Origin of the sequence: Pseudomonas trivialis, from assembly GCF_001439805.1 — a bacterium.
Taxonomy (GTDB): domain Bacteria; phylum Pseudomonadota; class Gammaproteobacteria; order Pseudomonadales; family Pseudomonadaceae; genus Aquipseudomonas; species Aquipseudomonas trivialis.
The window spans coordinates 57,672-115,342 of record NZ_JYLK01000004.1; the positions used below are offsets into that span (position 1 = coordinate 57,672).

Annotated in this window: 50 protein-coding genes (2 of these 50 cut by a window edge); 17 read left to right on the plus strand and 33 right to left on the minus strand. The window is 61.7% G+C overall.

Going from position 1 to position 57,671, the window contains the following annotated elements:
* Positions 1-871 carry the 3' portion of an acetyltransferase domain-containing protein gene (locus TU79_RS07505; RefSeq protein ID WP_057007407.1) on the plus strand. 284 nt of this gene lie to the left of the window's left edge, so 871 of the gene's 1,155 nt are visible here — the last part of the coding sequence; the start codon falls outside the window, past its left edge; its stop codon occupies positions 869-871.
* 251 nt (positions 872-1,122) lie between these two features.
* Here the strand turns inward: TU79_RS07505 and metE are convergent, their stop codons facing one another.
* From metE to TU79_RS07545, 8 genes are all read right to left on the minus strand, one after another.
* The gene (metE, locus tag TU79_RS07510) at positions 1,123-3,411 is read right to left on the minus strand and encodes a 5-methyltetrahydropteroyltriglutamate--homocysteine S-methyltransferase (protein WP_057007408.1); all 2,289 of its coding nucleotides are present in this window, start codon (positions 3,409-3,411) and stop codon (positions 1,123-1,125) included.
* 97 nt (positions 3,412-3,508) lie between these two features.
* The gene (locus tag TU79_RS07515; RefSeq protein WP_057007409.1) at positions 3,509-4,114 is read right to left on the minus strand and encodes a LysE family translocator; all 606 of its coding nucleotides are present in this window, start codon (positions 4,112-4,114) and stop codon (positions 3,509-3,511) included.
* A gap of 244 nt (positions 4,115-4,358) precedes the next feature.
* A complete protein-coding gene (locus tag TU79_RS07520; RefSeq protein WP_057007637.1) occupies positions 4,359-5,192 on the minus strand; it encodes a phosphodiesterase in 834 nt (277 codons plus the stop codon).
* A 10-nt stretch (positions 5,193-5,202) separates the two neighbouring features.
* Complete coding sequence (locus tag TU79_RS07525) at positions 5,203-6,234, minus strand: ABC transporter ATP-binding protein (protein WP_057007410.1); 1,032 nt, start codon at positions 6,232-6,234, stop codon at positions 5,203-5,205.
* Positions 6,231-7,025, minus strand: coding sequence for an ABC transporter permease (locus TU79_RS07530; protein WP_057007411.1), 795 nt, complete (start codon positions 7,023-7,025; stop codon positions 6,231-6,233). Before TU79_RS07530 ends, TU79_RS07525 begins: the two co-directional genes overlap by 4 nt.
* Positions 7,022-7,837: an ABC transporter permease gene (locus TU79_RS07535; RefSeq protein ID WP_057007412.1), complete on the minus strand. Its 816-nt coding sequence runs from the start codon at positions 7,835-7,837 to the stop codon at positions 7,022-7,024. Before TU79_RS07535 ends, TU79_RS07530 begins: the two co-directional genes overlap by 4 nt.
* The gene (locus tag TU79_RS07540; RefSeq protein WP_057007413.1) at positions 7,838-8,842 is read right to left on the minus strand and encodes an ABC transporter substrate-binding protein; all 1,005 of its coding nucleotides are present in this window, start codon (positions 8,840-8,842) and stop codon (positions 7,838-7,840) included.
* Positions 8,826-9,845: a LacI family DNA-binding transcriptional regulator gene (locus tag TU79_RS07545; RefSeq protein ID WP_057007414.1), complete on the minus strand. Its 1,020-nt coding sequence runs from the start codon at positions 9,843-9,845 to the stop codon at positions 8,826-8,828. The genes TU79_RS07540 and TU79_RS07545 overlap by 17 nt, the downstream gene beginning before the upstream one ends.
* Before the next feature lie 274 nt (positions 9,846-10,119).
* Here TU79_RS07545 and TU79_RS07550 point away from each other — a divergent pair, with 274 nt between their 5' ends.
* Together TU79_RS07550 and TU79_RS07555 are read left to right on the plus strand one after the other, a co-directional pair.
* The gene (locus TU79_RS07550; protein WP_057007415.1) at positions 10,120-11,217 is read left to right on the plus strand and encodes a carboxynorspermidine decarboxylase; all 1,098 of its coding nucleotides are present in this window, start codon (positions 10,120-10,122) and stop codon (positions 11,215-11,217) included.
* A 28-nt stretch (positions 11,218-11,245) separates the two neighbouring features.
* Positions 11,246-12,490: a saccharopine dehydrogenase family protein gene (locus TU79_RS07555; RefSeq protein WP_057007416.1), complete on the plus strand. Its 1,245-nt coding sequence runs from the start codon at positions 11,246-11,248 to the stop codon at positions 12,488-12,490.
* A 357-nt stretch (positions 12,491-12,847) separates the two neighbouring features.
* Here the strand turns inward: TU79_RS07555 and glsB are convergent, their stop codons facing one another.
* The 3 genes from glsB to TU79_RS07570 all read right to left on the minus strand — a co-directional run bounded on the left by glsB (position 12,848) and on the right by TU79_RS07570 (position 15,491).
* Positions 12,848-13,756, minus strand: coding sequence for a glutaminase B (glsB, locus tag TU79_RS07560; RefSeq protein ID WP_003232308.1), 909 nt, complete (start codon positions 13,754-13,756; stop codon positions 12,848-12,850).
* Between the two features lie 89 nt (positions 13,757-13,845).
* Positions 13,846-14,475 (minus strand): ribonuclease T2 family protein, encoded by a 630-nt coding sequence (locus tag TU79_RS07565; RefSeq protein ID WP_057007417.1) that lies wholly within the window; start codon positions 14,473-14,475, stop codon positions 13,846-13,848.
* Positions 14,476-14,510: 35 nt separating this feature from the next.
* Entirely contained in the window at positions 14,511-15,491 is a 981-nt protein-coding gene (locus tag TU79_RS07570; RefSeq protein WP_057007418.1) for a Gfo/Idh/MocA family protein, read from the minus strand.
* Positions 15,492-15,617: 126 nt separating this feature from the next.
* Between TU79_RS07570 and TU79_RS07575 the strand changes: the two genes are divergently transcribed.
* A complete protein-coding gene (locus tag TU79_RS07575; RefSeq protein WP_057007419.1) occupies positions 15,618-15,980 on the plus strand; it encodes an NUDIX hydrolase in 363 nt (120 codons plus the stop codon).
* A 407-nt stretch (positions 15,981-16,387) separates the two neighbouring features.
* Here the strand turns inward: TU79_RS07575 and TU79_RS07585 are convergent, their stop codons facing one another.
* Both TU79_RS07585 and TU79_RS07590 read right to left on the minus strand, forming a co-directional pair.
* The gene (locus TU79_RS07585; protein WP_057007420.1) at positions 16,388-16,717 is read right to left on the minus strand and encodes a hypothetical protein; all 330 of its coding nucleotides are present in this window, start codon (positions 16,715-16,717) and stop codon (positions 16,388-16,390) included.
* An 81-nt stretch (positions 16,718-16,798) separates the two neighbouring features.
* Complete coding sequence (locus TU79_RS07590) at positions 16,799-19,291, minus strand: TonB-dependent siderophore receptor (protein WP_057007421.1); 2,493 nt, start codon at positions 19,289-19,291, stop codon at positions 16,799-16,801.
* A gap of 15 nt (positions 19,292-19,306) precedes the next feature.
* On the opposite strand from TU79_RS07590, the gene TU79_RS26515 reads away from it, so the two are divergent.
* Together TU79_RS26515 and TU79_RS07600 are read left to right on the plus strand one after the other, a co-directional pair.
* On the plus strand, positions 19,307-20,002 hold the full coding sequence (locus TU79_RS26515) for a hypothetical protein (RefSeq protein ID WP_231986843.1): 696 nt from the start codon (positions 19,307-19,309) through the stop codon (positions 20,000-20,002).
* A 283-nt stretch (positions 20,003-20,285) separates the two neighbouring features.
* Positions 20,286-20,669 carry a hypothetical protein gene (locus TU79_RS07600; RefSeq protein ID WP_082638413.1) on the plus strand — a complete coding sequence of 128 codons (384 nt, stop codon included), beginning with the start codon at positions 20,286-20,288 and terminating at the stop codon, positions 20,667-20,669.
* 410 nt (positions 20,670-21,079) lie between these two features.
* Here the strand turns inward: TU79_RS07600 and TU79_RS07605 are convergent, their stop codons facing one another.
* On the minus strand, positions 21,080-22,090 hold the full coding sequence (locus TU79_RS07605; RefSeq protein ID WP_057007423.1) for an ABC transporter substrate-binding protein: 1,011 nt from the start codon (positions 22,088-22,090) through the stop codon (positions 21,080-21,082).
* A gap of 133 nt (positions 22,091-22,223) precedes the next feature.
* Entirely contained in the window at positions 22,224-22,673 is a 450-nt protein-coding gene (locus TU79_RS07610; RefSeq protein ID WP_173670295.1) for a hypothetical protein, read from the minus strand.
* 403 nt (positions 22,674-23,076) lie between these two features.
* Here TU79_RS07610 and TU79_RS25110 point away from each other — a divergent pair, with 403 nt between their 5' ends.
* From TU79_RS25110 to TU79_RS07620, 3 genes are all read left to right on the plus strand, one after another.
* Positions 23,077-23,352, plus strand: coding sequence for a hypothetical protein (locus tag TU79_RS25110; protein WP_082638415.1), 276 nt, complete (start codon positions 23,077-23,079; stop codon positions 23,350-23,352).
* A gap of 109 nt (positions 23,353-23,461) precedes the next feature.
* On the plus strand, positions 23,462-23,692 hold the full coding sequence (locus tag TU79_RS07615; protein ID WP_003232286.1) for a hypothetical protein: 231 nt from the start codon (positions 23,462-23,464) through the stop codon (positions 23,690-23,692).
* Positions 23,693-23,763: 71 nt separating this feature from the next.
* A complete protein-coding gene (locus TU79_RS07620; protein WP_057007425.1) occupies positions 23,764-24,006 on the plus strand; it encodes a DUF2789 domain-containing protein in 243 nt (80 codons plus the stop codon).
* Between the two features lie 33 nt (positions 24,007-24,039).
* On the opposite strand, the gene TU79_RS07625 is transcribed toward TU79_RS07620, so the two are convergent.
* From TU79_RS07625 to TU79_RS07670, 11 genes are all read right to left on the minus strand, one after another.
* Positions 24,040-25,713: a methyl-accepting chemotaxis protein gene (locus tag TU79_RS07625; RefSeq protein ID WP_414896174.1), complete on the minus strand. Its 1,674-nt coding sequence runs from the start codon at positions 25,711-25,713 to the stop codon at positions 24,040-24,042.
* A 94-nt stretch (positions 25,714-25,807) separates the two neighbouring features.
* On the minus strand, positions 25,808-26,212 hold the full coding sequence (locus tag TU79_RS07630; RefSeq protein WP_003191666.1) for a TraR/DksA family transcriptional regulator: 405 nt from the start codon (positions 26,210-26,212) through the stop codon (positions 25,808-25,810).
* 316 nt (positions 26,213-26,528) lie between these two features.
* Positions 26,529-27,551, minus strand: coding sequence for an ABC transporter permease (locus TU79_RS07635; RefSeq protein ID WP_057007427.1), 1,023 nt, complete (start codon positions 27,549-27,551; stop codon positions 26,529-26,531).
* 25 nt (positions 27,552-27,576) lie between these two features.
* A complete protein-coding gene (locus TU79_RS07640; RefSeq protein WP_057007428.1) occupies positions 27,577-29,130 on the minus strand; it encodes a sugar ABC transporter ATP-binding protein in 1,554 nt (517 codons plus the stop codon).
* Positions 29,131-29,193: 63 nt separating this feature from the next.
* The gene (locus TU79_RS07645) at positions 29,194-30,129 is read right to left on the minus strand and encodes a sugar ABC transporter substrate-binding protein (protein WP_057007429.1); all 936 of its coding nucleotides are present in this window, start codon (positions 30,127-30,129) and stop codon (positions 29,194-29,196) included.
* A gap of 48 nt (positions 30,130-30,177) precedes the next feature.
* Positions 30,178-30,342, minus strand: a complete 165-nt coding sequence (locus tag TU79_RS26265; RefSeq protein WP_169793785.1) for a hypothetical protein — start codon at positions 30,340-30,342, stop codon at positions 30,178-30,180.
* 210 nt (positions 30,343-30,552) lie between these two features.
* Positions 30,553-31,563 carry a bifunctional inositol 2-dehydrogenase/D-chiro-inositol 1-dehydrogenase gene (gene iolG, locus TU79_RS07650; protein ID WP_057007430.1) on the minus strand — a complete coding sequence of 337 codons (1,011 nt, stop codon included), beginning with the start codon at positions 31,561-31,563 and terminating at the stop codon, positions 30,553-30,555.
* Between the two features lie 19 nt (positions 31,564-31,582).
* Positions 31,583-33,514 (minus strand): 3D-(3,5/4)-trihydroxycyclohexane-1,2-dione acylhydrolase (decyclizing), encoded by a 1,932-nt coding sequence (gene iolD, locus TU79_RS07655; RefSeq protein ID WP_057007431.1) that lies wholly within the window; start codon positions 33,512-33,514, stop codon positions 31,583-31,585.
* A 28-nt stretch (positions 33,515-33,542) separates the two neighbouring features.
* Positions 33,543-34,331, minus strand: coding sequence for a 5-deoxy-glucuronate isomerase (gene iolB / locus TU79_RS07660; protein ID WP_057007432.1), 789 nt, complete (start codon positions 34,329-34,331; stop codon positions 33,543-33,545).
* On the minus strand, positions 34,328-35,221 hold the full coding sequence (iolE, locus tag TU79_RS07665) for a myo-inosose-2 dehydratase (RefSeq protein ID WP_057007433.1): 894 nt from the start codon (positions 35,219-35,221) through the stop codon (positions 34,328-34,330). Before iolE ends, iolB begins: the two co-directional genes overlap by 4 nt.
* 144 nt (positions 35,222-35,365) lie before the next feature.
* Positions 35,366-37,303 carry a bifunctional 5-dehydro-2-deoxygluconokinase/5-dehydro-2-deoxyphosphogluconate aldolase gene (locus TU79_RS07670; RefSeq protein WP_057007434.1) on the minus strand — a complete coding sequence of 646 codons (1,938 nt, stop codon included), beginning with the start codon at positions 37,301-37,303 and terminating at the stop codon, positions 35,366-35,368.
* Between the two features lie 282 nt (positions 37,304-37,585).
* Here TU79_RS07670 and TU79_RS07675 point away from each other — a divergent pair, with 282 nt between their 5' ends.
* A complete protein-coding gene (locus TU79_RS07675; RefSeq protein ID WP_057007435.1) occupies positions 37,586-38,482 on the plus strand; it encodes a MurR/RpiR family transcriptional regulator in 897 nt (298 codons plus the stop codon).
* Positions 38,483-38,644: 162 nt separating this feature from the next.
* Here TU79_RS07675 and TU79_RS07680 read toward each other — a convergent pair whose 3' ends face one another.
* A complete protein-coding gene (locus tag TU79_RS07680; RefSeq protein ID WP_057007436.1) occupies positions 38,645-39,550 on the minus strand; it encodes a hypothetical protein in 906 nt (301 codons plus the stop codon).
* Between the two features lie 334 nt (positions 39,551-39,884).
* Here TU79_RS07680 and TU79_RS07685 point away from each other — a divergent pair, with 334 nt between their 5' ends.
* Together TU79_RS07685 and TU79_RS07690 are read left to right on the plus strand one after the other, a co-directional pair.
* Complete coding sequence (locus TU79_RS07685; RefSeq protein ID WP_057007437.1) at positions 39,885-40,568, plus strand: response regulator transcription factor; 684 nt, start codon at positions 39,885-39,887, stop codon at positions 40,566-40,568.
* Positions 40,546-41,937 (plus strand): sensor histidine kinase, encoded by a 1,392-nt coding sequence (locus tag TU79_RS07690; RefSeq protein ID WP_057007438.1) that lies wholly within the window; start codon positions 40,546-40,548, stop codon positions 41,935-41,937. The genes TU79_RS07685 and TU79_RS07690 overlap by 23 nt, the downstream gene beginning before the upstream one ends.
* A 56-nt stretch (positions 41,938-41,993) precedes the next feature.
* On the opposite strand, the gene TU79_RS07695 is transcribed toward TU79_RS07690, so the two are convergent.
* Positions 41,994-42,410: an SRPBCC family protein gene (locus tag TU79_RS07695; protein ID WP_057007439.1), complete on the minus strand. Its 417-nt coding sequence runs from the start codon at positions 42,408-42,410 to the stop codon at positions 41,994-41,996.
* A gap of 144 nt (positions 42,411-42,554) precedes the next feature.
* Between TU79_RS07695 and TU79_RS07700 the strand changes: the two genes are divergently transcribed.
* Entirely contained in the window at positions 42,555-44,726 is a 2,172-nt protein-coding gene (locus TU79_RS07700) for a TonB-dependent siderophore receptor (protein ID WP_057007440.1), read from the plus strand.
* Between the two features lie 141 nt (positions 44,727-44,867).
* Here TU79_RS07700 and sohB read toward each other — a convergent pair whose 3' ends face one another.
* Positions 44,868-45,893: a protease SohB gene (gene sohB / locus TU79_RS07705; RefSeq protein WP_057007441.1), complete on the minus strand. Its 1,026-nt coding sequence runs from the start codon at positions 45,891-45,893 to the stop codon at positions 44,868-44,870.
* A gap of 195 nt (positions 45,894-46,088) precedes the next feature.
* Here sohB and TU79_RS07710 point away from each other — a divergent pair, with 195 nt between their 5' ends.
* Both TU79_RS07710 and TU79_RS07715 read left to right on the plus strand, forming a co-directional pair.
* Positions 46,089-46,799 (plus strand): histidine phosphatase family protein, encoded by a 711-nt coding sequence (locus TU79_RS07710; protein WP_057007442.1) that lies wholly within the window; start codon positions 46,089-46,091, stop codon positions 46,797-46,799.
* A gap of 56 nt (positions 46,800-46,855) precedes the next feature.
* Complete coding sequence (locus TU79_RS07715) at positions 46,856-47,170, plus strand: SCP2 sterol-binding domain-containing protein (protein WP_005788868.1); 315 nt, start codon at positions 46,856-46,858, stop codon at positions 47,168-47,170.
* Between the two features lie 31 nt (positions 47,171-47,201).
* Here TU79_RS07715 and TU79_RS07720 read toward each other — a convergent pair whose 3' ends face one another.
* The gene (locus tag TU79_RS07720; protein ID WP_057007443.1) at positions 47,202-49,838 is read right to left on the minus strand and encodes an MGH1-like glycoside hydrolase domain-containing protein; all 2,637 of its coding nucleotides are present in this window, start codon (positions 49,836-49,838) and stop codon (positions 47,202-47,204) included.
* Positions 49,839-50,034: 196 nt separating this feature from the next.
* Here TU79_RS07720 and hglS point away from each other — a divergent pair, with 196 nt between their 5' ends.
* Positions 50,035-51,408 carry a 2-oxoadipate dioxygenase/decarboxylase HglS gene (gene hglS / locus TU79_RS07725; RefSeq protein WP_057007444.1) on the plus strand — a complete coding sequence of 458 codons (1,374 nt, stop codon included), beginning with the start codon at positions 50,035-50,037 and terminating at the stop codon, positions 51,406-51,408.
* A gap of 30 nt (positions 51,409-51,438) precedes the next feature.
* On the opposite strand, the gene TU79_RS07730 is transcribed toward hglS, so the two are convergent.
* Entirely contained in the window at positions 51,439-51,663 is a 225-nt protein-coding gene (locus TU79_RS07730; protein WP_057007445.1) for a DUF465 domain-containing protein, read from the minus strand.
* A gap of 172 nt (positions 51,664-51,835) precedes the next feature.
* Here TU79_RS07730 and tkt point away from each other — a divergent pair, with 172 nt between their 5' ends.
* Positions 51,836-53,890, plus strand: coding sequence for a transketolase (tkt, locus tag TU79_RS07735; protein WP_057007446.1), 2,055 nt, complete (start codon positions 51,836-51,838; stop codon positions 53,888-53,890).
* A 915-nt stretch (positions 53,891-54,805) separates the two neighbouring features.
* On the opposite strand, the gene uvrA is transcribed toward tkt, so the two are convergent.
* Both uvrA and TU79_RS07745 read right to left on the minus strand, forming a co-directional pair.
* A complete protein-coding gene (gene uvrA / locus TU79_RS07740; RefSeq protein ID WP_057007447.1) occupies positions 54,806-57,325 on the minus strand; it encodes an excinuclease ABC subunit UvrA in 2,520 nt (839 codons plus the stop codon).
* Positions 57,322-57,671, minus strand: partial view of an ATP-binding protein gene (locus tag TU79_RS07745; RefSeq protein ID WP_057007639.1) — the end only. The gene runs 1,363 nt beyond the window's last position; the window shows 350 of its 1,713 coding nt (coding positions 1,364-1,713); its start codon lies beyond the right edge, outside the window; it ends in the stop codon at positions 57,322-57,324. Before TU79_RS07745 ends, uvrA begins: the two co-directional genes overlap by 4 nt.

Sequence of the window (57,671 nt, forward strand, 5' to 3'; positions counted from 1 at the left end):
CGGGCTGTTTCTGGTGGTGCTGGAGTTCACCCTGGTCAGCTTTGCGTGGACCTTCCAGTTGCCGCCCAGCGTGATCTATCTGCAGGTGATCTGGGCGATCGGCATCAGCATGATCGCCCTCGCGGCGCTGGTGTGGTTGCCGCGACCGCTGCTGATCACCCTGGCACTGCTGATCATTGGCGGGCACAACCTGCTCGACGGCGTGCACTTCGCGCAGGGTTCAGCGCTGCAACATGCCTGGTCCATCCTGCACGAACGCAGTTGGATCGACGTAAGCGACAGCCTGCGCCTGCGCGTCACTTATCCGGTATTGCCGTGGATCGGCGTGATTGCCCTGGGTTACGGGCTGGGGCCATGGTTTGCGACGGGTATGCAGCCGGCGTTGCGTCAGCGTTATCTGCTGCTGGGCGGCGTAGGCGCGTTGGTGGGGTTCGTGCTGTTGCGGGCCTTCAACGGGTATGGCGAAAAGCCGTGGCACACCTATGACACTGGCGTGCAGACGTTGATGAGTTTTTGCAACATGACCAAATACCCGCCTTCGCTGCTGTTTCTGGCATTGACCCTGGGGATCGGCTTGCTGCTGTTGCTGGCGTTTGAACGCGCCGGGCACAAGCGCTGGATCGGCGTGCTGGCCGTGTTTGGTTCGGCGCCGATGTTCTTCTACCTGCTGCACCTGTACGTGCTGAAAGTGCTGTATATCGCCTGCGTCGCCCTGTTCGGCCTCAATTACGGCAACTACTTCGGTTTCGACAGCGTCGGCGCCATCTGGCTGGTCGCCCTGCTGCTGCCGTTGGCGCTGTACCTGCCGGTGCGCTGGTTTGCCGGTCTCAAGGCACGCCGTCGCGATCTGGGCTGGCTTAAATACTTGTGACACACAGGGCAGGCTCAGCGAGCGGGCTTTAGTGGCGAGCAGGCTTGTCCTGCGTTGGGCTGCGCAGCAGCCCCAAAACCAGCCTGCGCGCAGTATCAGGTATACCGAGGAGTCTTGATTGGGGGCGCTTCGCACCCCAACGCGGGGCAAGCCCGCTCGCCACAACAAGCCCGCTCGCCACAGAGGCTGCGGGTTGCTGCGCGACAGCGCCAAGTGCCGATTTAACGGAGGCTCCCACACTTTTTACCGCGTTACGCCAGTTCGGCACGCAGTTGCCGGGCGGCCGTCACCATGTGAATCAACGCCGCTTCCGTCTCCGGCCACGCCCGCGTTTTCAGCCCGCAATCGGGGTTGACCCACAGGCGCTCGGCCGGAATGCGTTTGGCGGCCTTGCGCAGCAGGTGGGCCATTTCCGACGCATCCGGCACCCGCGGTGAGTGAATGTCGTAGACGCCCGGGCCGATATCGTTCGGGTAAGCGAAGGCTTCGAACGCCTCCAGCAACTCCATGTCCGAACGCGAGGTTTCGAGGGTGATCACGTCCGCATCCATCGCCGCGATGGACTCGATCACATCATTGAACTCGCTGTAGCACATGTGGGTGTGGATCTGCGTTTCATCCCGCACACCCGAGGCACACAGGCGGAACACTTCAGTGGCCCAGTCCAGGTAGCCCTGCCACTGCGCCCGGCGCAGCGGCAAGCCTTCGCGAAAGGCCGCTTCGTCGATCTGCACGATCCTGATGCCGGCCGCTTCCAGGTCGACCACTTCGTCACGGATCGCCAGCGCCAATTGGCGGGCCTGCACTTCGCGGCTTACGTCTTCGCGCGGGAACGACCACATCAGCATGGTCACCGGGCCGGTCAGCATGCCCTTCATGACCTTGCGGGTCAGGCCCTGGGCGTAGCGGATCCACTCCACCGTCATCGCCTTCGGGCGGCTCAGGTCACCGACGATCAGCGCCGGTTTCACGCAGCGCGAACCGTAGCTCTGCACCCAGCCAAAACGGGTGAACGCGTAGCCGTCCAGTTGCTCGGCGAAGTATTCGACCATGTCGTTACGCTCGGCCTCGCCGTGTACCAGCACGTCCAGGCCGAGGTTTTCCTGCACTTCAACGGCGTGTTTGATCTCGCTGTGCATCGCGTCAACGTAGTCGGCTTCGCTCAACCGGCCCGCCTTGTACGACTGTCGCGCCAGACGGATCGAGCCGGTTTGCGGGAATGAACCGATGGTGGTGGTCGGGAACAGCGGCAGCTTGAGACCGGCGCGCTGTTTCTCGATACGTTGGGCAAACGGCGACGGACGCTGGCTGTGCTCGGCGGTTATCGCCGCCACACGGGCCTGGACGGCCGGTTTGTGGATACGCGGCGACGCGGCCCGGCTGGTCTGCACCGCGCGGCTTTCAGCCAGCGCCGCCAGTACGTTCGGCGCTTCAGGCGCGTTGACGGCTTGGGCCAACACCGCCACCTCCGCGCATTTCTGCACGGCAAATGCCAGCCAGCGGTTCAGCTCGGCATCCAGTTGGTCTTCGCGGCTCAGGTCGACCGGGCAGTGCAGCAGCGAGCAGGACGGCGCCACCCACAAGCGGTCACCCAGCCGTTCATGGGCGTGCTGCAAGGTGGCCAGGGCCTGTTCAAGGTCGCTGCGCCACACGTTACGGCCGTTGACGATGCCCAGGGACAGCACTTTATAACCCGGCACGCGGTCAAGAATGGTCGGGTATTGCTCCGGCGCACGCACCAAATCGATGTGCAGGCCGTCGACCGGCAGGTTTGCGGCCAGGCCGAGGTTTTCCTCCAGACCGCCGAAATAGGTGGCGAGCAGTTTCTTCAGCGGGTCGCGCTGGATCAGGTTATAGGCGCGCTCAAAGGCATTCTTCCAGGCCTGCGGCAGGTCGAGCACCAGGATCGGTTCGTCGATCTGCACCCACTCAACGCCCAGGTCCGCCAGGCGTTGAAAAATCTGCCCGTACAACGGCAGCAGGCGATCCAGCAGGTCGAGCTTGTCGAAGTCGGCGCCTTTGGTCTTGCCCAGCCACAGGTAGGTCAGCGGGCCGATCACCACCGGTTTGACGGTATGCCCCAGCTCGCGTGCTTCCTGCACCTCTTCGAACAACTGCTCCCACCCCAGGTGGAATTGCTGGTCCGCGCTGAACTCGGGTACCAGGTAGTGATAGTTGGTGTCGAACCATTTGGTCATTTCCTGGGCGTGGGCGCCGCCGCAGCAAGGGTCGCTGACGCCCCGGGCCATGCCGAACAGGGTGTTCAGGGTGGCCTTGCCGTCCGCCGGGCGGAAGCGCTCGGGGATCACGCCGAACATCAGCGAGTGGGTCAGTACCTGGTCATACCAGGCGAAATCGCCGGCAGGCAGCAGCTCGATCCCGGCGTCTTTCTGCAGTGCCCAGTGGGCCTTGCGCAGGTCACGGCCAACGGCGCGCAGGCCGGCTTCGTCGAGCTCACCCTTCCAGAACGCTTCCTGCGCTTTTTTCAGTTCACGATCGCGTCCAATGCGTGGAAATCCGAGGGAATGAGCGACTGCCATGACGTGCAACTCCAATGTCGATAAAGATGGCAGCCATTGTCGACAGAGCGCCAGCGTGAGACAAACTCATTAAATTGCAGACCATCACAAGTTTCACTCATGTTGCACTCAGGTGCAGATAGAACCCGTGGAGCATGAACCCGGCACACGTCGCCAGCGCCAATCCCATGCAGCGGTTGAACCAGGTGAACGCCGCCGCCCCGCTGATGCGCCGTCCCAGCAGTGCACCGAGCAACGCGTAGACCCAGGGCGCCCCCACGGCGCCCAATCCCAGCAAGGCTGACACGCCAAAGATGGAGGCGCCGGTGATATGCGCCGCCGGCAACATCACACTGGTGATCGGCAACACCGCCACAATGCCCTTGGGGTTGAGCAACTGGATCACCAGGCCGTTCCAAAAGGTGAGTGCCTTGATCGGCGCGGTTGAATCCTCTTCAACCACCGTACGCGCGGTGAACACCTGGTACGCGAGGTACAGCGTGTAGGCGCCGCCGATCAACGCGATATAGGGCAGCGCCGCCTGGGAAACGATCGCTTCACCGGTGTAGCCAAACAGCACGAACATCAGCAGCATCGCGCAGCCCACGCCCAGGTAGAAACCGCTGGATCGACGCAGTTTGCCGGTGAGCCCGGCGTTCAGGCCCATCAGGTTGACGGGCCCCGGGCTGTACATGACGCTGAAGGCGTAGAGAAAAATGTCCATGGCAGACCTGCAAGAGAAGAAGTCCAGCGAGTCTATCCAGGCGCATGTCGCTCGATCTTGTACGTTTGTGGCAGGTGGTCGGGCTGCTGGCCCGCGCCGATCTGAAGTTGTACGAAGCAAAGGCGGCAGGCCGTAATCGGGTCGCCCCCGTCAAATAATCGGCCCCGCAAGCCATTTCAGACAATCACCCCTGTGGCGAGCCCGCTCGCCACACCAAACCCGCTCGCCAAAGGGTTTTAAACGCTCAGTCAATCAATCCCTGGGCGTCATAAAACGGATACGGCCCCGGGTAATCACCAAACACGCCGTTGTGGCTAACCAACCCCTGCCGCGCCTCCCAGCGATGCAACAGATACCCCGCCGGTTCCAGGTTGAAATGCGCCGGGGCCGCGTCCTGCAGATCCAGCACAATCTGATGGGACGTGCCGGGGCATACGCAGCTGAGGCTGCCACCGAAACGCCGCTGCATTGGCCGGTGCAGGTGACCGCACAACAGACGCTCCACCTGCGGATGACGGGCAACCACTTGCTCAAGCGCAGCGGCATTGATAAAGGGTTCACGGTCCATATGGCCGATGCCGCTGATGAACGGCGGGTGGTGCAGGATCAGCAGCGTCGGCGTATCCGGGCGCAGCGCCAGTTGGGCGTCGAGCCACTGCAACTGGCTGTCGAGCAACTGCCCGCCGTGGCTGCCGGGGATGGTCGAATCCAGGCCGATCAGGCGCAGCGGATGGTCATCCACCACCCAGTCCAGGGGCGCCTGCGCCGAGCGTGGCAAGTAGGCGTGGTCGGCAAACGCGTCCAGCAACGGCCCGCGTGTGTCGTGATTGCCGGGCACCAGATAGCAAGGCATGTGCAGGCGCGCGAGTTCAGGGTGCAGCACCGCGTATTCATCGGCGCGGCCGAAGTCCACCAGGTCACCGCTGATCACCACGATATCGGGGCGCGGGTGGCTGGCGTTCAGGTGGTCGACGGCACGGCGCAGCGCGCCCAGGGTATCGACTACGCCATAGGTCAGGCGCTGACCGGCCTTGAGGTGCAGGTCGCTGATTTGCGCAACCAGAAACGGACTGTTCACAGGCAAACGCTCACGCATTGAGGGTAAACAACATGTTCGGCGTGATCGCCAGGGCAATCGGCGCGCCGACGGCATGCAATTGGTTGTCGCTGCTGTCCACCAGCAACGGTTGCGGGCCGCCCACATCCACCAGCAGACGGCTTTGCGCGCCCTGGAAAAACTGCGCCAGCAGGTGCCCGTGCAAGTGCCCCTCGCCATCCATCACACGCAAGTGCTCGGGACGGCAATAGACAGTTGCGGGCACGTCGGCCGCTTGCCACGGCAATTCGCCGCCGCACACCTTCAGGCCCCGGGGCGATTGCGCGATCACCTGGAACGCATTCAGGTTGCCCACAAAGCCTGCGACGAACGCATTCGCCGGCTGCTGATAGATCTCACGCGGGCTCGCCAGTTGGGCCACGCGGCCCTGCTCCATCACCAGGATCCGATCGCCCAGGGCCATGGCTTCGCCCTGGTCGTGGGTGACGAACACGGCGGTGATGCCCAGCCCGCGCAGCAATAGGTCCAGCTCGCTGCGCAGGCGCTCACGCAACTGGGCATCGAGGGCGGCCAGCGGTTCGTCGAGCAACAGCACCTTGGGACGCGGCGCCAGGGCACGGGCCAGGGCGACGCGTTGGCGCTGCCCGCCCGACAGTTCATGAATGCTGCGCCGGCCGTGATTGTGCAGCCCCACCAATTCCAGCAACTCATCACAGCGCTTGTTGCGCTCCAGCGCAGGCACGCCGCGAATCTTCAGGCCGTAGACGATATTGCCGGCCACATCCAGGTTGGGAAACAGCGCGTAGTTCTGAAACACCATGCCCACATCGCGACGTTCGATGGGCAGGCGGGTGACGTCCTGGTCGCCAAAGAACACCTGCCCCACATCCGGCCGTTCCAGGCCTGCAATCAAACGCAGGGTGGTGGTTTTACCGCAGCCGGACGGGCCGAGAATGGCCAGGGTTTCACCGCCTTCGACGGTCAGATCAAGGTTGTGCACGGCCACGGTGCCGTCGGCGAACGCCTTGCGACAGCCCTTGAGGCGAATAGTGATAGCGGTCATCGACGCTCTCCACGAGACAAACGGGCGCTGATGGCCTGCAACGCGATCAGCAGCGGCACGATCATCAGCAAAAAGATAAGGGTGTAGGCACTGGCGATTTCCAGGCGCGCCGAGGCGTAGCTGTCGGCCAGACCCACGGGCAGGGTCTTGGTCATCGGCGTGTGCAGCATCCAGGTCAGGTTGAACTCACCCAGCGAAAGGGTCACCACCATCAGCACACCGGCGAGAATCCCCGCCCGGCAGTTGGGCACCACCACGCTGAAAAAGCGCTTGATCGGCCCTGCCCCGAGGCTTGCGGCGGCCTCTTCCAGCACCGGCAAGTGCTGGCGCTGCATCACCGCCATCACCGGGCGCACCAGAAACGGCAAGGTGAACAGCACATGGCCGACGAGGATGAAGAGCCAACTGCTGCGGAACGCGCCGAACTGGCCATAGGTGAGCAATAACGCCAACGCGCTGGCCAGGCCCGGCATTGCCACCGGCAGCACCATCAATTCCTCGAAGGCGCGGCTGAAGCGGTTGTTCATGCGCACCAGCGCATAGGCCGCCGGCACGCCGACCACGCACACGCACACCGCGCAGGCCAGCGCCAGTTGCAGCGACAGCCACACCGTGGGCGAATAGGCCTGCCACACCTGGATCAACCAGTCGAAGGTCAGGCCGCTGGCCAGGCCAACAAAGAAATTGCGTGTCAGCCCCGCCATTAACGACAACAGCACCGGCACCAGCATGAAGGCGCACACCAGCAGGGTGAACAGCAGTTGCAGCACAAATAACGATGAGCGTTTCACAGAACCGTCCCCGCGTTTTTCACCAGGCGCCGGGTCAGCAACAGCACGGCCCAGGTCAGCGCCCCCAGCACCACCGACAAGGCAGCGGCGACGGCGAAGTTGGCGTAGTTGGTGAACACATTGTAGATCGCCACCGGCGTGACGTTCAGGCGCGTGCCCAGGGTAAAGGCGGTGCCGAAGGCGCCCATGGAGGTGGCAAAGCAGATCGCGCCACACGAGGCCAGCGCCGGTGCCAGGCCTGGGATGATCACATCGCACACCACCCGCCAGTGCCCTGCCCCCAGCGAATGCGCGGCTTCTTCCAGGCTGCGGTCGAGGCTTTCGCACGCCGCCATCACGGTGAGAATCACCCGTGGAATCGAGAAATACAGGTAGCCGACAAACAGCCCCGCCAACGAGTAGGCAAAGATCCAGCGCTCACCGGCCAGTTGCAGGCCCAGCGCCGCGAACAGGCCCTGGCGCCCGGCCAGCAGGATCACCAGAAAGCCCACCACCACGCCGGGAAATGCCAGCGGAAAGGTCAGCAGCGCCACCAGCGCCGAACGCCCGAAAAACTGCTGGCGCGCCAGAAACACACCGCTGGTGCCGCCGATCACCAACGCCGTCAGCGTGACGAACACGGCCAACGCACAGGTCTGCGCCAGGCTGCCCAGGTATTGCGCACTGCTCAGCACCTGCCAGTAGCCGCTGCCGAGGCTGTCGCGGCGTTGGGCCCCGAGCAGCATCAGGTGCGCCAGCGGCAACAGCCAGAACGCCAGCAACAGCGCAAAGGCCGGGGCCAGCGCCCAGGCGGCGCGTGGGGTCGAGGCCACTTACTTGACCTCGTTGAGGTAACGGGCGGCGAAAGCTTCCTGCACGGCGGCCATTTTCTGGTAGTCAACCACACCGGCGCGGGCGTAGTCGCTGTCGGGCAGGAACTGCGCGGCCACCTCGGCCGGCATCTGCACCGGACGCACCGGGCGCAGGTAGGCCTTGGCCCACAACGCCTGGCCCGCATCGGACAGCACGAAGTCGAGCACCTTTTCGCCGTTGGCGCGGTGCGGCGCATTCGCCACCAGGCTCATCACGTAGGGCACGCTGATGCTGCCCTCTTTGGGGATCACGAAGGCGACGTTGGCGTTGTCCTTGTAGCGGGCGCGGTAGGCGTTGAAGTCGTAGTCCACCAGGATCGGCAACTCACCGGACAACACCCGCGCATAGGCTGTCTGCTTGGGCACGATGGGGGCGTTTTTCGCCAGCTTCTGGAAGTAGTCGATGGCCGGGGCGAAGTTGTCGAGGTCGCCGCCCATGGCGCGGTTGATGGCGACCGCCGAGACGTAACCGACAAACGCGCTGGACGGGTCCAGGTAGCCGACCATGCCTTTGTATTCGGGCTTGAGCAGGTCGGCCCAGCTTTGCGGCACGGGCAGACCGCCAAGGGCGTCGACGTTGACCATGATGCCCAGGGTGCCGGAGTGGATCGCGAACCACTGCCCGGACGGGTCTTTGAGGCCGGCGGGAATCTGCTCCCAGCCTTTGGGTTTGTAGCCCTCGACGACGCCGGCCTTTTGCGCCTGCAGACCGAAGGTCACACCGTAATAGACCACGTCGGCGACCGGCGCGGCTTTTTCGGCCACCAACTGCGCCAGGGATTGGCCGGAGTTCTTGTTGTCCAGCGGCACCTGCACACCGGTCTGCGCGGCGATGGCCTTGAGCTGGGTGCCCCAGTCGGCCCAGTCCGGCGGGCAGTTGTAGCAGATCGCGGTGTCGGCGGCCTGGGCCAGGCTGGCGATGCCGCACAGCAGCACGGCGGCCAGGGTTTTACGGAGTGTGCGCATCAGGGTCGTCCTCATGGGGTTGAGTGCTTTCGCCCGGCCGGATATGGCAAGGCAGACAATGGGAAATCGGCGCGTTGCCGGCGATCTGCGCCAGCAACTGGTCAATCACGGTGCTGGCGAGCAGCGCAATGGGCTGCACCACGCTGCACAACGTGGGGTGCAGTTGGGTACCGAGGGTGATGCCGTCAAAGCCCATCACCGAGAGTTGCTCGGGCACGTTCCAGGCGTTGCGGCGCAGCTCGGCGATCAGGCTGATGGCGAGGAAATCGTTGGAGCACAGCAACGCTGTCGGCGCGTCGGGGCCGGTCAGGAATGGCTCGATAGCGGCGAATTCAGCCTGGGTGTGCGCGGGCATTTCGATCACCGGGCGGCTGTTGAGGCCCCAGGCCTTCATCGCATCGCAGTAGCCGGCATGGCGCAGACGCGCACGGTCGGACTGCAACGCGGGGCCGGCGACCATGCTGATGCGCCGGTGCCCCGCGTCCAGCAGGTAACGGGTGGCCAGGGCCATGCCGGCACGGTTGTCCACCGACACGGCGCTGTAATTCGGGTTGCTCGGTTGGTGGTACGCCAGCACGAACGGCGTCTGCTCGTTGGCCAGGCTGTTGAGTACGCTGTTGCTCTCGGCATCGGTGACGGTCAGCACCAGCCCGTCCACGCGCTGGCGCAGCAACTCTTCGACCACGATGCTCTCGCGTTCGCTGCTGTAGTCGGTGGTCGCCAGCAACAGGCTGTAGCCGCGCAATCGCGCGGCGCGCTCCATGGCCTGGAACTGTTCGGCGAACACCGGGTTGAGCAGGTTGGGCACCACCACGCCGATCAGTTGTGTGGTTTGCAGGCGCAGCTGACGGCCCAGCAGGTTGGGCCGAAACCCCAGCTCACGGGCGGCGGCGAACACCTGCTCGCGGGTGGCCGGACGCACCTGGCCGGGGGAGGCAAAGGTGCGCGCGGCGGTGGCACGGGATACGCCGGCCAGGCGCGCAACGTCTTTCAGATCAGGCATGTTCACTCGCTTGAGATCGATCTCATTGGCGAGGACAGTAGCGGTGGAATGTGGCAGGACGGTGGTGAAGAGATGACGGTTTGATGTCAGTGACGTCCGATGTACAAAAAAGCATGGGTGGGATCGGACTCGATGCCTGCCCATGGATGGTCATAATCGCCGGGTATCGTCAAAAACCGGCGCGGCAAAATCCGCTCGTTAACCTTTCGATCCTGACCAAGTGCGGGCACAATGCGTGTCCTTTTTTGGCAGGCACCGCCGCAGGCTCTCAAAAATGATCAAAACGCCGTATTACCTCATCGACAAACAGAAGCTTCTGGTCAACATGCAGAAGATTGCCTACGTGCGCGAGCAGTCCGGCGCCAAGGCCCTGCTGGCACTCAAGTGCTTTGCCACCTGGTCGGTGTTCGACCTGATGCAGCAATACATGGACGGCACCACCTCGTCGTCGCTGTATGAGCTCAAGCTCGGCCGCCAGAAGTTCGAAGGCGAAGCGCACGCGTACAGCGTGGCCTGGGCCGACGATGAAATCGAAGAGATGCTGGAAAACTGCGACAAGATCATCTTCAACTCCATCAGCCAGTTGCAGCGCTTTGCCGCACGCAGCGAAGGCAAGACCCGCGGCCTGCGCGTGAACCCGCAGGTGAGCAGCTCCGACTACCTGCTGGCCGACCCGGCGCGGCCGTTCAGCCGCCTGGGCGAGTGGGACCCGGTGAAGATCGACGGCGTGATCGAGCAGATCTCCGGCTTCATGTTCCACAACAATTGCGAGAACGGCGACTTCAGCCTGTTCGACAAGATGCTCGGCACCATTGAAGAACGCTTTGGTGCGCTGCTGCACAAGGTCAAGTGGGTCAGCCTCGGCGGCGGCATCCACTTCACCGGTGAAGGCTATGCGCTGGACGCATTCTGCGCGCGGCTCAAGGCGTTCTCCGAGAAGTACGGCGTGCAGGTCTACCTGGAACCGGGCGAAGCGGCGATCACCAACAGTGCTTCCCTGGAAGTCACCGTGCTCGACACGCTCTACAACGGCAAGCACCTCGCCGTGGTCGACAGCTCCATCGAAGCCCACCTGCTGGACCTGCTGATCTATCGTCTCAACGCCAAGCTGGCGCCGAGCGAGGGTGAACACACCTATATGGTGTGCGGCAAGTCCTGCCTGGCCGGGGACATCTTCGGCGAGTATCAATTTGATCGTCCGCTGGCCATCGGCGATCGGCTGTCGTTCATCGACACCGCAGGCTACACCATGGTCAAGAAAAACTGGTTCAACGGCCTGAAAATGCCGTCCATCGTAGTGAAACAACTCGACGGTACAGTCGAAGTGGTTCGTGAATTTGGTTACGACGACTACCTGTCCAGCCTTTCGTAAGCTGGCGGATATAGGAGAAATAAAGCAATTGAAAAAGAACGTTCTTATCATTGGTGCAGGAGGTGTCGCCAAGGTGGTGGCCCACAAGTGCGCGCAGCACAACGACGAACTCGGTCGTATTGCTATCGCGTCGCGCAACATCTCCAAATGCCAGGCCATCATCGACAGCGTCAAGGCCAAGGGTAGCCTCAAGGTTCCCGCCGACCTCCAGGCCTTCGCGCTGAACGCCCTGGACGTGGAAGCGACCAAGGCCCTGATCCGCGAGACTGAATCGCAGATCGTCATCAACGTGGGTTCCGCGTTCCTCAACATGTCGGTACTGCGTGCCTGCATCGACACGGGCGTCGCCTACCTCGACACCGCCATTCACGAAGAGCCGGGCAAGGTCTGCGAGACCCCGCCGTGGTACGGCAACTACGAATGGAACCACCTGGAAGAGTGCAAACAGAAGAACATCACCGCCATCCTTGGCGTGGGCTTCGACCCGGGTGTCGTCAACGCGTATGCCGCGCTGGCGCAGCAACAGCATTTCGACCGCATTGATTCGATCGACATTCTCGACGTCAATGCCGGCAGCCATGGCAAATATTTTGCCACCAACTTCGACCCGGAAATCAACTTCCGCGAGTTCACCGGACAGGTGTGGAGCTGGCAGAACAGCCAGTGGACCAGCAACACCATGTTCGAAGTCAAACGCACCGACGACCTGCCGGTGGTCGGTTCGCAGAACCTCTACCTCACCGGCCACGATGAAGTGCACTCACTGTCGAAAAACCTCGACGTGCCCAACGTGCGTTTCTGGATGAGCTTCGGCGAACACTACATCAACGTGTTCACCGTGCTGAAAAACCTCGGCCTGCTGTCCGAAAAGCCGGTCACCACCGCCGAAGGCCTGGAAGTGGTGCCGTTGAAAGTGGTCAAGGCCGTGCTGCCCGACCCCTCTTCGCTGGCCCCCGGCTACACCGGCAAAACCTGCATCGGCGACCTGGTCAAGGGCACCAAGGACGGCCAGCCACGGGAGATGTTCATCTACAACGTGGCCTGCCATGAAGAAGCCTTCGCCGAGACCGACAGCCAGGGCATCTCCTACACCGCCGGCGTGCCACCGGTCGCCGCAGCGCTGCTGGTCGCCCGTGGCGAGTGGGACGTGAAGCACATGGCCAACGTCGAGGAACTGCCGGCCGAGCCGTTCCTCAAAGCGCTGGACGTGATGGGCTTGCCGACGCGGATCAAGGATGAACACGGTGATCGTGCGTGGGATGCGATTGCCTGATTGGCGATAGCTGCCCGAACAAAAAAATGCGCCCCGAGGGGCGCATTTTTTGTCATGGCGATAAAAACCTCAACCACACTGATCGTGTGATCTGCTCGATAGCATTTCTATGCAAGATTGCGCGCCGATGGTCATGTCCCCCAGGAACAGCTCCTGGCCATTCTGTGGCGAGCAGGCTTGTCCTGCGTTGGGCTGCGCAGCAGCCCCAAAACCATGCTCCGGGCAGTGTCACGTACCCCGCGTTTTCCTTGATTGGGGGCGCTACGCCCCCCAACGCGGGGCAAGCCCGCTCGCCACAGAGGCTCCAGTTTGCTGCGCGACAGCGCTACGTCGAAGACTTGGCGGAGCCTCCCACACTTAAAACACCGACCAGCCAATCCGCTCACTCAGCAACTCCAGCGCCTTCATCCCCGCCAGCGAATTCCCGGCGGCGTTCAACTCCGGCGACCACACGCACACCGTAAATTGCCCCGGCACCACAGCAACAATCCCGCCGCCGACCCCGCTTTTGCCGGGCAACCCCACGCGGTAGGCAAAATTGCCCGCTTCGTCATACAGGCCGCTGGTGGCCATGATCGAGTTAACCTGTTTGGTCTGGCGCGCGGTGAGGATCTGTTCGCCGCTGTGGGCGCTCACGCCTTCGTTGGCCAGAAAGCTGAAGGCCTTGGCCAGGTCCAGGCAGCTCATCTGCAAGGCGCAGTAGTTGAAGTAGCTGTGCAGCACCGCGTCGACGTCGTTGTGGAAGTTGCCGAAGGCTTTCATCAGGTAGGCCATGGCCGCGTTGCGCGCACCATGCTGCGCTTCGGAGTCGGCGACGATGCTGTTGACCAGGATCTGCGGGTTGCCTGACAGGCGCCGGACGAAGTCGCGCATCGACAGGATCGGCACGGCGAAGCGCGACTGGTTGATGTCGCAGATCACCAGGGCGCCGGCGTTGATAAACGGGTTGCGCGGGCGGCCGCGTTCGAATTCCAGCTGCACCATGGAATTGAACGGTTGCCCCGAAGGCTCATGGCCCAGGCGCTCCCAGATGGTTTCGCCGCCGTGGTCGATGGCCTGTACCAGGCTGAACACCTTGGAAATGCTCTGCACCGAAAACAACGTATCGGCGTCCCCCGCGCAATAGGCCGCGCCGTCGTTGCCGTAAACGGCGATGCCTAGCTGGTTGGCGGGGACGTCGGCCAGTGCGGGGATGTAGTCGGCGACTTTGCCCTGGCCGATCAGTGGACGAACTTCGTCGAGAATCGCGTCCAGCAGCGCCTGCATGTCTTGTCCTGTCATCGTGCCTTGCATCGTGGATAGCGGGGCGCGGAGGATACCGCAAAGCTGCGGATCAGACAGGTACCGCGCTCAGATTAACGCTGCACCGGAATGCGGATATCGCCGCTCCGGCACTGGGTTTTCACGCTTCTGGGGCAACCGGCAAAGCGCAGTTCCTTGCTCAGGCACACGCGCACTTCGGACAACACTTTGCCCTTGCAGATCACCGCCACGCTGCGATTGCCCATGGCCGGATTGCTTTGGCGAAACAGCGCTTCGATTTCAGCGGCCTGCAGATAATTGGGCACGTTGAACGGTTGCAGTTGCTGCGGAATCTGCACGGAGGCCAGCGCGGCATCCGTCGCATCCAGGTAACGCGTGGCGTCCAGGCCGCTGCAGGTGCCGTGCTTGCTCCACTCATGTTTGAGCAGCGCCCGCGTGGGGAAGATCAACGCGCCCTTGGCCAGCTCGGCGTCCGACAGCGGTGACCGTGAATCACACGCCGACGGCCAGCCACCCTTCGCATACTGCGGCCAAAGCCCGTGCAGCACGAAGCCATATCCCTTGCCCGAGCACTGTTCATTGTCCGGGTGCGTGAGGCAAAACGTCGGCGACCACGACAACGACAACACATAAAAATCAAAATTCCCGGCCGGCCGCTGCTCGCGGGGCGCTGCGGTCACACTTGCGGCCAGGACCAGCCATACGGCCATCCAGTATTTCATGGGTCGGTTCCTTGAAAAGGCTGATCCTGGCACGACTAGCCAGGATGGTTGGGGTTACGTTGTAGCACCTTGTCGAGGATACGATCAGTCTTCAGCGCTTCGATGGCCTGGGACGGATGCTCGGACTCGCCACGAAGGTGCGCATTCATTGCCAGCACGTGATGCCATTGGATGTGCGCGTGGCATGGCACGTCCAGCACCTCGTGGGTCTGCCCTTCAAGGCGCAATGGCTGGTCTTCGAACACCGAGAAGGTAATGCGACCCAGGCTGCCGATCAGCTCGACCTTGTCTTCACGGCGGTCTGCGACGAAGTTCCAGCAGCCCATGCCCAGGGCGCCGTTGGCGAAGGTCCAGCAGGCCGTCACCGCGTCTTCGGCCGCATAGTGCCCGGCCTGCCGTGCGGTAAAGCCCGAGACCTCGACAATGTCCCCGGCCAGGTACTGGAACAGGTCGAAGCCATGGCTGGCGAGGTCGGCGAAATAGCCGCCGCCGGCAATGGCCGGGTCGGTGCGCCAGTTGGCGGCGCTGGCGTCATTGGCGGCCGGCGGTTTGCACAGGGTCCAGGTCAGGTGGCGCAGTTCGCCAATGCGGCCCTGTTGCAGCCAGTCGCGTACCTGCTGAAAGCGCGGCAGCGAGCGCCGGTAATAGGACACGAACAAGTGCAGCCCGGCGCGCTCGAAGGTGCGCTGCATCAAGGCGCTCTGTTCGGCATTCAGCGACATGGGTTTCTCGACGCAGCAATGCTTGCCGGACGCCGCCACCATCAGGCTGTAGTCGAGATGGCTGTCGGGGGGCGTGGCGATGTAGACCGCGTCCACTTCGGGGTCGTCGATCAGCGCCTGGGCGTCAGTGTAATAGCGTGCAATGCCATGGCGCGTCGCATAATCGCGCACGGCCTCCTCGCGACGCCCCATCACGGCTACCAAGGCAGAACCTGGCGCTTTATGGAAAGCGGGTCCACTCTTCAACTCAGTAACGCTGCCACAGCCGATCATGCCCCAACGTACGGTCTTCATCGGTTTTCCTCGTCCTTTTCGTTCAAGCGGGCAGTATCCACATACCTACCCCGGCACGCCATAACCACTTAGCATGACAATTGCATTACACTTTTGTGACATTCATTTGCTGCGGGGGCACAGACGATGAAAATCAGGGCCACGGTCATTTGCGAACACGAGGGGCATATCCTTTTCGTGCGCAAGGCCAGATCCAAATGGGCGTTGCCGGGTGGCAAGGTCGAACGCGACGAGCGCCCGGTGGGTGCGGCAGAGCGCGAGCTGGAAGAAGAAACCGGGTTGAACGTGGACGGGTTGCTGTACCTGCAGGAGCTCAAGGCACGCGACACGCTGCATCATGTGTTCGAGGCTTCGGTGGTGAATATCGACGAGGCGCGACCGCGCAACGAGATTGTCGACTGTTGCTGGCATGCCTATGGGGACGTCGATCAACTCGATACCACCGATGCCACCCGGCATATCGTTAAATCGTTTGTGCGGCGTCTGTAACCTGCAGTTTGCGTTATCTGTGACCCTGCTCGCTCAGTGTGCGGCAGTTTGTACTCAGTCTCACGCCCCGGACAGAGGCCACACTGGCAACCCTTTCCATCTGTGAACACAGCAACCAACGCTCGACGGCCGCCTGTCGCTGTTGATCCACCTCGGCGTTGTAGTACACGAAGCAAACGCCCAGCAGCACTGCGACACCCAGCACGGCGGCGGCGAAGTAGCCAAAGCTATCGGACGATGATGATTGCGGCGCATTCAAGCGTGACGGGCGCCCTGCTCTTTCCGGGGTTCGCATACAGGCCTCCAGGGTGAAGTGCGCGATTGTATGCAAATGGAGACACAGCATCTGTCGTGGATTTGTAAACACCTTGGCGGATAAACCCGGGTGGCCCTCGGCGCCTCACAACTTACTTGCGCGCGACACGGTAGCGCAGGCATTCCTGATAGAAGCTTTGGCGAATCGCCTCGGGCTTGAGCCGCGAGCGACTGTCGTAGGTTTGCTCGGTGATGCCCATGGCCATCATGTGCATCCACGGCTTGTTGAACTTGATGGTCTGGATCTTCTGCCGAGCGGCATATAAAGACACGCCCGACAGCTTGAGTTCCTGGGCCCTGGCCGCCGTGCCGGCGCCCCAGCTGCACATGTATTTGTCACCTTCGCGCAGCTCCCGTGCCTGCACGGCAGCCGCGCCGCCGGCCAGAGAGCAGGCGAACAGCATGATTCCAACAGTGCGCATGTGCTTCCTCACCTAACCACCTGAAAATAAAAGCGATTCTGGCGAGGATTTTGTTACATGGGGGCCATCAGATTGCCTTATTTACCACTGATAAGTGGCGCTCGCCTGCACGGTGCGCTGTGAGCCGTACCAGCACCACGAATACGACAGGCACGACGCCACGTATTCCTTGTTTGCCAGGTTGGAGGCGTTCACGGCCAGGCGCAGGTTGTCCCTGGGGTTGGCAATGTTGGGAATGTCATAGTGCACCGCCGCATCGAACAAGGTGTAACCCGGCACCTTCAGGGTATTGGCGGTATCGCCCCATGAAGAGCCGACATAGCGTGCACCGGCGCCCACGCCAAAGCCCTTCAACTGGCCGTCGTGAAAGGTGTAGTCCGCCCACGCCGATGCCGTGTGACGTGGCAGACCGTAAGTCGTGGTGCCTTTGACCGGAACCGCCGGGCCGATGCCGATATCGGTGATCGGCGCATACTGCGCGGTGCTGTTGGATTGGCTGGCGCGGTTATCCAGATAAGCATAGGCGGCGGTTATATCCAGGTTGTCGTTGAGGCTGGCTTTGCCTTCCAGTTCAAAGCCACGGGATTGCTGTTCGCCATCCTGGATCGAGCAGCGGCCGTTACCGCACATATGGGACGGGTCCGGATCAAGGGTCGGAACGTTACGCTGGCGCAGGTCGAAAATGGCTGCGGTGATAAAGCTGTTGCTGCCCGGCGGCTGGTACTTGATGCCGATTTCATACTGCTTGCCTTCGGTCGGCTTGAACACCGAACCGCCGTAACCGGTGCCCGACTGCGGATTGAACGACTCCGCATAACTGGCATACGGCGCCAGGCCGTTGTCGAACAGATACACCAGACCGACTCGACCAGTGAACGCATGGCTGTCCAGGGAGGACTTGCTCTTGGCGCCGTTGCTCAGCGCCTTGGTGGTGCTGTCGGTGCTGGCCCAGTCATAGCGACCGCCGAGCAGCAGCACCCATTTGTCCCACTTCATTTGCTCTTGCAGGTACACCCCGGTCTGTTCACTGCGCGACGTGGCGTCGGTGCCGAAGGCAGGTGTAGCCACGGGCGCGCCGTAGACCGGATCGAAGATATCCAGGCTCGGTCCCTTGCCGTAGCCCGCCTTGGTGTCGGTGCTGGTGTTCTGGTAATCCAGGCCCGTGAGGAAGGTGTGCTGCAACGGCCCGGTATCGAATTTGGCCTGCAACTGGTTATCGACAGTGTAGGCGTCCATGTCCACGTCAGTGGCGATGGTCGAGCGCGTGGCGGTGCGGTAATCGGCCTGCAGGTTGCTGCTGTAGAGGCTGCGGTAGATGCCTTCGGCACGCAGGTAACGGGCGTTCTGGCGCACGGTCCAGATATCGTTGAAGTGATGCTCGAACGCATAGCCGAGGGAGTAGTACTCGCGGTCACTCTTCTCGAAACTCTTCTCGCCATCATAGAAATCCACATCGATTTTGCGCCCGGTCGGGCTGTGCAGCACCGACCCCCAGGCCGGCACCGAACCGTACGACGCGCCCTTCGGGTCCTTCTGAAAATGCCCCAGCAAGGTCAGCGAAGTGGCGTCATCCGGGCGCCAGGTGAAGGCGCTGGACAACGACTGCCGGCGGGTCTCGGTGTGTTCCACCTGGCCGTCGGCGTCATCGAAAAGTCCGGCAACGCGGTAGGCATATACCCCCTGATCGTCAATCGGCCCACTCAGGTCGAAGGTGGTGCGTTTTTTGTTGAAGGTGCCGTACTCCACGCCCACTTCATGGAACGGCGTATCCAACGGGCGTTTGGTGACCATGTTGATCACCCCGCTCGGCGTGCCCTGGCCGTACAGCACCGACGCCGGGCCGCGCAGCACTTCGACGCGCTCCAGGTCGAACGCGTCCTTTTGCGGCAAGGCGTCGCGGCTTGACGGCACGCGCAGGCCGTCCAGGTACGTGGCCGGGGCGAAGCCACGGATGGTGAGCTGGTCGAGACGCGAAGCGGTGGCGCCCCGGGTTTCCGGGACCACGGCGGCGCTGTAGCGCAGGATCTGATTGAGGCTTTCGGCATTCTGCGCGCGCATCTGGTCCTTGGTGACCACGGAAATCGACTGCGGGGTTTCGATCAGCGCAGTATCAGTCTTGGTGCCCGACAGGCTGCGACTGGCCACATAGCCGTTCACCGGCCCGGTGGGGCTTTCGGTCTGGTAAGCCGCGCTGATGGTGGTGGCCTGCAACTCCATGGCGCCGCCGCTATCCGGGACGGCTTCGAGCCGGTAACGGTCGACGCCAATCTTCAGCGCCTGCAAGCCACTGCCGGCGAGCAACCGGGCCAGTGCCGCATCCGTCTCGTACTGCCCGCTGAGGCCATTGCTGCGCTTGCCTCGGGTCAGGCTCGCATCAAAGGCCAGCACCAGCCCTGCCTGTTCGGCCAGGCTATTGAGCGCCTGACTCAGATCACCGGCCGGAACCTGAAAGCGGCGCAAGGCGCTGCTGCTGTCTTCGGCAAAGACGGGTTGGGCCGCCAGCAACGGCACGGCGGCAAAGGCGATCGCCACTGACAGGGCCAGTGGATGCAAGGGACGGGCAAGGCGCGACATGGAAAATCCTGCGTAATGAAGGTTCTATTAACCATGACGGCCAGGTCGCAACATCGGGCAAGGATGAGAGCGATTTTTATTTGGGCGGGTGCTTTGCAAGCAGACGGGTTGCGATGTTGTGTGGCTCGCTGGCCTGGTTTTCAGCGGGTTTTCTGCGCGGTGTGTCGGCCTTTTCTGTTTTGTACAACCGTTCATGCGCGGGCTTTTTGCTGGGGCAGAATCCGACGCCTGACCCCTGCCGAGACGTCACGGATGTCCCACGCTGCCCACATTCCAACTCACCAAAAGGTTCGCAAAGAAATGAGCTATCTTGACGACGAAATAGTCAAAAATTTTAACCAACTGAATATCGAATTCGAAATCTCGCAAGAAGCCGAGCACGATTTAATTGTTGAAAAAATAAATGCAATCGTTCCTTTCTTTGGAAACCAGATAGCTTGGAGCCAATTCAAGGAAAATACTTATATTGGTCCGTCTCCATCACAGGCCACGCTAGCGTTATTAGAGAAAAAAATAAAAGAAGCCACTAAGCACAATGTAATTTTTATTGGTGACGCGACCGACAATGCCTATTTAATTTCAGCCACAGACCTAATGCAATCACTGCAAATATTTTCAAAAATACCCCAGCACACTTACATACTTCAAAAACAGCTGGATTGGATTGCTTGCATTTCATTTGAGGGCGACATTGATTTCGCGATTTTTTAGCTTGGCCCAATAGATAACCAATACTTCTTGAAAAAGATATATCTTACGCAGCCAGCTAAAGAAACATCTTCTGATCCACCCACTAATCCAAGAACTGGCAAACCTGACAAAGAACGGATCATCTCTAAAGACTCAAAACAAAGTATTCGCTATGGTTCGCACGAAATGAATAGCAAACCAACCAAACACCACTATCATGAGGAAACGTGGACATTTGAGCTAAAAACAAACACTATGAATTTGGACAATACAGTCGTTAGAGTTCCTTTAAAGAAGAAGTAACATGCAGGTACGAATAACCGAAACGTTCGAAAATGCGAACGCATCACATGTGAAATTCCAATCACCTGTTGGAGACGGAATTGGAGTATGTACAGATGCCAGTATTAAAACTGGAGCAAGTCTCGACGTGGAACTCGACCTGGACGAGGTCTTTTCATGGGGGCGAAATATCAGACCGTCGCTTTGTAAAACTCCGCAAATCATGGTCATAAACGGCATAACACACATCACCGCAAAGCTCATTCAGAGTTCCGACAATGAGTTCGCAGCCCTGCAGGTTGGCGACTCTATAATCCTAATTGAACTCGACGGGCCTATGCCTCAAGAACACGAATTCGTTGATCTAAAAGCTGCAAAGATCCATCTCTATCCGACGAATATCTGAGCAGGCTTGAATTCCAAACCGCTAACAAACGCCCATCGCCAAACACGACGGCGAATTAAAATACCTATTCAACTTGGCAAACCTCGCCCACCCGCCCTCTTGAAAATCCATCAATTCCAAGACTCAAATCGTCCTCGCAATATCGCCATGACTATCGCGCCAAACCTATTGCAAATCGCAACAGTGGCCCGGAGAGAAATACAACACAGCCCGTAGCTACACCAGCCATGCAATGGCAATAAACCCCATCGCACCCAGAAATATGCCTGGCACCAAGGGCCGAACGCTGGCACTGGTCCGGTGGCAAATTCGCCCGGAAACTGTACTGTGCACCGGCATTGCACAAGGGCTGCTTCGCAGCCCAACGCGGGACAAGCCCGCTCGCCACGAAAGCTCACTCCCTACAACAATTACTCTTTCAAGCCAGCCTCAACCTTCTGCGCCACCTCCGCCGTCAACCAGGCTTTCCACACCTCAGGATGTTCCTTGAGAAACGCCTGGGCCACTTGCCTTGGCGCTGTGTGATTTTCGCTCATGGTTGCCAGGGCCTTGTTCAATGGATCGATAGGGAACTGGACCTTGGTAAAGAACTCGGCGATCTGCGGATATTGCTGCTGGAATGGTGTGGATACGCCGATGCTCAGCTTGGACGCCAGCGACCGGGTAGGACGAGGATTGGGGTTGTCGGCGTCGGTGAGGGTCTTCCAGGCATCAGCGTCAAACGGTGGTTCTTCCAGCTGAATCAGTTTGTAGCGACCCATCAATGGCGTGGGCGACCAGTAGTAGAACAATACCGGCTTGCCTCGGCGGATCGATGAGGCTATCTCGGCGTCCAGTGCTGCGCCCGAGCCGCTGCGGAAGTTCACGTAGCTGTCGTCCAGGCCATAGGCCTTGAGCTTCTGCTTGTTGACCACTTCGGACGTCCAGCCAATGGGGCTGTTGAGAAAGCGGCCCTTGCCGGGCGACTCGGGGTCCTTGAACACATCCTTGTAGCGCGCCAGGTCCTGCACGGTTTTCAGGTCCGGCGCCAGCGGCTTGAGGCCTTTGGACGGGTCACCCTTGACCACATATTCCGGCACCCACCAGCCTTCGGTAGCGCCCTTGACCGTATCGCCCAGGCCCACCACTTTGCCTTCGGCTTCAGCCTTGATCCACACCGGGCTGCGACCGGCCCATTCTTCGCCGATCACCTGGATATCGTTTTTCGCCAGAGCGGTTTCCAGGGTGATGGTGGTGCCGGGCAAGGTGTCGGTGGGCAGGTCATAGCCCTTTTCGACGATAAAACGCAGCACTTCGGTGATCAGGCTGCCGCTTTCCCAATTCAGGTCGGCAAAATGCACGGGGGCCTGCGCCGCCGACACCGGCAACGACAGACTCAACGTCGTCACAGCCGCAGCCAACAGGGTTCTCAATCCTTTCATGCCTTCCCACCTCGCATCTGTGCAGCCACTGACGGACGGCTTGCTGCCTATGCGCGAAGCCTCTGAATAGTTAAGTCAGCTCAACTGTAGTAGAGGTTCCGCAAAGAGAAAGGAATCAAACAGCCTGCTGTGGTTACTCGCTGGCCTTGAAGGTCACCAGCTCACCCTTGCGCCACTTGGCGGCTTTGCCGGTCACGGCCTTGAGAGTCTTGGTCAGGCCTTCCTGCAGTTGTTCATGGGCGGCGAATACCAGCATCACGCTGTGGCCTTCCTTGAACACGATGCCCTGGCCTTCGGTCGACGAAACAAAGGCGTAGTCACCCAGGCCGTACACCGTCAACTTGATATCGCGAAACTTCAATTCGAATTTGCCACCCTCGCGGCTGGGCAACACGGCGGCGCGAAAATGGTCGCCCACCTTCAATTCCAGGCGCGGCTTGTCGTCGACGACCAGGGCTGCCTCAGTGTCGATTTCGGCAATGTAGATACCTTCCGGCGTCTGTTCAGTGACGTAAACAAAACGCGATTGAAACTGCTTGACCAACTTTGCACGCAAATCACCCAGCACGAACAACGCGTGCATATCCAGATTACTGACTGCCAAGGAAACGCCCCCACATTGAAATAGTGCTGCCCGCCGGAGCAGACAGCACAAAAAACGGCCCTCAGGCACGATCACATAGTCGTTAAAAAGCTGAAGAAAACCCTGCCACGCCTTAAGACTAGTACAGGCGTGCACGATGGACCTTGTGCAAGGTCATCCGGCGTCACAGCAAATCACAGGTTCAACGGCCAGAGAATACGGGCCGCGCTACTTCAGAGAATAACCCGGTCCAGTGCGCACAATTCCCACGCACCCTACAAAACAAAACATTTGCGCATGGAACCAGACGGTTTGCCGACGACAATACTAAAACAGCACCGCCGTTCAAAACCACTCGACACGCTGCCGATGAGTGCACAGGATCAATCAAAAGGAGCTGACCATGCAACCACGCCTACACGATGCTACGTCTTCCCGCACCTGTTCATCTGCGCAGGAAGGGCGCCAATACTACTGCCTGCCCGACCCCGAGGGGTACTCCAATTCCGTTCTTTACCGAGTTGTACCGGCCGGGCGCAACTTCTTCCATATTCTGGAAGTGACCAGCGGCAGAATTCGCGGCTTTCGCAGCCACCACGGCAAGGCCTGCGAACTGGCCAGGCAACTGGAAGCCAGCCTGTACGCCCTTCACGGGACGAGCGGTTCGTCACACCGGTGACTTTACTGCGCCACCACCCTTCAACAACTGCCATACTGCCGCGTTCATTGAAGTTTGCCCATGTGGGTGCGGTTTCAGCAGTGCAGTTACCTTGAAGGGAAGGCAATACGTGACGGAATTTGATATTGGCGAGTTTTTCATCCACGGCGATGCCCGGGAAGTAGAAGGTGAGTTTCAAGCGGTAATCGTGATGCGCGCCAAGCCGCCGCTGACCACTGTCACCACGCATCAGGTGGAAAAAGACCGTTGGTTCAAGACATTCGAGACGGCTGCGGTCGCCGGCCGGGAGCAAGCCCAGGCGCTCAAGGCTGCGGTGGATTCCGGCGCGCTGACCTCCTGAGAATCGGATCGAACTCTGGCGCGCCACAGGTCTCCCATGCATAACGATGGTCAGCCCGCATGGAGAAACCGATGGACACCACTACCCCAACGCTGGAAACCCTGTTCGATCAACTGGGCCTGGATTCGAGCCAGGAAGGCATCGAGCGCTTTACCGCAGAGCACCGCCTGCCCAATGACGTAAAGCTGATCGATGCGCCGTTCTGGAGTGAGCAACAGGCGAGCTTTCTCAGGGAGCAATTGCATGTCGATGCCGAGTGGGCGCCAGCCGTGGATGACCTGAATGCTTTGCTGCATGAATCGCCAGAGACTTGATTCACCCCCTGGCGAGATAACCGTGGCGGCGCGCTAAACCTTGGCCGCCTCGGGTTTATAGCCCAGACGCAAGCCGCCCCAATGACGACCCTTGACCCTGATCGGCACCGACAGGTCATGCATCAATTCACCCGTATCGCGGGTATAGGTTTGCAATAACACCGCCTGCTGGTGGCTGCCGCAGCGGATGCCGGTTCGGTCCTCGAACTTGCGCTTGGTGCGATTTTGCACCGCGTCCACCTGAGCATCTCCCGTCAACGCCTGTGAAAACGCCTGGTTATGCGTCGGCACGTAGCCTTGGGGCGTGCAGGCAATCGCAAACACCAGCCCCTCATGGCGCGGCAGCAAGGCCTCCTGTATCGCCGGCAGCACCTTGTCGGTGTAACCGTCAAAACGCGTGTGATATTTACTCGGGCGGGTATTGGGGATCAAGGTATAGCTGCGGTCGAACAGGTCATCCAGGCTGATTCGGCCCTGCTGCACATCCATCTCGAACTGTTCGGCGATACGGTGGGCGCCCTCCCGGGCCAGGTCGTAGACACGCTGGTGATAGTCATCGAGCCCGACCTCGGCCAGGCGCTCGCTGATGGTCTCCGCCTGCCCTTCCATCTGCACCGCAGCGTCGGCCAACTGGCGCGTCTGCTGGTCGCTCACCGTGAGGTCACTGCGCATCTGCTCCACCGCATGAAACAGGCTGTCGAGCTGCGCGCGGTTGGTGTCGCTGCCCTGGGCGATTTCGTTGACCTGCCCTTCCACATCCGCCGCCAGGCTGGCGATGGTCTCCAGTTGGTCGCCCGCCTCTTCCACTTGCGCGACGCCGGTAGTGAGGTCCGCCGACAGTTGGCGAATCTGCTCCACCACCTGGGCCGTGCGCTGCTGGATATCCGCCACCATCACCCCGACTTCATCGGTAGCCTTGGCCGTGCGTCCGGCCAGCCCCCGCACTTCATCGGCCACCACCGCAAACCCGCGTCCGTGCTCGCCGGCCCGCGCCGCTTCAATGGCGGCATTCAGCGCCAGCAGGTTGGTCTGGCTGGCGATGGACTGGATCACCAGGGTCACGCGCTGGATTTCTTCGCTGCGCAGGCTCAAGGCTTCGATCAGCTCACGGCTGGCGTTGGCGCGCTGGCTGAGCTGGTGCATGCGCGTGATGGACTGGGCCAGCACCTCGCGCCCTTCACTGCTGTGCTGATGGGCCTGGCTGGCTGCGCCAAGGGCCTGGCGACTGAGCTGGGCGGTCACCTGTTCGGTGCCGATCATCACTTCAGCGCTGCTGACGATCTGTTTGGCCGCACTCAGCTGAGATTGCAGGCGCGCCGCCAGTTGCTTGACCGAATAGGCCACGCCTGCGGCTGACAGTGCGTTATGGCTGGTGGTATGGGAAAGGTCGCGCGTCAGCTCACTGATCGCGTCAACGGTGTTGCTCGAGGTCACGGCTGGCGTACGGGGCTTCAAGCGCGGCAGCCAGATCACCAGCAAGGCCAGTGGCAGGCACAGGTACAGCGGCAGGCCGGCAAACACCAGGCCCAGCAGCACCAGCACCATGGCGGCGCTCTGCACAAGCGGCGTCAGCCAGACGGGCAGCCTGCTCACCGCTTGCGGTGGCATTGCCATGCCCATCAGAGATCCATCTCCAGCCATCGTCGTTACCCCACTGCTTGTCGTTGTTGTGCCTGCATTAAACGCCACTATCGGGCCATTATCCATGGGCCTTTAGTGGGGCGCGTGCAGCACAGCAACAGAGAGGGTGTAACAGGCATTGCCCTGGGGGCCGCAGGCACGGCGCCCCGGCTTCACCGGATCAGGCCTGGCGCTGATGCTTGTCGATCTGCTCGTGGCGCTCTTGGGCCTCGATGCAGTATTTGGTGGTAGGGCTGATCAGCAGGCGCTTGAGGCCGATAGGCTCGCCGCTGTCGTCACACCAGCCAAAGGAATCTTCCTTGATGCGCTCCAGGGCGCGTTCCAACTGCGGCAGCATGCGCTGGTCGCGGTCGATGGCATTGACCAGCCAGGTGCGCTCTTCTTCAACGGAGGCGGCGTCAGCCGGGTCGGCCGGGGTGTCCAGGCTTTCAATGGCGATACGGTTCTGCTCAATGCGCTCGTGGTGTTCGACTTTCATGTCCTGCAGCAACTTCTCGAAAAAAGCGTGCTGTTCGGCATTCATGTAGTCATCCGCCGGCATGGCCAGCAACTTTTCCTTTGTCATTGATTTCTCTATAAAAAAATACGTGCATTAAGGCGAATAAGGGAGCGTTCCGGTCGACCTCTGCAGGTCTCGGAAGGGCGCCATCCATTCCAAGCGCCACCCGGCACTCAATTTAAGAGGGGCGGCAGTCTAAGGCCGACTTGAGGGCGCAGCAACTGAAAAGACAGGCATTTTTCCCGATTAACCCCCAAAGGCACCAGGACGGGCTTGGCGAATGGTTATCGGAGTGCGTTTATAGCAGGAAAGTTCGTAAAGCGGCTATAAGCCGCACGCTGCAAGCGACAAGCTGCAAGGCGCGCCACTTGCAGCATGCCGATCAGCGCTTGAGCTTGCGTTTGTTGCGATATTGGTCAATCACCACCGCCACCACAATGATCAGCCCCTTGATGATGTCCTGGATATACGCATCCACCCCCACGAAGGTGAACCCGCTGGCCATCACCCCGAGGATCAGCGCGCCAATCACTGTGCCAGTGATGCGCCCTACCCCGCCCGCCAGGCTGGTGCCGCCGATCACCGCAGCGGCAATCGCGTCCAGCTCATAGGACATGCCCATGCCGGCCTGGCCGGTGGCGGCGCGTGCCGAGGCGACCACACCGGCCAACCCGGCGAGCAGGCCGGCGATGCTGTAGACGATGATCAGGTGGCGCTTGACGTTGATGCCCGAGGTGCGCGCCGCCTGCATGTTGCCGCCGATGGCGTAGGTGTACTTGCCGTAACGGGTGTAGCGCAGGGCGATGTGGAAGATCACCGCCACCACCAGAAAGATGATCACCGGCATGGCGCCATGGCCGATGGCGGTGTAGGAGTCCGACAGCATGCTCACCGGCTGCCCTTCGGTGTAGTAACGCGCCAGGCCACGGGCCGAGACCATCATGCCCAGCGTCGCAATGAACGGCGGGATGCCAGTCACCGCAATGATGCTGCCGTTGATCGCGCCGGCCAGCAGCCCCACACCGAGGCCCATCGCCACCGGAATCCACACCGGCAGGTCGGTGAGCGACGGAAACACCGCGCGGGAAAAGTCCGAGGTCTGCGCCAGGCTCGCGGCAATCATCGCCGACAACGCCAGCACCGAGCCCGAAGACAGATCAATGCCGGTGGTGATGATCACCTGGGTCACCCCGATGGCCAGCAAACCGATGATCGACACCTGCAAGATCATCAGCACCAGACGCTGGGAGTTCATCAAGAAGCTCTGGTCCCGCACGATCCAGCCAAACAGCTCAAACACCAGGCCGATGCCGATCAACACCAGAAAGATGCTCAGCTCGGTGGGCAAGCGCCGACGCTGCTTGACCGGTGCCGTGGCCGGCTTGTTGTCTGTTATTGCGTTCATAGCCCATTACCTTCCTGTTCTGTAGTCAGTGGACCGCGGTCATACCCGAAGCCAGTTGCATGACGTTTTCCTGGGTCGCTTCGCTGCGGTCCAGGGTGCCCATCAGTTCGCCTTCGTGCATCACCATCACCCGGTCGCTCATGCCGAGCACTTCGGGCAGCTCCGACGAGATCATGATCACCGCCATGCCTTCACTGGCCAGAAACGAGATCAAGCGATAGATCTCGGCCTTGGCACCCACATCGATACCCCGGGTCGGTTCATCCAGGATCAGCAGGCGTGGATGGGTCATCAACCAGCGCGCCAGCAAGGCTTTCTGCTGGTTGCCGCCGGAGAGGGTATCGATGCACTGCTCCAGCGACGGGGTCTTGACCCGCAGCTTTTTGCACATGTCTTCGCACAGCGCGCGCAAGGCTTTCTGCTGGATAAAACCGTTGTCCGAATAGTGCGGCAGCACGGCCATCTCCATGTTCTCCAGCACTGACAGGCAAGGAAACAGGCCACTGAGTTTGCGGTCCTCGGTCAACAGCGCAAAACCCTTCTCGATGGCCATGTGCGGGTCGCGGATGCGCACCGGCTGGCCGTCGAGAGTGATCTGCCCGCTGCTGCTGGGGGTGATGCCGAACAGGGTTTGCGCCACGTTGGTACGGCCCGACCCCATCAGCCCGGCGATGCCGAGGATCTCGCCGGCATGCAGGTCGAAGGACACGTCCTTGAACACGCCCTCCAGGCTCAGGTTGCGTACCGACAACAGCAAGTCGCCCACGGGCGTTTCGCGTACCGGAAACAACTGGCTCAGCTCACGGCCGACCATCATCGAGATCAGGCTGTCGCTGTTCATGCTGTCGGCGCGCTGCAAACCGATGTAGCGACCGTCACGAAACACCGCCACTTCATCGGCGATGGCGAACACTTCGTTCATCTTGTGGGTGATGTAGACAATGCCTTTGCCCTGGGACTTGAGGTCGGCAATGATCGAAAACAGGTGCGCAACTTCCTTCTCGGTAATCGCCGAAGTCGGTTCATCCATGATCAGGATGTCGGAGTCGTAGGACACCGCCTTGGCAATCTCGACCATCTGCCGCTCGGCGATGCTCAGGTTGCCGACCTGCTCCTCGGGGTCCAGGTTGATGCGCAGGCGCGCCAGCAACTCGGCGGTGCAGCGGTGCATTTCGCGGTGGTTGACCATGTGCAGGCTGTTGAGCTGCTCACGGCCGATCCAGATATTCTCGGCGATGCTCATGTGCGGCATCAGGTTGAGTTCCTGGTGGATCATCGCGATGCCTGCCTTCTGCGCGGCCAGCGGCGTTTCAAACACGATCGGCTGGCCCCGCAGACGGATTTCGCCGGCGTCGGGCTGGTAGATGCCGGCGATGATTTTCATCAAGGTCGACTTGCCGGCACCGTTCTCGCCCATCAGCGCCAGCACCGAGCCCGGACGAACGCGCAATTGCACATCGTCCAGGGCCACGACGCCGGGAAAACCTTTGCTGATGTTGACGATTTCCAGCAGGTAGGGTTCGTCCAGCGCCAGCGGCTGGATACCAGGGGGCTGCGAGGCAGTCGCTTGAGCGAGCATGGGAAGTACTCCATCTGCAGGACGGCCGTGGCCGCCCTGCCGCTTATTGTTGTTATGTCACTGCTATTTGAAGTCGTTGACGTTGTCCGGCGTGATCAGCTTGAACGGAATAATCACGTTCTGCTCGACGGGCTCCTTCTTCGCCATCTTGCGCGCGGCTTCCACCGAGCCTACTGCCTGCCCCTTGGCGTCCTGGAACGCCGAGGCAGCCATGTCGCCCTTGGTGATCGCGTTCAGCCCGTCCGGGGTTCCGTCGACACCGGCGATCAGCACCGTGCCGGGTTGGGTACCTGCCGATTTCAACGCCATGGACGCGCCGATGGCCATCTCGTCGTTATTGGCCAGCACCGCGTTGAACTCGCGACCCTGGGTCAGCCAGTCATTGACCAGGGTCATGCCCTTGTCACGCAGCCAGATGCCGGTCTGTTCCTGCTCGATCTTGATGTCGGGGTACTTGGCCAGCACCTCTTTCACGCCCTTGGTGCGGTTGGTCGTGGAGTTGTTCGCCAGGTCCCCCAGCAGGATCACAATCTTGCCCTTGCCACCGAGCTTCTCGGCGATGTATTGCATTTGCAGCTTGCCGGCCTCGACGTCATCGGAGGTGACGGCCACCACGCCCTTGGGCAGGTCTTTCTGGTCCGGGCGGCGGTTGACGAACACCAGCGGGATGCCGGCTTTGGTGGCTGCGCTGATGATGTTTTTGGTCGATGCGGTGTCCACCGGGTTGACAATAATCGCGTCGACCTTCTGGCTGATGAAATTCTCCACCTGGCTCAATTGCTTCACCACGTCGGCGCGGGCATCTTCGAATTGCAACTGCACGCCGTCGCCCTTGGGATAGGACTTGGCCTGCTTGTCCATGTCTTCGCGCAGGTAGGTGAGGAAGGTGTCATCGAAGGCGGACATGCTCACGCCCACCTTGATATCGGCGGCAGCGGCCATACCGCTGGCCAGCCACAGGGACAAGGCCAGCGCGGTAAAACGGATCGGGGTCTTCATGAACGGTCTGTCTCCACTTTCTTGTTGGTTTTCTGGACGTTGCGTAGATCAGGACTCGGCGGGCAGGCGGACCACCGGCGCGCCGGGTATGCAGCACACCAGCGCGCCGTGGTTTTCGACGCACAGCATATTCAGGAAGAAGAAGTAGAACGGCCGGGCGCGGGGCGCATGGGCAGGGCGTAAAACGCGCAGTACAGCGTTGAAGATTTTCATCTGACGGTACCTGGTTGTTTTTGATCTTGTTTTTGTCGAGTCGCGCGAATCGAATACGCGGCGACCTTTATGCAACCTGAAAAAGACTTTATTGGAAAATAATTTCCATATCAATATATTTTAGAATTTTATTCCATTTTTGAAAGCGCGTTCCTGACGTGCAGTGCAACCCTCCCACACTGACTGCAGTGCAATTAAAAAACACTGTAATCAGCCGTAGAATCTCGGCCGATCCGGCAGGCTGACCTTGACGATCTGCTCACTGCCTTGCGCCTCGATACACGCATCGGCGGCCACCGCCGCTGCGAAACCGTCCCACGCCGACGGCCCGCCGACGTGCCCGGCGCGCACGCTGTCGATAAAGGCCTGCAACTCCACGTCATAAGCACCGATGAAGCGGTCCTTCCAGTCCATCAGGATCGCATTGGACAGCTTGGCGCCACTGCGCAATTGCACCTGCGAAGGCTCCGGCAATTTGGCGATACCGGTCTCCCCCACCACCTCGCACTGGATGTCGTAGCCGTATTGGCAGTTCACAAACACCTCCACATCAATGCGCGTGCCCCTGGCCGTTTCCAACAGCACGATCTGCGGATCGCGCAGATGGGCCAGGGCCTTGCTGCTCTTGCGCGGGAATATTACCTGCACCGAGACGTAGTCGTCGTCGAGCAACCAGCGCAGCACGTCCAGCTCGTGGATCAGCGTGTCGGTGATCGCCATGCCGGTGGTGTAGTTTTCGCCCACCCTGGGGTTACGGTGCGCGCAGTGCAGCATCAGGGGCTCGCCGATCTGGCCGCTGTCGATCACGGCTTTCAGTGCGCGGTAACCGTCGTCATACGGGCGCATGAAGCCCACCTGCACCAGGCGCTTGCCGTGGGCCATTTCAGCATCGACGATCCTGCGGCACCCCTGGGCGGTCACCGCCAGGGGTTTTTCGCAGAACACCGGTTTGCCGGCGGCAATCGCGGCCAGCACGAACGCTTCATGGCTGGGGCCCCACGAGGTCACCAGCACGGCCTCCACCTGCGGCGAGTGGATCAGCGCATGGCCGTCCGGGTACACCTCGGCGTCCAGCTGCAACTCGGCAACCACCCGGGCGGCCTGCTCAAGGTCGATATCGGTCACCGCCACCACCTGGCTGTTGAGCAGGGTCCGGCTGCACCGACGAATATGGTCGCGGCCAATGGCGCCCGTGCCGATTACTCCAAGCTTCAAAGACATGCAAACACTCCTCTTGTTGTTAGTACTGCCGGGCCTTGGCCAGCTGTTCGTTGAGTCTTGCGGCGGCTGCACGGGTGCGCTCGCGGGTGGATACCTGCGCCACACCCACTCGCCACCACGACAGGTAGCCGTGGACCATGGTCTTGGGCAGTACCTTGATATCGATCAGGGTCGAAACGCTTTGCGTGCGCGCATCAGCCAGAGCCGCCTGCAGCTGCTCCACATTGCTGACCTTGTAGGTTTTGCAGCCGTAGGCCGCCGCGCTCATGGCGAAATCCACCGGTACCAGGCCGCCGTCGAGCTTGCCGCTCTCGGGGTTGCGGTAGCGAAATTCAGTGCCGAAGCTGTCCATGCCGTTGCCGATCTGCAGGTTGTTGATGCAACCGAAGGCCATGTTGTCCAGCAACACCACGTTGATCTTGCGCCGCTCCTGGATCGAGGTGGCCAGTTCCGAATGCAGCATCATGTAGGAACCATCGCCGACCAGCGCATACACCTCCTTCTGCGGCTCGGCCAGCTTCACGCCAAGGGCCGCATTGATCTCGTAGCCCATGCACGAATAGCCGTATTCGACGTGGTACGTGTTGACGCCCTTGCTGCGCCAGGCCCGCTGCAAATCCCCCGGCAGGCTACCGGCAGCGGCGACGATAATGGCGTCGTCGGCGAGACTTTGATTAAGCACGCCGAGGACGCGGCTCTGGGTGAGGCAGGAGCCGGTGAGCGCGATGAATTCGCGCAGTACCGCGCGGTCCAGCCGGTCGTCGACCTCGGGCACGAAGTCATCGCCCAGGTACTCCACGTGGTGCACGCGATCCAGCTCGGCCTCCAGTTGCGCCTTCGCGTCGATCACCTGTTCGCCCCAGCCCGCGCGGTAATCGCCGAGGGCATCGGCCAGCGCTTCGAGGGCCACCCTGGCGTCCGCCAGCACCTGCACACCGTCGAGTTTCAACACGTCGCACGGGCTGATATTGAGGTTCAGAAACCTCACTTCGGGGTGTTTGAACAGGGACTTGGACGAGGTGGTAAAGTCGGTATAACGGGTGCCGACGCCGATGATCAGGTCCGCCTCCGGCGCCAGCAGGTTGGCGGCCAGGCAGCCGGTTTCGCCGATGCCGCCCACATTGAGCGCATGGCTGGACAGCACGGCGCTCTTGCCCGCCTGAGTCTCGGCGAAGGGAATGTGAAACCGCTCGGCAAAGGCTTGCAGCGCCGCATTCGCACCGGCGTACCTCACCCCGCCGCCGCAGATGATCAATGGCTTGCGCTTGCCCCGGAACGCGGCCAACGCATCGCCGATCATCGCGGCGGTGGGCGCACGACGGTCGATGCGGTGCACGCGTTTTTGCAGGAAATAATCCGGGTAATCCCAGGCTTCGGCCTGCACGTCCTGCGGCAATGCCAGCGTTACGGCGCCGGTTTCAGCGGGGTCGGTGAGCACGCGCATGGCGTGGATCGCGGCGCTCATCAATTGCTCGGGACGGTTGATGCGGTCCCAGTATTTACTCACCGAACGGAACGCATCGTTGGTGCTGATGCTCAGGTCGTGGAACTGCTCGATCTGCTGCAGCACCGGGTCGGGCTGGCGGCTGGCGTAGACATCGCCGGGCAACAGCAGCAACGGAATACGGTTGGCGGTGGCGGTCGCCGCCGCGGTGAGCATATTCGCCGCGCCCGGACCGACGGACGCGGTGCACGCATAGATCTTGCGGCGCAGGTGCTGCTTGGCGAACCCGATGGCGGCGTGGGCCATGCCCTGCTCGTTGCGGCCCTGATGCACCACCAGGTCGCCGCTGTCCTGCTCCAGCGCCTGACCCAGGCCCAGCACATTGCCATGGCCGAAAATGGTGAACACCCCGGCGACAAACTTGCTCTGCACGCCGTCGACTTCGATGTACTGGTTATCCAAAAACTTCACCAGGGCCTGGGCCATGGTCAATCGTGTCGTGGTCATCACTTGCACCTTGTATGAATGCAGATCCTTACAGGTCCAGCAGCCAGCTGTGCTGAGGGTCGTTGTGAAAATGCCAGGCACGCTTGGGCCCGGCCATCACGTTCAGGTAATAGGACTCGTAGCCGTACGGCACGGTGACCGGGTGATACCCCTTGGGCACCACCACCAGGTCACTGTTTTCCACAGCCATGGCCTGGTCGAGGCTGCGGTCGTCGGTGTACACCCGTTGGAACACGAAGCCCTGGGGCGGGTTGATCTGGTGGTAGTAGGTTTCTTCCAGGCAACTCTGGTGCGGCAGGTCGTCGGTGTCATGCTTGTGCGGCGGGTAGCTCGACGAGTGCCCGGACGGGGTGCGCACTTCCACCACCAGCAGCGAATGGGCCGGCTCGCTGTCGGGCAGGATGTCGCACACATAACGGGTGTTGGCGCCCTTGCCGCGCACGCTGCGTTTGCAGTCTTCGGGGCGGATCAGGCGCGGCTCGAAACCTGCGGCGCCGGGGGCGGCGCACACGGCGATCTGCACATCGCTCAGCGCCGTCACCTGGGCATCGGTACCCGGCGGCAGGTAGGCGGCAAAGGGCGATGAGTCCTCGAACACCGACTGGCGATCACCCAGGTTCTGCCAGTCGAAGCCTTCGCCCTGAATATTTACCCGGCCACTGAGCAGCACCAGGCACAGCTCTTTATCGCCGGCGCTGACCGGCAGGGTTTCGCCCAGGCTCAGGCGGTAAGCACTGAAGCCCACGTACGCCAGGCGCCCTTCTTCCAGGGCGACCATGGTTTGTCCGCGTTTGCTGCTTTTGACCAACAGGCTCATGGTTGGGTCCTCTCATCGAGCAGCGCGCGCAAGGTGTCATAGCCTTTTTTCGCATAGACATAGCTGGGCGCCACGGCAGGGTCCTGCTCGGCTTCCACCACCAGCCAACCCCGATAGTTGGCCGCCAGCAGTACATCGAGCAGTTCGGCAAAGTTGATATCGCCATCGCCGGGCACGGTGAAAGTGCCGTTGACGATGCAGTCGGGAAAGCTCCACATCTGGTTGCGCGCCAGTTGCACCACCGGTTTGCGCACGTCCTTGAAATGCACGTGGCAAACGCGGTCGATGTGTTTGCGCAGCACTTCAAGCGGTTCGCCGCCGCCCATGTAGCAATGGCCCGAATCGAACAGCAGGCCGACTTCGGGGCCGGTGCGCTGCATCAACTGGTCGATGTCCTGCGGGGATTCGACATAGGCGCCCATGTGGTGGTGATAGGCCAGGCGCACGCCCCGGGACAGGGTAAAGCGCGCCAGCTCCGTGAGCTTGTCGGCGTAATCCTGCCAGGCCTGCTCGCTGTGAAAGCGCGGACGTTCGATCAGGCGGATGCGCGAACCCTGAATCGAGTCGGCGACTTCGCCGTACACCAGCACCGTGGCGCCGTTGTGTTTCAACAGGTCGACATGGCCGGCAATCGCTGCGATTTCTTCGGCGACCGAGCGGCGCGCCAGGCGACTGGAGTACCAGCCGGAGACCAGCGCCAGCTCATAGGGGCGCAGCACATCGGCGACGCCCGTGGGATCCCTGGGGAACTTGCCGTTGAGTTCAAACCCTTCGTAGCCGATTTCCTTGCCTTCGCTCAGCGCGGTGCTCAGCGGCGTTTCACCGCCCAGAGCAGGCAGGTCGTCGTTGCTCCAGGAGATCGGGTTGATGCCAATTCGGATTGCGGGCATGGCTGCACCTTTTATTGTTTTCAGGTATCACTGAGTGCTGCTTATGTGGGAGGAGGCTTGCTTGCGCTAGCGGTGCTCGTGATACAGGAGTGTTGACTGACACTCTGCAATCGGGAGCAAGCCCCGCCCCACAGTGGATCGCGTTTAATTCCGAGCGCTGCGCCAGGCGTTGATCAGTTGTTCGAAGATAGCCTGCACCTGCTGGACCAAGCGCTCGTCATCGATCTCCCCCGCCATCCACGCGCGGCTCGGTTCCTGGAAGATCGTGCGGCCCACGGCGAACCCGCGACAGCTGCGGCTGCGGCTGGCCTGACGGAAACCCTCGGCCAGACACTCGGCCGAGGCATTCAGCCCCAGCAACACCACGCCCCGGCAATACGGATCGCGCTCCTCGATCAGCTCATCGAGCCTGGTCCACTCCTCGGCCGACTGCGCCTCGATCTTCCACCACGCCGGGTAAATGCCCAGGTTGTACAGGCGCTTGACGCTACGGTAGAGCGCATGCGGGCAGGTGGAAGAATGATCCTTGGGCGGTATGACTTCCAGCAGCAATTCATGGCCGCTGACCAGGGACGCCTCGTACACCGCCTTGAGTTGTGCCTCCTGCTCCAGACGCAGCAGTGGTTCGTCATCCGGGTGAAACTGCACCAGACACTTGATGATCTGTTCCTGGGGCCAGGCAATCAGGTTGCTGCCCACCGAGCGCCCATGTTCAAACGCCAGCGGCCGTGAGTTCTGCACTTCCACCGGGCGCGCGATCCACCAGCCGCGACCGCTGGCGGCGTTGAGCGCGTCCTGGCCGAAACGCTGGTCGGCCAGCAGGCCCACATCGGCCTCGATGCCCTGCTCGCGCAGCCGGGTTTCGACGCGCTCGATGGCCTGGATAAACAGCTGTTTGATGGCGCTGATGCGGGTCAGGTCCTGGCCGCCCTTTTGCGCCAGTTCCACCAGTTGCCAGCGGTGGTCGAACGCAAAGACAAACAGCTGCCTCCAAGTCTTGCGCGGTACGGTGACCCGGTGCAGACGTTGCAGGGTTTCGTCCTGGTCCGGCCGCGTAATGGGCACCGGGCTGCTGAACAGGTATTCCAGTTCAGCGGGGGTGGGCATGGCGGGGGCGCAGGCATGCCGCGACACCACAAGACCACCGCAGGCATTGGCCAACTGGCTGCAACGCTGGTCACTGGCATCATTGAGCCAGCCGCTTAAAAAGCCCGACATGAACGCATCGCCGGCACCCAGCACGTTGAGCACCTCCACCTGCACGCCGGGGTAGATCGCGCCGTCTTCGAGGCTTGCCGGAATCGCGCCGTGGATGACCGTACAACCCTGCGGGCCGAGTTTGACCACCAGGGTTGCCGGGGTCAGCTCGCGCACGGTACGCAGTGCGGTAAGCAGGTCTTCACTGCCGCCGGCGATCAGGAATTCTTCTTCAGTGCCGACAATCAGGTCGAAGCGCGGCAGGATTTGCTGTACGTGCCGGCTGACATTCTGATCGGCCACGAAGCGTGTTTCGCCGTCGGCCTTGCCCGCCAGCCCCCACAGCACCGGGCGGTAGTCGATATCCAGCACGCACTTGACGTGGTGCCTGGCGGCGTAATCCAGCGCCTGAATGCTCGCCTTGTACACGCCGTCGCTGGAGAAATGTGTGCCGGTGATCAGCAACGCCTTGCTCGAAGCGATAAAGGCCTCGTCAATGTCTTCAGCGCGCAGGGCCATGTCGGCGCAGTTTTCGCGGTAGAACACCAGGGGGAAGGTTTCGCGGTCCTTGAGACCCAGCAGCACCAGGGCGGTGAGGCGTTGCGGGTCGACCTTGACCGCGCTCACGTCGCAGCCTTCGCGGGCCAGGGACTCCAGCAGAAAACGGCCCATGTGATCATCGCCGACGCGGCTGAGCATCGCCGACTTGAGACCCAGACGCGCGGTGCCGAATGCGATATTGGCGGAGGACCCGCCGAGGTACTTGGCAAAGCTGGTTACGTCCTCAAGCCGCGCGCCCACTTGCTGTGCGTAAAGGTCGACGCCCAGGCGCCCGAGGCAAATCAGATCCAATTGACGCCCACTGGCAAAACGAGTCTGGCCCATGCTGGCTCCTGTTATTTTTATCAGCCTGCGTCGTGCCGTCATGATCACGGCAAACGCTCTTGGTGGGCAGCAGACTAGAACGTACGGGGAGCAGGATCAATATTTATTCCATAATTATTTTTGTGGAATATTTTTTCCAATACGCCATCATAGGCGCGCGCCAGCCACCGTGCATCGTTTCAGCAGGCCCCGTGTTCCGTGATGCCGAGGTATTTTTTTGCGCCTACCCTGTAGACTTGCGCCACCCCAGCGCACCAGACGAACACGCCAGAAGGATTGCCCATGCCCGAGACCCCTTCACAAGACGCTCTCGCCAGCCCCCCGCTCAATGCCGAGCGCCTGTTGCAGCTGATCACCGAAGAATACGAAAGCCTGCCGCGCCAGCTCAAACGCATTGCCAGCTATATCAGCCAGCAGAGCGACCGAATCATGGTCGACCGCATCAGCGACATCGCCCGTGAATGCGAAGTGCACCCGTCGGCCATCGTGCGCTTTTCCCAGCGTTTCGGCTTCAGTGGGTTCAGTGAGATGCAGACGCTCTTTCGCGAGGCGTATACGCACAAGACCACGCCGGTGCAGAACTACCAGCAGCGCATCCGCAGCATGATCGCCAACAAGTCGCAGAAGGCCAGCGGCGGCGATCTGGCGCGCGAATGTGTCAACGCCACGTTATCGGGCATTGAACGACTGGGCCTGGAACTGGATGACGTGGCGTTCGACAAGGCGGTGGACCTGGTGGTCAACGCCGACAATATCTATGTGGTGGGCGTGCGCCGTTCGTTTGCGGTGGCCGACTACCTGGTCTACAACCTGCAGCACACCAACAAGCGCATCCATTTGGTCTCGGGGCTGGGCGGCAGTTATCGCGAGCAGATGCGCAGCGTGCGCGCCGATGACCTGGTGATCGCCATCAGCTTCACGCCGTACGGCAAAGAGACCCAGCACTGCCTGCGCATCGCCCAACACCATCAGGCCAGGACGCTGATCATTACCGACAGCAACCTCTCGCCCCTGGCCAAGCGCGCCAATGCGGTGCTGCTGGTCAACGAGGGGTCGTCCTTTGCATTTCGCTCATTGAGCGCAACATTGTGCCTGTGCCAGGCATTGTTCATCGCCGTGGCTTACCGCCTGGAATTGAAGGTGGACGAGATTCACGAGCAAGTGGGTTTCGACGACTGACCTGACACGCTGCAAAACAAAATGTGGGAGGGGGCTTGCCCCCTCCCACATGGGTATAGCGCCTGGCTCGGATCAGTGCATGAAGATCGCGATCAGAATGATCAACGGGATTGGCACGCCGAGGAACCACAGAAGTAATGAGCGCATGATGTTCTTCCTTATTTAACGAACGTAGGTTTCGGTTTCGACATACACCACTGCATCGCGACGGCGACCGCCGAAGGTGGCAGCGAAGCTGGCGAAGAACGCACCGATCAACAGCGACACGAAGGTCCACAGCGAGGCGTACGCAGCCACTTTCGCGGCAGTGTCGGCAGCTTGCTTGGCTTTGAGCTTGGCGTCTTCGATGGCTTTGCGGGCGTCGCCATACACCTTGTCGATACGCGCTTCGGCATCGGCCTGGCTGAGGTTGGTGCGCTGGCTGATCAGTTGGGCCAGGTAGGTACGGTCTTCCGGTGCCAACTGGCCGTCGTTGCTCAGGGTACGGGCGAAGATGCGACCGACCACGGCATGGGCTGCGTCATCGCTGACCGCTGCAGGGCGATCATCACGGAACAGGCTGTCGACGTAATAGCCGAAGTCGCCGCTGTGGGCGCCCTTGGCCATGCTGCCGGCGGCCTGGGTCATGCCGCTTGCCGCACCTGATGCCACACTGGCACCGGCTTTGACGCCACCGCCGACGACGCTGCTCACCGAGCCGACGACCAATACGGCCGTGATCAGGGTCGCCACGGCCCAGGCCAGGAAGCCGTGGGCGGTGTCGCGAAAGTACACCTCATCGCCATGCATGTTGGCCCACTTCACGCGCAAGCGACCGGCGATGTAACCGCCCAGGCCCGATGCGACGATCTGGGTGAAAGCCAGCCAGATAATGGTGGAAATGCCAAGGCCCTTGGCACTCATGCCGCTGTCGGCCCACGGCGATACCGCCGAGAAACCCAGGCCGAAGCCCAGCAGTACGAGGATCAGGGACAGTGCGGCCGCCGCAGCGGCGCCGGCAAAAATCGCCCCCCAGGAAACCCCGGAGCGCGCGCTCGATTCTTGAAGCGTGGTGGATGATGTGATCATTGTTGTTGTGCTCCCGGCAGGAAAAAAAGTGTTACAAGTCTCAAAAGGGACAGTGCAGGCCGCGTGCCAGCCCCCCTCAAAAATAAAATCTATATATTTCAACAAGTTAACTAAATTGAACTTACACAATCCATGCAAGTTGCAATAAACCCGGGTTTCGAGCGGGCGTAATGCAATCCTGCCGGCCATACACAACGCCCTCTGAGAGGGGGCTCGTTCCCACAGATGATTTTCCTGTCAGTTTTATGGAGATGACGTTTTATTTAGGAAACGTTCAGTTACTTATTGGCAAAATATACGTACTTCTAGTGTGAATCGCTCACCAGGTACTCCTATGACCCGTATTTTGACCATCGAGGATGACGCCGTAACGGCCCGCGAGATCGTCGCCGAGCTGAGTAGCCATGGACTGGAGGTGGACTGGGTGGACAATGGCCGCGAAGGCCTGGTCCGCGCCGTGAGTGGTGATTACGATCTGATCACCCTCGACCGCATGCTGCCGGAACTGGATGGCCTGGCCATCGTCACCACCCTGCGCACCATCGGCGTCTCCACGCCGATCCTGATGATCAGCGCCCTTTCCGACGTCGACGAGCGTGTGCGTGGCCTGCGCGCCGGCGGTGACGATTACCTGACCAAACCCTTCGCCTCCGATGAAATGGCCGCCCGCGTCGAAGTGCTGCTGCGCCGCAAAAACACGGTCAAGGAGTTCGAAACCGCATTGCGCGTGGCGGACCTGGAGCTGAACCTGATCAGCCGCGAAGCCAGTCGCGCCGATCAGCCGCTGACCCTGCTGCCCACCGAATACAAACTGCTCGAATTTCTGATGCGCAATACCGGGCAGATCCTCTCGCGCATGATGATCTTCGAGGAAGTCTGGGGCTATCACTTCGACCCCGGCACCAACCTGATCGACGTGCACATCGGGCGCCTGCGCAAAAAGATCGATCCCCCGGGCCTCACGCCGCTGATCCGCACGGTACGGGGCTCGGGTTATGTCATTGCTGAACCCCTCTAAGGGCTGGCGCTCCTCCAGCAGCCGCCTGCTGGCGCTGTACAGTTCGCTGTTTGTGGCCTGGAGCTGCATCCTCATGGGGGTGTTGTACTACGAGGTCTCGGGTTACCTGAGCGACTTGTCGCGCCATTCGCTGCTGCAGCGCCAGCACTTGTTCCAGCGTTTCGACGGCGAAGAGCTGGTGGAAGCGCTGACCACCAGCATGACCTTCGACATGAAGGGCGTGGACGCCTATGGTCTGTTTGACGAGGCCTTCCGTCCCTTGAGCGGACCGATCCGCGGATTGCCACCGGACCTGCCCCTGGACGGCAAGATCCACACGCTGGTCAATTGCGTCGAATCCGACGACCCCAAGTTGCCCAAGGACAGCTGCGATGCCGTCGCCACCCACACCGACGACGGCCGCTGGCTGGTGCTGGTGCGCGCCAACGGTTCGTTGTTCGGCGTGACGCGGATCATCTGGCACGCGCTGTTGTGGGCGCTGTCGTTGACCATCATCCCCGGGATCGCCGGCTGGCATCTGCTGCGCCGCCGCCCGCTGCGGCGCATTCGCGGAATCCAGGCGAGCGCCGAGGCCATCGTCGCCGGCGACCTCACCCACCGCCTGCCGCTGTCCGACCGGCGTGATGAGCTGGACATGCTCGCGGCCATCGTCAACGCCATGCTCGACCGCATCGAAAAACTCATGAACGAGGTCAAGGGCGTGTGCGACAACATCGCCCACGACCTGCGCACCCCGCTGACGCGCCTGCGCGCGCAGTTGTACCGCATCAAGCAGCAAGCCGAGGAGAACTCGGTGCACGCGGTAAAACTTGACGATGCGATTGCCGAAACCGATACGCTGATGGCACGGTTTCGCGGGCTGTTGCGCATCTCGGAACTGGAGGACCACCAGCGCCGCTCGGGCTTTCTGGTAATGGACCCGCTGCCGCTGCTGCGCGAACTGCATGACTTTTACCTGCCCCTGGCCGAGGAAGGCGAATTGCAACTGGTATTGGACGTGCCGGCGACTTTGCCGCCGATCAGCGGCGACCGCGCACTGCTGTTCGAAGCCCTGTCCAACCTGCTGAGCAACTCGATCAAGTTCACCCCGCCGGGGGGCGAAGTGATTTTGCGCGCGGTCAACAACGCCGGCAGCACCCGCATTGAGGTGCACGACTCCGGGCCGGGCATCCCGCTGGCCGAGCGCGATGCGGTGTTCCAGCGCTTTTATCGGGTGGATGAAAGTGATCAGCAAGGCGGGTTCGGGCTGGGCTTGTCGATTGTGGCGGCGATCATCAACCTGCATGGTTTCAAGCTGGACGTGGGCACCAGCCAGCGCGGCGGCGCAAGGCTGGCGCTCGAGTGTCGGCAACAGCTGATGCCCAAATAACCCGGACACTGCAAAAAAAACTGTGGGAGCAAGCCCCCTCCCACAGTCGGATCTGATCAGGCCGGGTAGTTGGCGCGCAGCGCCGCAAGTCCATCGCCGTACACACCAGTGAACAATTTCTCGACGGCCGCCTCGGTGGTGCCTGCCGCCGGTGTGAACACGCCGGACCAGGTCACCTTTGCCGACGTCTCGGTCAGCGCCTCAACCTGCACCGTCGCCAGATAAGCACTCACCGGAAACGGCGATTGCTCGATGGTGTAGCTGTAGGTGCGCGCCACGTTATCAAAGGTTTGCAGGCGCTCCACGATCACGGCGCCATCGGTGGTTTGCAAGTGACGCACGCGTCCGCCCTCACTCGGCTCGCTGCTGGCGATGAACGCCAGCCAGTCCGGCAGGCTGTTGAAACCGCCCATCAATTGCCAGACCTGATCGGCACACGCGGGGATTTCAATGACGCAAGATGCTGTTGCCATGGCAGGTACTCCAGAAGGTCAATAAGAACTCAGCTCGCCGGCAGTGTACGCCACCCTTGCATGCAGCTCTCCCAATGACTTGTAAAACCTCGCCGTAATGCCTAGCTTATGCGCCCCCTCGCCCAACGCTTTAAGGCCCCGCCCATGGTTTTGCGTTTTCGCCCTTTTCGCCCTCTGGCCACTTCACCTTTTGCCCTCGGTCTGTTGCTCAGCAGCGGCATGGGCAGCAGCCAGGCGGCTGAAGTCGAACTGCCGGCGCTACAGGTCCAGGGCCAGGAGGCGTCCGGCTACCGCACCGAGAGCGCGTCGGTCGGCGGTTTCGACGAAGCGCCGTTGCTCGACACGCCGGCCTCGATCACGGTCATCAACGCCACGCTGATCAAGGACCAGCAGGCGCGCCTGCTCAGTGAAGTGCTGCGCAACGACGCCTCGGTGGGCGACAGCTATGCGCCGATCGGCTACTACGAAAACTTCGTGGTGCGCGGCTTCTCGCTGAATGCGGCGAGCAGCTACAAGATCAACGGGCGCACCATCACCGGCGAGCAGAACGTCGCGCTGGAGAACAAGCAGCAGGTGGAAGTGCTCAAGGGCCTGGCCGGGCTGCAAAGCGGGGTTTCCGAACCCGCCGGCGTCATCAACTACGTGACCAAGCGCCCGGAAGAGGTGCGTTCGGTCACCGTCTCCAGCGATGATCGCGGCAGCGGCTATGTGGCCACGGATGTGGGCGGCTGGTTCGGCAGCGAGCAACAGTTCGGCCTGCGTGCCAACGTGGCCCATGAAGACCTCAACACCTATGTGGAACACGCCAATGGCCGGCGCGATTTCGTGTCCCTGGCCTTTGACTGGAACCTCAGCCCCGACACGGTGCTGCAACTGGACGCGGAATACCAGAACAGGCAACAGCGCTCGGTGCCGGGCTATCAATTGCTGGGCGGCACGGAAGTGCCCCACGGCGCATCGCCGAAAAAACTGCTGGGGCATCAGAGCGGTTCCAGGCAGGTGGGCATCGACTCGCTGAACCTCAACGGCAAGTTCGAGTACCGCTTCAGCGACCAATGGAAAGGCAGCCTCAGTGCCGCCCGCAGCCAGGTGGTGATTGACGACTACAGCGCCTTTGCCTGGGGCTGCTACGGTTCGGCCAGTTGCAGCGGGTCGAGCACGCCCAACCACTTCAGCCCCGAAGGCAATTACGACGTCTACGACTTCCGCAGCCCGGATGACACGCGCCGCGACGATGAAGTGCAGGCAACCATGACCGGCCTGTTCGACACCGCCGGCATCGGTCATGAGCTGACCTTCGGCAGCAGCGCCTTTCGCCGGGTGGTCGACAAACGCATGCCAGTCAACGAGCTGATCGGCACCGCCACTATCGACGAGGACGTGCCGGCCTTCACCCCCACCGACAAGCCGCTCAACGACAGCCATCGCGCCCTCGACAGCCGCCAGTACGGCGTGTTCGTCACCGACCGCATGCGCCTGAGCGAGCAATGGCAAACCATTCTGGGCGGCCGCGAAGTGCGCCTGGATGAGCAGGCGTTCGACAGCGACGGCAACCTGGCACGGCATACCCAACAGTCTGTGTTCCTGCCCCAGGCGGCGTTGATCTACAAGCCGGTGGAGGCTGTTTCGCTGTACACCCGCTACAGCAAAGGCCTGTCCCTGGGCGGCACCGCGCCGTGGTTTGCGAGCAACGCCAATACCACCCTGGCACCGACCACATCACGGCAGATCGAAGCCGGGGTGAAATACGACTGGCGCCGCATCAGCTTCGCCGCCGCCGTGTTCCAGACGCGCCAGGCCTATCAATATGCCAGGCCCGACGGCGCTGGTAACTTCACTTACGTACAACAGGGCGAGCAGAAGAACACTGGCCTGGAACTGTCAGCCAATGGCTGGGCCACCGAGCGCCTGCAGATCGCGACCAGCGTGGCGGCCATTCGTGCGCGGGTGAGCGGCAGCGGCACGCCAGATTATGAAGATCATCAGGCAATCAACGTGCCCACACTGCGTGCCAGTGTGTATGCCGATTACGCGTTGCCGTGGGTGAACGGTCTGACGGTGCTGGGCGGCGTGCAATACAGCGCCAAAAAGTACGCCAATCGCACCGGCAATGCAGAGGTGGGGGATTACGCGGTGGTCAATGTCGGCAGCCGCTACACCACCCGGCTCGATGGCTATGAAACGGTGTTTCGCCTGAGCGTCGACAACCTGTTCGACAAGCGATACTGGCGTGACGCGGGCGAGTACATGGGCGATGACTACCTGTTCCAGGGCGCACCCTTGACGGCCCGCTTGAGTGCATCGGTCAACTTCTGATTCAGGTATGCATGCAGATCCAACTGTGGGAGAACGCCTGGTTTTAAAGCCTGAAATGTCAGACAGCCACATCACTGTGACAAGCAGGCTTATTGTGGCGAGCGGGCCTCGCGAAAGCGCTAAGCCCCCCCACATTGCGCCTTACCAGAACCGCTGCTGGGTCAGGCGGCTCCACCACGTCAGCAGCACGCGGTCCACTGAACCGCTGGCCGCCAGGCCCACGCGCTCCTGCAGGCTCTTGCGCTCGGCGTAATGCAGGTGGAACACCTCGGCCGTCCTGGCTTTGGTGGCCAGGTATTCGTCGCTGGTCTGCAGCGCGTCGACCAGTTGCTTGTCCAGCGCCGCCACGCCCAGCCATACCTCGCCGGTGGCAACGTCATCGATTGACAGCTGCGGACGGTAGCGCGAGACAAAGTTCTTGAACAGTTGGTGGGTGATGTCCAGGTCTTCCTGGAACTTCTCCCGGCCTTTCTCGGTGTTTTCGCCGAACACCGTGAGGGTGCGCTTGTATTCACCGGCGGTCAGCACTTCAAAGTCGATGTCGTGCTTTTTCAGCAGGCGGTTGACGTTGGGCAACTGCGCGACCACACCGATGGAGCCGAGGATGGCGAACGGCGCGCTGATGATCTTCTCGCCAATGCACGCCATCATGTAGCCGCCGCTGGCCGCGATCTTGTCGATGCACACGGTCAATGGCACGCCCGCCTGGCGAATGCGCGCCAGTTGCGACGAGGCCAGGCCGTAGCTGTGCACCATGCCGCCGCCGCTTTCCAGACGCAGCACCACTTCGTCCTCGGGCGTGGCCAGGCTCAGCAACGCAGTGATTTCATGGCGCAGGCTCTCGGTGGCCGAGGCCTTGATATCGCCATCGAAATCCAGCACAAACACCCGCGGCCGGGCCTCTGGCTTCTTCTTGCTGTTCTTCTTTTCGGTTTTGCTTTCGGACTTGCGCAGGGCCTTGAGCTGGTCCTTGTCGAGCAGGGACGACTCCAGGCGCTCACGCAACCCCTTGTAGAAATCATTGAGCTTGCTGACCTGCAACTGGCCGGCGGACTTGCGACGACCTTTACTGCGCAGCGCCGCGAAGCTGATCAGGACGACCAGGATCGCGACCACCAGGGTGACGGTCTTTGCGAGAAAGCTCGCGTATTCAGCCAGAAAATCCATGGTTCTCCTTACAAGTGCAGTGCGCTACGCGCGGATGGGCCCAGCATACCGGCGGCACTGCCTTCGGACCAGTGCCCAAACCGCCAGCAGCGGGCCTCCAAGGACCTTTTAAAACAAGCGTATGTTTTTCCATTGACAGCTTCCAGGCATCCCCATAACCTCGTCGGACGTTTCAACGTACCCAGGAAAACGGACGTGGGCAGCATCTATCTGATTCGGCATGGCCAGGCCTCTTTCGGGGCAGACGACTATGACGTCCTGTCGCCCATCGGGGTGGAACAGGCGCAGGTGCTCGGTCGTCACCTCGCCGACCTGGGGATTGCCTTCGACCGCTGCATCGCCGGCGACCTGCGCCGCCAACAGCACACTGCCAGCGCCACCTTTGAATCCTTCAGCGCCCTCGGCTTGCCGGTCCCGCCCGTGGAAACCGACAGCGCATTCAATGAATTCGACGCCGAAGCCGTCATCCGCGCGCTGCTCCCCGAGCTGTTGAGTGAAGAACCCGAAGCCCTCGACATCCTGCGCAACGCCGCGCAAAACCGCCGCGAATTCCAGCGCATCTTTGCGCTGATCATCGACCGCTGGCTGGCCGGCACTTACGACCCGCCGGGGCTGGAAAGCTGGCTGGGGTTCGTCGAACGCGTGCAGGGTGGTCTGCAGCGTCTGCTGGATAAGGCCGACGACGCCGACAAGATCGCCGTGTTCACCTCCGGCGGCACCATTACCGCCCTGCTCCACCTGATCACCCGAATGCCTGCCGCCCAGGCCTTCGAGCTGAACTGGCAAATTGTTAACACCTCGCTCAACCAGCTGAAATTCCGCGGTCGCGAGGTGGCCCTGGCTTCCTTCAACAGTCATGCGCACTTGCAACTGTTGAAGGCGCCGCAGCTCATCACGTTCCGATGAACTGCGGCCCACCGTGACCCCAAGGTCACTGGACTCTACCCTAAAGGATCGAAACCATGACTGACGTAGCCAAAGCCGTAGAAGCAATGAAAGCCAAATTCAACCCAAGCGCCGCCGAAGGTCTGGACCTGGTGTTCGGTTTCCGTATCGACGACACCAAGAACTTCTCGCTGGTGGTCAAGGACAAGACCTGTGAACTGCAGGAAGGCGAAAACCCGGACGCCCAGGTCACCCTGGTGATGGACAGCGAAACCCTGGAAGGCATCGTCGACGGTTCCACCGACGGCATGCAGGCGTTCATGGGCGGCAAGCTGCGCACCGAAGGCGACATGATGCTGGCCATGAAGCTGAGCGAATTGTTCCCGTCCTGAGTGCCCGTGGGAGGGGCTCGCCCCTCCCATATCAGTTTTTCGGTTGCAGCAACAACGCCACCAACGCGCTCCATCCCGTCTGATGCGACGCCCCCAGGCCTCGCCCCGTTTCTCCATGGAAATACTCATGGAACAGCACCAGGTCGCGGCTCGCCGGGTCCGCCTCCAGTTGCGCATACCCCGCCATCGAAGGCCGCAGGCCGTTTTCATCCCTTAGAAACAATCGCGTCAAACGCTGACTCAAGCTGTCGGCGACCTCCCCCATCGACGCCAGATAACCGCTCCCCGTGGGGTACTCCACCGAAAAATTGTCCGCGTAGTAACGATGAAACTCGTGCAGCGACTCGATCAGCATGTAGTTCACCGGCATCCACACCGGCCCGCGCCAATTGGAATTACCGCCGTACAGGCGTGAGTCGGATTCGCCGGGCTGATAGCGCGCGCTCAGGCTGTCGCCATTCATCTGCAGCGCCAGCGGCTGTTCGGCGAAAGCTTTGGACAGGGAGCGCACGCCGAACGGCGAGAGAAATTCATCGTCATCCAGCATGCGCCGCAACAGGTCCTTGGTGCGCTCGCCGCGCAGCAGCGCCAGCAACAGGCGATTGCCCTGCCCCGGTTCATTCCAGCGCGACACCAGTTTGGCCAGGTCCGGCCGGTGATGCATGAACCCCAGCAGCCGTTCGCGCAAACCTTCCAGACCTTCATGTTCGTGCTGCTCCAGCACCAGCACGGCGAACAGCGGCATCAGACCGACGATGGAGCGCAGACGCACCGGCTCGCTGTGGCCATCGGGGCGGTACAGCACGTCGTAGAAAAACAGGTCCTGCTCATCCCACAAGCCCTCGGCGCTGTCGTCGACGCGGTTGATGGCGCCGGCGATATACAGGAAGTGTTCGAAGAATTTCACCGCAATATCGACGTACACCGCATTGCGTCTGGCCAGCTCCAGGCCGATGCGCATCAGGTCCAGCGCATAGGCTGCCACCCACGCGGTGCCATCGGCCTGATCCAGTTGGTAACCCGGCGGCAACGTCGCCGAGCGGTCGAACAAGGCAATGTTGTCCAGGCCCAGAAACCCGCCCTGAAACAGGTTGCGCCCCTCGGCGTCCTTGCGGTTGACCCACCAGGAAAAATTCAGCAGCAGCTTGTGGAAAATCCGCTCGAGAAAATCCATATCGCCGACGCCCGTAAACGCCTTGTCGTGCTGATACACGCGCCAGCTGGCCCAGGCATGCACCGGCGGGTTGGCATCGTCGAAGCGCCACTCGTAGGCCGGCAACTGGCCGTTGGGGTGCATGAAGCGGTCCTTCACCAACAGCAGCAATTGTTGCTTGGCATAGCCCGGGTCGATCAGGGCAAACGCCACCGCCTGGAAGCCCTGGTCCCAGGACGCGTACCACGGGTATTCCCAGGTGTCGGGCATTGAGAGGATGTCGAAGTTGGACAAGTGCCGCCAATGGGTATTGCGAATGTGCAAGCGCTCGGGCGGCGGCGCCGGTTGGGCCGGGTCGCCGTCGAGCCACTGGTTCACATCGAAATAATAGAGCTGCTTGGACCACAGCAGGCCGGCCAGGGCCTGACGCTGCACATTGCGCGCGTCTTCATCGGCAATGCCCTGTTGCAGGGCGGCGTAGAAGTCATCGGCTTCCTCGCGGCGCTGTTCGAACAACTTGCGCGCATTGACCTCGGGCGCGCCCACCGGCGCAAAGCGCAGGTAGACCGTTTTGCTTTCCAGCCCGGCCAGCTCCAGGATGAACCGCGCGGCGACCTTGGTGCCCGCGTCACGCCGAACGGCGGCCTGCACACCGTCCACCACGTAATCGTTGATGCCATCCTTGAACGGCCCGGGCGCGGCTTGCCCGTCAAGCTTGGGGTAGTTGGTTTCGTTCTCGCAGAACAGCCATTCCACGCCGTCCAGGCCCCAGGCGCCGAGCTGGTAATCGGGCAATTCATGATGACGCGCGAGCACGCGCTCACCGTCGAGTTTCAATTGCGGCTTGGGGGCGTCAGCGGTCCAGCTCCAGTCGTTGCGCGCCCACACCTGGGGCAGCACCTGCAGGCGCGTCGGCTGCTCGGCGCGGTTGTGCACGGTAACGCGCATGCAAATGTCGTCCGGCTGATGCTTGGCGTACTCGACGCTGACGTCGCAATAGCGGTTGTCTGCAAACACGCCGGTGTCGAGGATTTCATACTCGGCATCGCCCAGCCCGCGTCGCGCGTTTTCGCTGATCAGGTCGGCATAGGGAAACGCTGCATGGGGGTATTTGTAGAGCATGCGCATATAGGCATGGCTCGGCACCCCGTCGACGAAAAAGTACAGTTCCTTGACGTCCTCACCGTGGTTGCCCTCGGCGTTGTTCAGGCCGAACAGGCGCTCCTTGAGGATCACGTCGCGCTCGTTCCACAGCGCCAGGCCCAGGCACCAGCGCTGCGCCTTGTCACTGAAACCAGCCAGACCATCCTCGCCCCAGCGATAGGCGCGGCTGCGCGCATGTTCATGGGGGAAGTAGCGCCAGGCATCGCCGTCGGCGCTGTAGTCTTCGCGCACCGTGCCCCATTGGCGTTCACTCAAATACGGCCCCCACGCGCGCCAATCCTCGGCATCTTCGGTCGCCAGGCGCTGACCTTCAACCGTTTCACATAGTCGGGTATTGGGTGTGACCGTCATGGGGGACTCCTTCGCCTGGCTGGTAAGGCGCAGTGTAGAGCCCAACCGCGCGCGGATGCACATGAAGACGTGGAAGACACCTTTCATTCATTTGCAGAATGAAGTCCTGAGGATTCTTCGTTTGCACGCGCACCCCGCGCCCAACAAAATCCCGTGAACGGCCACGCTCACCGCCACTGCCATCAGGAATTTTTCAATGTCCAGCACCGCCCATGTCAGCCCCGACGACATTCGCAAAGGTTTCTCCAGGGCCATGTCCGACATGTACCGCGATGAAGTGCCGCTTTATGGCGCGCTGCTGGAGCTGGTGGCCGAGACCAACCGCCACGTACTCGACAGCGACCCGGGCCTGGCGCAACAGCTGCAACGCACCGGCGAACGCCAGCGCCTGGACATGGAACGCCACGGCGCCATTCGCGTGGGCACGGCTGCCGAACTGGCAACCCTGCGCCGGTTATTCGCGGTGATGGGCATGCAGCCGGTGGGCTATTACGACCTGACCCCGGCCGGGGTGCCGGTGCATTCCACGGCGTTTCGCGCGGTGCATGAAAGCGCTTTGCAAACCAGCCCGTTCCGCGTATTCACCTCGCTGCTGCGCCTGGAACTGATCGAAAACCCCGAGCTGCGCGCCTTCGCCGAAACCGCCCTGGCCAAACGCTCGATCTTCACCCCGCGCGCCCTGGCGCTGATCGAACACGCCGAGCAACACGGCGGCCTCGACGCCGCGCAGGCCGATGAATTCATCCGCCAGGCCCTGGAGACCTTTCGCTGGCACCACACCGCCACCGTCACCGGCGCGCAGTACCGGCAATTGAGTGACCAGCACCGCCTGATCGCCGATGTGGTGGCCTTCAAGGGCCCGCACATCAATCACCTGACCCCGCGCACCCTGGACATCGACCAGGTGCAGGCCGCGATGCCCGGCAAAGGCATCACGCCCAAGGCGGTGATCGAAGGACCGCCGCGCCGCCGCTGCCCGATCCTGCTGCGCCAGACCAGCTTCAAGGCGCTGGACGAACCCATCGCCTTCACCGATGCCCACGGCAGCCACAGCGCGCGCTTCGGCGAAATCGAACAGCGTGGCGTCGCCCTCACCCCCAAGGGCCGCGCGCTGTACGACCAACTGCTGAACGCCGCGCGCGATGAACTGGGTGCCTTTCCCAACGAAGCCAATGCCGGGCGCTACACGCAGTTGATGGCACAGCACTTCCAGGCTTTCCCCGACGAGCATGGACAGATGCGTGAACAGGGCCTGGCCTACTTTCGTTATTTCGCCACCGGGCAGGGCCTGGCAGCACGCGGCCAGGCCGACCGGCCGCGCACGCTGGAAGCACTTTTGCGCGCCGGCCATGTGGCGATTGAACCGTTGGTGTATGAGGATTTCCTGCCGGTGAGTGCGGCGGGAATTTTCCAGTCGAACCTGGGGGATACGGCGCAGAGTCACTATGCGGCGAACTCGAACCGGGCCGAGTTCGAGCAGGCGCTGGGGTGCACGACAATCGATGAATTGCAGCTGTATGCGCAGACGCAGCAGCGCTCCATCGACGCCTGCACCCAGGCATTGCTGTAGGAGCGAGTGTGCGCCTACAGCGGTTGGCCTTCAGCTCAAGCGGTCTCTGATCTCGTCTTTGATCAACAGGCGTTTCTTCTTGAGCTTCTCTACATCCTCATCGTTGGCACTGGCTTTTTCCGCCTCCAGCACCTCCTTGTCGGCGTCGTCATAGCGAGTGAGCAGCGCGTCCAGCCGTTTATCGTCCGCCCTGTGTTTGTGCACATCGTCCTTGCTCATTCCCAGGTCCTGATACAGGTCGTGTTTAACTGGCATGGCCTACCTCCGCACGTTGATCAATGGCTTACCCCTTGAAACTAGCCCATTCCTGACGCGCTTGTCATGTTTCAAGCCCATCGGTTCCGTTCGTCGCGGCGCAAGGGATGGGATCAAACCTTTGCGCTGAGCTGCCCTCCACTGTAGATCGCCACCCAAGGGAGACCGGTTCATGAATCACGCTGCCACCGCTGTCGACACCCACTGCATCAACACCATTCGCACCCTGGCCATGGACGCCGTGCAGAAGGCCAATTCCGGCCATCCGGGCACGCCCATGGGCCTGGCGCCGGTGGGGTATACGCTGTGGAGTCGCTTCCTGCGCTATCACCCCGAGCACCCGGACTGGCCCAACCGTGACCGCTTTGTGCTGTCGGTAGGCCATGCGTCGATGCTGCTGTATTCGCTGCTGCACCTGGCCGGCGTGGTCGAGATCGACGCCCACGGCAAGCGCAGCGGCCAGCCGGCAATCAGCCTGGACGATATCAAGCAGTTCCGGCAGATGAGTTCCAAGACCCCAGGCCACCCCGAGTACCGCATGACCACTGGCGTGGAGACCACCACCGGCCCGCTCGGCCAGGGCTGCGCCAACAGCGTCGGCATGGCGATGGCCGAGCGCTGGCTGGCCAAGCGCTTCAACCGCGACGGTCAGGTGCTGTTCGATTACAACGTCTACACCCTGTGCGGCGACGGCGACATGATGGAAGGCATCAGCAGCGAAGCCGCGTCGATGGCCGGCCACTTGAAGCTGGATAACCTGTGCTGGATCTACGACAACAACACCATCAGCATCGAAGGCCACACGGAACTGGCGTTCAGCGAAGACGTGATCAAACGCTTCCAGGCCTATGGCTGGCACACCCTGCACGTCACCGATGCCAATGATTTGCAGGCATTGAGCGACGCATTGACCACCTTCCAGGCCAACACCGGCGCGCCGACCCTTATTGTGGTGGACAGCGTGATCGGCTACGGCTCGCCGCACAAACACAATACCGCAGCGGCCCACGGCGAGCCGCTGGGTGACGATGAAATCCGCCTGACCAAGGCAGCGTACGGTTGGCCGGAAGACTCCAGTTTTCTGGTGCCCGATGAGGCGCGCACGGTATTGCGTGATGCGCTGCATGAGCGTGCCGAGCCATTGTTTGCGCAGTGGAACGAGACCCTGTCGCGCCTCGACCCGCAACTGGCCGACGAACTGCAGCGCATGCGCGCCGGTGAAATGCCCGCGCAGTGGCAGGCGCAACTGCCCGACTATGCGGCCGACGCCAAGGGCGTGGCCAGCCGCGCCGCCGGCGGCGAGGTGCTGAACGCCTTCGCCCAACAGATTCCATGGCTGCTTGGCGGTTCGGCGGATTTGTCGCCCTCGACCAAGACCAACCTCACCTTCGACGGCGCCGGGCGTTTCAGCGCCGATGACTACAGCGGGCGCAACCTGCATTTCGGCATCCGCGAACACGCCATGGGCGCGATTGCCAACGGCATGGCGCTGTCCTACCTGCGGCCGTACACCTCGACCTTCCTGGTGTTCAGCGACTACATGAAACCGCCGATCCGCCTGGCGGCGATCATGGAACTGCCGGTGGTATTCGTGTTTACCCATGACTCGATCGGCGTGGGCGAAGACGGCCCCACTCACCAGCCCATCGAGCACCTGACCCAACTGCGCGCCACACCGGGGCTGCTAACATTGCGTCCGGGCGATGCGAATGAAACCCTGGAAGTGTGGAAAGTGGCGCTGGCGCAAACCCACCGGCCCAGTTGTGTGGTGCTGTCGCGCCAGCCGCTGCCGACCCTGGACCGTACGAAGTACGCAGCCGCCAGCGGCGTCGCCAAGGGTGCCTATGTACTGGCGGGTGCCGAGCAACCTCAAGTGCTGCTGTTGGCGACGGGCAGCGAAGTGAGCCTGGCGGTGGCGGCGTATGAACAGCTCAAGGGGGAAGGGATTGCCGCGCGGGTCGTCTCGATGCCCAGCTGGGAACTGTTCGAAGACCAGGACCAGGCCTACCGCGACAGCGTCTTGCCGCCCGCGGTGAAAGCCCGCGTGGTGGTGGAACAGGCCGGCCCGCTGGGCTGGGACCGTTATGTCGGGCAGACCGGCGCCAAAGTGGTGATGAACAGCTTCGGCGCCTCGGCCCCGCTGGCCAAACTGCAGGAAAAGTTCGGCTTCACCGTGGAAAATGTGGTCAAGCAGGCCAAACAGCAAATCCAGCTGAATCAACACTGACTCAACTGTGAGACGGGAGACCATGTGGGAGCGGGCTTGTTGTAGGAGTGGCGAGCGGGCTTGCCCTAATGCCGTTCAGTTAAGCGCATATTCCTGTGGCGAGCAGGCTCGTCCTGCGTTGGGCTGCGTAGCAGCCCCAAAATCAGGCGCTGAGCAGTATCAGGTACACCGCGTTTTCCTTGATTGGGGGCGCTTCGCACCCCAACGCGGGGCTTGCCCCAATGCCGTTCAGTTAAGCCCGCGTGATGTTCAAAGCAAAGAGCGGTGCGACTTTTTCGGTGTACATATCCGTTTCTGCGGTAACGGCGACTTGGGGTTCCGCTCTTACAGCGGGTCACTTTTGTAAAGGCACAAAAGTAACCAAAAGGCCTTCGCCCCAACACTCGGCACCTCGCCTAGGCTCGGTGTGCCCGAACGCAGGCTTTGGAGCGTGGGCCGCCGCGATGGGCCATCCATGGCCCAGCGCGGCTAACCCGGCGTCCTGCCGGGTTACCCACGCTCCAAAGCCTGCGTTCGGCCAGCGTGTTTGACGGGGCGCCTAAGATCAAAAGCAAAAGCGCGGCGGCCTGAGAGCCGACCGGAATGGGGAATGTGGACGCGATCAAATGTGGGAGCGGCGGTGCGACGATTCGACTTGCCTGCGAAGGCAGTAGTCCAGCAAATATTGAGGCTAACTGACTCACCGCTTTCGCATGCAAGTCGCAGCGCCGCTCCCACAGGGGATTTACGCTTAACTGAACGGCATTGGGGCTTGCCCCGCGTTGGGCTGCGCGGCAGCCCCAAAACCATGCTCCGCGCAGTGTCAGGCACACCGCGTCTTCCTCGATTGGGGGCGCTTCGCGCCCCAACGCGGGGCAAGCCCGCTCGCCACGGAGGTCCAGTCTGGAGCCTCCCACAGTTCATTCTGGTTGAGGGTTAGACCAGCTCCCGCGCCAGAAACGGCGCGGTGCGGCTTTTCCTGCTCTTGGCGACCTTTTGCGGCGTGCCACAGGCAACCACGGTGCCGCCCTCATCACCCGCCCCCGGCCCGATGTCGATCACCCAGTCGCTCTGGGCCACCACGCGCATTTCATGCTCCACCACAACCACCGTGTGCCCTGCGTCCACCAGTTGATTGAGCTGGCTGAGCAAGCGGTCAACGTCCCGGGGATGCAATCCGGTGGTCGGTTCGTCGAGCACATACAAGGTCGCGCCCCGGGCATTGCGTTGCAACTCGGTGGCGAGCTTGATGCGCTGCGCTTCGCCGCCGGACAGTTCGGTCGCCGGCTGCCCCAGGCTCAGGTAGCCCAAACCGATATCGCGCAGCACCTGCAATGAACGCAGCACAGCAGGTTGCTCGGCAAACACCTCGACCGCCTGTTCCACCGTCAGCCCCAGCACCTGGGCGATGCTCAAGCCTTGCCATTTGATCGCCAGGGTCTCGGGGTTGTAGCGCGCACCGTGACAGGTCGGGCATGGCGCGTACACGCTGGGCATGAACAGCAACTCAACGCTGACAAACCCTTCACCCTCGCACTGCGGGCAACGGCCCTTGGCGACGTTGAACGAGAACTGCCCGGCGTCATAGCCGCGCTTGATGGCTGCCGGCGTGGCGGCAAACAGTTTGCGCACGTTGTCGAACAGCCCGGTGTAAGTCGCCAGGTTGGAACGCGGGGTACGGCCGATGGGTTTCTGGTCCACCTGCACCAATCGACGGATATGCTCGAGCCCGGAGCGGATGTGACCACCGCTGGTTTGCGGGGCGTCGTCCTCCAGGCTGGGCTCTTCGTCATTGACCACCCGGCTGCCAAGGCCGCTGCCCACCAGGTCCAGCAGCGCCTGGCTGACCAGGCTGGATTTGCCCGAGCCGGAAATACCGGTCACCGCCGTGAAACAGCCCAGCGGGAAATCCACCTTCACGTCATTGAGGTTGTTGCGCGTCACGCCTTCCAGCTTCAACCACGCAGCGGGCTCACGGCGCGTCGAGGGCAACGCCTGCCCTTCGGCAAACAGGTACGCGCGGGTCTGCGAAGCCTGCACGTCCGCCAGCCCGGCCGGCGGGCCGCTGTACAGCACTTGCCCGCCGTGTTCGCCGGCGGCCGGGCCCACGTCGATCAGCCAGTCGGCGCGGCGCATGGTTTCCAGGTCATGCTCCACCACGAACAGCGAATTGCCGGCGGCTTTCAGGCGCTCGAGCGCGGTGAACAGCGCCTCGCCATCGGCCGGGTGCAAGCCCGCCGAGGGCTCGTCCAGCACATAGATCACGCCGAACAACTGCGAGCCCAATTGCGTGGCCAGGCGCAAACGCTGCAACTCGCCGGACGACAGGGTCGGCGTGCTGCGCTCCAGCGACAGGTAACCCAGGCCCAGGTCGATCAAGGTGCTGACCCGTTCGAGCAGGTCCTGAGCGATGCGTTGCGCGGCCAGGCGTTTCTCCACCGACAGCTTCATGCGGTCCTGCCCCGCCGCTACCGGGCGCAACAGTTCAGCCAGTTGCGAGAGGGACAACTGCGACAACTCGCCGATATCCACCCCGGCAAATTTCACCGACAGCGCGGCCCGCGTCAGGCGCTTGCCCTCGCACAACGGGCAGGCGCTGCCTTGCATGAACTGCGACACGCGCTTTTTCATCAGCGCGCTTTGGGTGTGGCTGAAGGTGTGCAGAATGTAGCGCCGCGCGCCGCTGAACGTGCCCTGATAACTCGGCTCCAGCTTGCGCTTCAACGCGTCGCGGGTCTGCGCCGGGGTGAAGCCGGCGTACACCGGCACCGTCGGGGTTTCGTCGGTGAAGAGGATCCAGTCACGCTGCTTTTTCGGCAGGTCGCGCCAGGGGATGTCGACGTCGTAGCCCAGGGTCACGAGAATGTCACGCAGGTTCTGGCCCTGCCACGCCAATGGCCAGGCGGCCACCGCGCGCTGGCGGATCGTCAACGAGGGATCGGGCACCATCAACGCCTCGGTCACCTCATACACGCGGCCCAGCCCGTGGCATTCCGGGCAGGCGCCCTGGGGCAGGTTCGGCGAAAAGTCCTCGGCATACAGCATCGCCTGGCCCTGTGGGTAGCTGCCGGCGCGCGAATACAGCATGCGGATCAGGCTCGACAAGGTGGTCACACTGCCCACCGAGGAGCGTGCGCTCGGCGTGCCGCGCTGCTGTTGCAGCGCCACGGCCGGCGGCAGGCCTTCGATGGAGTCCACGTCCGGCACGCCGACCTGATCAATCAAGCGCCGTGCATAAGGCGCCACCGACTCGAAATAACGGCGCTGGGCCTCGGCATACACCGTGGAAAACGCCAGGGACGATTTGCCGGAACCCGACACGCCGGTAAACACCACCAGGGCATCCCGTGGAATATCCACATCGACATTACGCAGGTTGTGTTCGCGGGCGCCGCGCACCCGGACAAAACCTGGGCGTTGGGCGGAAATCGGAGGGATGGTGCGCTGTAAAGTCATTGGCAACCTTGTCGTGCGGTAAGCATGCTGCGCACCCGTAGCGTGAGGGCTTCGGGGCTGTAGGGCTTGCTCAGCAGATGAATGTCGGGGCTCAGCAGGTGGTTGCTGGAGAGAATGTCGCGGGTGTGGCCGGAGGTGAACAGCACCGGGACCGGCGGCTGTTGCTGGCGCGCCCAGTCGGCCAGGTCGGTACTTTTGACCCGGCCCGGCATCACCACGTCGGTAAAGATCAGTTCCGGTTGCAGGCCGGTTTGCAGCTTTTGCATGGCCTGGTCACCGTCGTCGGCGGTGAGCACGGTGTAGCCCGATTGTTCGAGCACTTCCACCACGGTGAGGCGCACGCCTT

Excerpts from the sequence above, each read along its gene's own strand:
- TU79_RS07720 (WP_057007443.1), bottom strand. The coding sequence starts at position 49,838 with ATGACGGTCACACCCAATACCCGACTATGTGAAACGGTTGAAGGTCAG.
- TU79_RS07695 (WP_057007439.1), bottom strand. The coding sequence starts at position 42,410 with ATGGCAACAGCATCTTGCGTCATTGAAATCCCCGCGTGTGCCGATCAG.
- TU79_RS07610 (WP_173670295.1), bottom strand. The coding sequence starts at position 22,673 with ATGCACGCGTTGTTCGTGCTGGGTGATTTGCGTGCAAAGTTGGTCAAG.
- TU79_RS07635 (WP_057007427.1), bottom strand. The coding sequence starts at position 27,551 with ATGAACGCAATAACAGACAACAAGCCGGCCACGGCACCGGTCAAGCAG.
- TU79_RS07565 (WP_057007417.1), bottom strand. The coding sequence starts at position 14,475 with ATGAAATACTGGATGGCCGTATGGCTGGTCCTGGCCGCAAGTGTGACC.
- TU79_RS07525 (WP_057007410.1), bottom strand. The coding sequence starts at position 6,234 with ATGACCGCTATCACTATTCGCCTCAAGGGCTGTCGCAAGGCGTTCGCC.
- TU79_RS07645 (WP_057007429.1), bottom strand. The coding sequence starts at position 30,129 with ATGAAGACCCCGATCCGTTTTACCGCGCTGGCCTTGTCCCTGTGGCTG.
- TU79_RS07670 (WP_057007434.1), bottom strand. The coding sequence starts at position 37,303 with ATGGGCCAGACTCGTTTTGCCAGTGGGCGTCAATTGGATCTGATTTGC.
- TU79_RS07675 (WP_057007435.1), top strand. The coding sequence starts at position 37,586 with ATGCCCGAGACCCCTTCACAAGACGCTCTCGCCAGCCCCCCGCTCAAT.
- iolG (WP_057007430.1), bottom strand. The coding sequence starts at position 31,563 with ATGTCTTTGAAGCTTGGAGTAATCGGCACGGGCGCCATTGGCCGCGAC.
- TU79_RS07680 (WP_057007436.1), bottom strand. The coding sequence starts at position 39,550 with ATGATCACATCATCCACCACGCTTCAAGAATCGAGCGCGCGCTCCGGG.
- TU79_RS07575 (WP_057007419.1), top strand. The coding sequence starts at position 15,618 with ATGAAAATCAGGGCCACGGTCATTTGCGAACACGAGGGGCATATCCTT.
- TU79_RS26265 (WP_169793785.1), bottom strand. The coding sequence starts at position 30,342 with ATGAAAATCTTCAACGCTGTACTGCGCGTTTTACGCCCTGCCCATGCG.
- tkt (WP_057007446.1), top strand. The coding sequence starts at position 51,836 with ATGAATCACGCTGCCACCGCTGTCGACACCCACTGCATCAACACCATT.
- iolB (WP_057007432.1), bottom strand. The coding sequence starts at position 34,331 with ATGAGCCTGTTGGTCAAAAGCAGCAAACGCGGACAAACCATGGTCGCC.
- sohB (WP_057007441.1), bottom strand. The coding sequence starts at position 45,893 with ATGGATTTTCTGGCTGAATACGCGAGCTTTCTCGCAAAGACCGTCACC.
- hglS (WP_057007444.1), top strand. The coding sequence starts at position 50,035 with ATGTCCAGCACCGCCCATGTCAGCCCCGACGACATTCGCAAAGGTTTC.
- TU79_RS07600 (WP_082638413.1), top strand. The coding sequence starts at position 20,286 with ATGCAGGTACGAATAACCGAAACGTTCGAAAATGCGAACGCATCACAT.
- TU79_RS07605 (WP_057007423.1), bottom strand. The coding sequence starts at position 22,090 with ATGAAAGGATTGAGAACCCTGTTGGCTGCGGCTGTGACGACGTTGAGT.
- TU79_RS07545 (WP_057007414.1), bottom strand. The coding sequence starts at position 9,845 with ATGCCTGATCTGAAAGACGTTGCGCGCCTGGCCGGCGTATCCCGTGCC.
- TU79_RS07570 (WP_057007418.1), bottom strand. The coding sequence starts at position 15,491 with ATGAAGACCGTACGTTGGGGCATGATCGGCTGTGGCAGCGTTACTGAG.
- iolE (WP_057007433.1), bottom strand. The coding sequence starts at position 35,221 with ATGCCCGCAATCCGAATTGGCATCAACCCGATCTCCTGGAGCAACGAC.
- TU79_RS25110 (WP_082638415.1), top strand. The coding sequence starts at position 23,077 with ATGCAACCACGCCTACACGATGCTACGTCTTCCCGCACCTGTTCATCT.
- TU79_RS07730 (WP_057007445.1), bottom strand. The coding sequence starts at position 51,663 with ATGCCAGTTAAACACGACCTGTATCAGGACCTGGGAATGAGCAAGGAC.
- TU79_RS07625 (WP_414896174.1), bottom strand. The coding sequence starts at position 25,713 with ATGGATAATGGCCCGATAGTGGCGTTTAATGCAGGCACAACAACGACA.
- glsB (WP_003232308.1), bottom strand. The coding sequence starts at position 13,756 with ATGCAGGCGCTGCTGGACGCGATTCTCGACGAAGTTCGTCCACTGATC.
- TU79_RS07585 (WP_057007420.1), bottom strand. The coding sequence starts at position 16,717 with ATGCGCACTGTTGGAATCATGCTGTTCGCCTGCTCTCTGGCCGGCGGC.
- TU79_RS07640 (WP_057007428.1), bottom strand. The coding sequence starts at position 29,130 with ATGCTCGCTCAAGCGACTGCCTCGCAGCCCCCTGGTATCCAGCCGCTG.
- TU79_RS07700 (WP_057007440.1), top strand. The coding sequence starts at position 42,555 with ATGGTTTTGCGTTTTCGCCCTTTTCGCCCTCTGGCCACTTCACCTTTT.
- TU79_RS07630 (WP_003191666.1), bottom strand. The coding sequence starts at position 26,212 with ATGACAAAGGAAAAGTTGCTGGCCATGCCGGCGGATGACTACATGAAT.
- TU79_RS07685 (WP_057007437.1), top strand. The coding sequence starts at position 39,885 with ATGACCCGTATTTTGACCATCGAGGATGACGCCGTAACGGCCCGCGAG.
- metE (WP_057007408.1), bottom strand. The coding sequence starts at position 3,411 with ATGGCAGTCGCTCATTCCCTCGGATTTCCACGCATTGGACGCGATCGT.
- TU79_RS07550 (WP_057007415.1), top strand. The coding sequence starts at position 10,120 with ATGATCAAAACGCCGTATTACCTCATCGACAAACAGAAGCTTCTGGTC.
- TU79_RS07515 (WP_057007409.1), bottom strand. The coding sequence starts at position 4,114 with ATGGACATTTTTCTCTACGCCTTCAGCGTCATGTACAGCCCGGGGCCC.
- TU79_RS07620 (WP_057007425.1), top strand. The coding sequence starts at position 23,764 with ATGGACACCACTACCCCAACGCTGGAAACCCTGTTCGATCAACTGGGC.
- TU79_RS26515 (WP_231986843.1), top strand. The coding sequence starts at position 19,307 with ATGAAGGTTCTATTAACCATGACGGCCAGGTCGCAACATCGGGCAAGG.
- TU79_RS07715 (WP_005788868.1), top strand. The coding sequence starts at position 46,856 with ATGACTGACGTAGCCAAAGCCGTAGAAGCAATGAAAGCCAAATTCAAC.
- TU79_RS07590 (WP_057007421.1), bottom strand. The coding sequence starts at position 19,291 with ATGTCGCGCCTTGCCCGTCCCTTGCATCCACTGGCCCTGTCAGTGGCG.
- uvrA (WP_057007447.1), bottom strand. The coding sequence starts at position 57,325 with ATGACTTTACAGCGCACCATCCCTCCGATTTCCGCCCAACGCCCAGGT.
- iolD (WP_057007431.1), bottom strand. The coding sequence starts at position 33,514 with ATGACCACGACACGATTGACCATGGCCCAGGCCCTGGTGAAGTTTTTG.
- TU79_RS07540 (WP_057007413.1), bottom strand. The coding sequence starts at position 8,842 with ATGCGCACACTCCGTAAAACCCTGGCCGCCGTGCTGCTGTGCGGCATC.
- TU79_RS07690 (WP_057007438.1), top strand. The coding sequence starts at position 40,546 with ATGTCATTGCTGAACCCCTCTAAGGGCTGGCGCTCCTCCAGCAGCCGC.